55 protein-coding genes (1 of these 55 running past the window's edge) are annotated in these 55643 nt (G+C 74.0%); 41 read left to right on the top strand and 14 right to left on the bottom strand.

All coding sequences use genetic code 11. The features are described 5' to 3' along the window. On the top strand, positions 1-215 hold the 3' portion of the coding sequence (locus ACFP3U_RS30710) for a hypothetical protein (RefSeq protein ID WP_380229002.1). 55 nt of this gene lie to the left of the window's left edge; only the last 215 of its 270 coding nucleotides appear in the window; its start codon lies beyond the left edge, outside the window; its stop codon occupies positions 213-215. A gap of 43 nt (positions 216-258) precedes the next feature. On the opposite strand, the gene ACFP3U_RS30705 is transcribed toward ACFP3U_RS30710, so the two are convergent. Further along, a complete protein-coding gene (locus tag ACFP3U_RS30705) occupies positions 259-915 on the bottom strand; it encodes a response regulator (protein ID WP_380229001.1) in 657 nt (218 codons plus the stop codon). A 134-nt stretch (positions 916-1049) separates the two neighbouring features. Continuing rightward, a complete protein-coding gene (locus tag ACFP3U_RS30700; RefSeq protein ID WP_380229000.1) occupies positions 1050-1889 on the bottom strand; it encodes a sensor histidine kinase in 840 nt (279 codons plus the stop codon). 421 nt (positions 1890-2310) lie between these two features. Here ACFP3U_RS30700 and ACFP3U_RS30695 point away from each other — a divergent pair, with 421 nt between their 5' ends. From ACFP3U_RS30695 to ACFP3U_RS30680, 4 genes are all read left to right on the top strand, one after another. Continuing rightward, positions 2311-3297: a thiamine pyrophosphate-dependent dehydrogenase E1 component subunit alpha gene (locus ACFP3U_RS30695; RefSeq protein ID WP_380228999.1), complete on the top strand. Its 987-nt coding sequence runs from the start codon at positions 2311-2313 to the stop codon at positions 3295-3297. Positions 3298-3319: 22 nt separating this feature from the next. Further along, on the top strand, positions 3320-4309 hold the full coding sequence (locus tag ACFP3U_RS30690; protein WP_380228998.1) for an alpha-ketoacid dehydrogenase subunit beta: 990 nt from the start codon (positions 3320-3322) through the stop codon (positions 4307-4309). Between the two features lie 70 nt (positions 4310-4379). Further along, entirely contained in the window at positions 4380-4886 is a 507-nt protein-coding gene (locus ACFP3U_RS30685) for a quercetin 2,3-dioxygenase (RefSeq protein WP_030396600.1), read from the top strand. Between the two features lie 194 nt (positions 4887-5080). Next, positions 5081-5716, top strand: a complete 636-nt coding sequence (locus tag ACFP3U_RS30680) for a TetR/AcrR family transcriptional regulator (protein WP_380228997.1) — start codon at positions 5081-5083, stop codon at positions 5714-5716. 179 nt (positions 5717-5895) lie between these two features. Here the strand turns inward: ACFP3U_RS30680 and ACFP3U_RS30675 are convergent, their stop codons facing one another. The 4 genes from ACFP3U_RS30675 to ACFP3U_RS30660 form a co-directional block, all read right to left on the bottom strand. After that, positions 5896-6768: an LLM class flavin-dependent oxidoreductase gene (locus tag ACFP3U_RS30675; RefSeq protein ID WP_380228996.1), complete on the bottom strand. Its 873-nt coding sequence runs from the start codon at positions 6766-6768 to the stop codon at positions 5896-5898. A 1-nt stretch (position 6769) separates the two neighbouring features. Further along, on the bottom strand, positions 6770-7150 hold the full coding sequence (locus ACFP3U_RS30670) for a SchA/CurD-like domain-containing protein (protein WP_380228995.1): 381 nt from the start codon (positions 7148-7150) through the stop codon (positions 6770-6772). 67 nt (positions 7151-7217) lie between these two features. Then, on the bottom strand, positions 7218-8198 hold the full coding sequence (locus ACFP3U_RS30665; protein ID WP_380228994.1) for an SDR family NAD(P)-dependent oxidoreductase: 981 nt from the start codon (positions 8196-8198) through the stop codon (positions 7218-7220). A 154-nt stretch (positions 8199-8352) separates the two neighbouring features. Continuing rightward, positions 8353-9456 (bottom strand): amidohydrolase family protein, encoded by a 1104-nt coding sequence (locus ACFP3U_RS30660; protein ID WP_380228993.1) that lies wholly within the window; start codon positions 9454-9456, stop codon positions 8353-8355. Positions 9457-9865: 409 nt separating this feature from the next. On the opposite strand from ACFP3U_RS30660, the gene ACFP3U_RS30655 reads away from it, so the two are divergent. The 13 genes from ACFP3U_RS30655 to ACFP3U_RS30595 all read left to right on the top strand — a co-directional run bounded on the left by ACFP3U_RS30655 (position 9866) and on the right by ACFP3U_RS30595 (position 20026). Then, positions 9866-10330, top strand: a complete 465-nt coding sequence (locus tag ACFP3U_RS30655; RefSeq protein WP_380228992.1) for an anthrone oxygenase family protein — start codon at positions 9866-9868, stop codon at positions 10328-10330. Positions 10331-10491: 161 nt separating this feature from the next. Further along, a complete protein-coding gene (locus tag ACFP3U_RS30650; protein ID WP_380228991.1) occupies positions 10492-10944 on the top strand; it encodes an ester cyclase in 453 nt (150 codons plus the stop codon). A gap of 73 nt (positions 10945-11017) precedes the next feature. After that, complete coding sequence (locus ACFP3U_RS30645; RefSeq protein ID WP_380228990.1) at positions 11018-11350, top strand: TcmI family type II polyketide cyclase; 333 nt, start codon at positions 11018-11020, stop codon at positions 11348-11350. Between the two features lie 107 nt (positions 11351-11457). Next, positions 11458-11727: an acyl carrier protein gene (locus ACFP3U_RS30640; protein ID WP_380228989.1), complete on the top strand. Its 270-nt coding sequence runs from the start codon at positions 11458-11460 to the stop codon at positions 11725-11727. A gap of 3 nt (positions 11728-11730) precedes the next feature. Then, positions 11731-12225 (top strand): SRPBCC family protein, encoded by a 495-nt coding sequence (locus ACFP3U_RS30635; RefSeq protein ID WP_380228988.1) that lies wholly within the window; start codon positions 11731-11733, stop codon positions 12223-12225. 5 nt (positions 12226-12230) lie between these two features. Further along, positions 12231-12659, top strand: a complete 429-nt coding sequence (locus ACFP3U_RS30630; protein WP_380228987.1) for a cupin domain-containing protein — start codon at positions 12231-12233, stop codon at positions 12657-12659. Then, a complete protein-coding gene (locus ACFP3U_RS30625) occupies positions 12656-13942 on the top strand; it encodes a beta-ketoacyl-[acyl-carrier-protein] synthase family protein (protein WP_380228986.1) in 1287 nt (428 codons plus the stop codon). Before ACFP3U_RS30630 ends, ACFP3U_RS30625 begins: the two co-directional genes overlap by 4 nt. After that, complete coding sequence (locus ACFP3U_RS30620) at positions 13939-15174, top strand: beta-ketoacyl synthase N-terminal-like domain-containing protein (RefSeq protein ID WP_380228985.1); 1236 nt, start codon at positions 13939-13941, stop codon at positions 15172-15174. The genes ACFP3U_RS30625 and ACFP3U_RS30620 overlap by 4 nt, the downstream gene beginning before the upstream one ends. 126 nt (positions 15175-15300) lie before the next feature. Further along, the gene (locus tag ACFP3U_RS30615; protein WP_380228984.1) at positions 15301-15666 is read left to right on the top strand and encodes an antibiotic biosynthesis monooxygenase family protein; all 366 of its coding nucleotides are present in this window, start codon (positions 15301-15303) and stop codon (positions 15664-15666) included. Positions 15667-15670: 4 nt separating this feature from the next. Continuing rightward, positions 15671-17098 carry an FAD-dependent oxidoreductase gene (locus tag ACFP3U_RS30610; RefSeq protein ID WP_380228983.1) on the top strand — a complete coding sequence of 476 codons (1428 nt, stop codon included), beginning with the start codon at positions 15671-15673 and terminating at the stop codon, positions 17096-17098. A 121-nt stretch (positions 17099-17219) separates the two neighbouring features. Next, a complete protein-coding gene (locus tag ACFP3U_RS30605) occupies positions 17220-17618 on the top strand; it encodes a nuclear transport factor 2 family protein (RefSeq protein ID WP_380228982.1) in 399 nt (132 codons plus the stop codon). A 42-nt stretch (positions 17619-17660) separates the two neighbouring features. Then, positions 17661-18830, top strand: coding sequence for an RCC1 domain-containing protein (locus ACFP3U_RS30600; RefSeq protein WP_380228981.1), 1170 nt, complete (start codon positions 17661-17663; stop codon positions 18828-18830). Between the two features lie 146 nt (positions 18831-18976). After that, a complete protein-coding gene (locus ACFP3U_RS30595; protein WP_380228980.1) occupies positions 18977-20026 on the top strand; it encodes an ArsR family transcriptional regulator in 1050 nt (349 codons plus the stop codon). Between the two features lie 141 nt (positions 20027-20167). Here ACFP3U_RS30595 and ACFP3U_RS30590 read toward each other — a convergent pair whose 3' ends face one another. Next, positions 20168-21022, bottom strand: coding sequence for a GNAT family N-acetyltransferase (locus tag ACFP3U_RS30590; protein ID WP_380228979.1), 855 nt, complete (start codon positions 21020-21022; stop codon positions 20168-20170). An 84-nt stretch (positions 21023-21106) separates the two neighbouring features. Beyond that, positions 21107-21964, bottom strand: coding sequence for an SDR family NAD(P)-dependent oxidoreductase (locus ACFP3U_RS30585; RefSeq protein ID WP_380228978.1), 858 nt, complete (start codon positions 21962-21964; stop codon positions 21107-21109). 167 nt (positions 21965-22131) lie between these two features. On the opposite strand from ACFP3U_RS30585, the gene ACFP3U_RS30580 reads away from it, so the two are divergent. The 11 genes from ACFP3U_RS30580 (at position 22132) to ACFP3U_RS30530 (ending at position 35077) form a co-directional block, all read left to right on the top strand. Continuing rightward, positions 22132-23895, top strand: coding sequence for an MDR family MFS transporter (locus ACFP3U_RS30580; protein WP_465261977.1), 1764 nt, complete (start codon positions 22132-22134; stop codon positions 23893-23895). 302 nt (positions 23896-24197) lie between these two features. Further along, positions 24198-25172: an NAD(P)-dependent oxidoreductase gene (locus ACFP3U_RS30575; RefSeq protein ID WP_380228976.1), complete on the top strand. Its 975-nt coding sequence runs from the start codon at positions 24198-24200 to the stop codon at positions 25170-25172. Positions 25173-25203: 31 nt separating this feature from the next. Then, a complete protein-coding gene (locus tag ACFP3U_RS30570; RefSeq protein WP_380228975.1) occupies positions 25204-26838 on the top strand; it encodes an outer membrane protein assembly factor BamB family protein in 1635 nt (544 codons plus the stop codon). 76 nt (positions 26839-26914) lie between these two features. Then, positions 26915-27544, top strand: coding sequence for an NAD(P)-dependent oxidoreductase (locus ACFP3U_RS30565; RefSeq protein ID WP_380228974.1), 630 nt, complete (start codon positions 26915-26917; stop codon positions 27542-27544). Between the two features lie 161 nt (positions 27545-27705). Further along, a complete protein-coding gene (locus ACFP3U_RS30560; RefSeq protein ID WP_380228973.1) occupies positions 27706-28344 on the top strand; it encodes an NAD(P)-dependent oxidoreductase in 639 nt (212 codons plus the stop codon). Between the two features lie 245 nt (positions 28345-28589). Further along, on the top strand, positions 28590-29249 hold the full coding sequence (locus tag ACFP3U_RS30555; RefSeq protein WP_380228972.1) for a DUF2269 domain-containing protein: 660 nt from the start codon (positions 28590-28592) through the stop codon (positions 29247-29249). A gap of 13 nt (positions 29250-29262) precedes the next feature. After that, positions 29263-30471 (top strand): sensor histidine kinase, encoded by a 1209-nt coding sequence (locus ACFP3U_RS30550; RefSeq protein WP_380228971.1) that lies wholly within the window; start codon positions 29263-29265, stop codon positions 30469-30471. Next, on the top strand, positions 30468-31133 hold the full coding sequence (locus tag ACFP3U_RS30545) for a response regulator (protein WP_380228970.1): 666 nt from the start codon (positions 30468-30470) through the stop codon (positions 31131-31133). The genes ACFP3U_RS30550 and ACFP3U_RS30545 overlap by 4 nt, the downstream gene beginning before the upstream one ends. A 181-nt stretch (positions 31134-31314) precedes the next feature. Beyond that, on the top strand, positions 31315-31716 hold the full coding sequence (locus ACFP3U_RS30540) for an SHOCT domain-containing protein (RefSeq protein WP_380228969.1): 402 nt from the start codon (positions 31315-31317) through the stop codon (positions 31714-31716). 38 nt (positions 31717-31754) lie between these two features. Beyond that, positions 31755-32510, top strand: a complete 756-nt coding sequence (locus ACFP3U_RS30535) for an ABC transporter ATP-binding protein (RefSeq protein WP_380229003.1) — start codon at positions 31755-31757, stop codon at positions 32508-32510. Further along, complete coding sequence (locus tag ACFP3U_RS30530) at positions 32507-35077, top strand: ABC transporter permease (protein ID WP_380228968.1); 2571 nt, start codon at positions 32507-32509, stop codon at positions 35075-35077. The genes ACFP3U_RS30535 and ACFP3U_RS30530 overlap by 4 nt, the downstream gene beginning before the upstream one ends. A gap of 74 nt (positions 35078-35151) precedes the next feature. On the opposite strand, the gene ACFP3U_RS30525 is transcribed toward ACFP3U_RS30530, so the two are convergent. Beyond that, positions 35152-35433: an HPr family phosphocarrier protein gene (locus ACFP3U_RS30525; RefSeq protein WP_380228967.1), complete on the bottom strand. Its 282-nt coding sequence runs from the start codon at positions 35431-35433 to the stop codon at positions 35152-35154. Positions 35434-35708: 275 nt separating this feature from the next. Here ACFP3U_RS30525 and ACFP3U_RS30520 point away from each other — a divergent pair, with 275 nt between their 5' ends. The 4 genes from ACFP3U_RS30520 to ACFP3U_RS30505 all read left to right on the top strand — a co-directional run bounded on the left by ACFP3U_RS30520 (position 35709) and on the right by ACFP3U_RS30505 (position 41301). Continuing rightward, the gene (locus tag ACFP3U_RS30520) at positions 35709-38576 is read left to right on the top strand and encodes a bifunctional acetate--CoA ligase family protein/GNAT family N-acetyltransferase (protein ID WP_380228966.1); all 2868 of its coding nucleotides are present in this window, start codon (positions 35709-35711) and stop codon (positions 38574-38576) included. 94 nt (positions 38577-38670) lie between these two features. Further along, positions 38671-39270, top strand: a complete 600-nt coding sequence (locus tag ACFP3U_RS30515; RefSeq protein ID WP_380228965.1) for a DUF5998 family protein — start codon at positions 38671-38673, stop codon at positions 39268-39270. Between the two features lie 156 nt (positions 39271-39426). Beyond that, positions 39427-40611: an alkaline phosphatase family protein gene (locus ACFP3U_RS30510; protein ID WP_380228964.1), complete on the top strand. Its 1185-nt coding sequence runs from the start codon at positions 39427-39429 to the stop codon at positions 40609-40611. 33 nt (positions 40612-40644) lie between these two features. Further along, positions 40645-41301 carry a thymidine kinase gene (locus ACFP3U_RS30505; protein ID WP_380228963.1) on the top strand — a complete coding sequence of 219 codons (657 nt, stop codon included), beginning with the start codon at positions 40645-40647 and terminating at the stop codon, positions 41299-41301. A 3-nt stretch (positions 41302-41304) separates the two neighbouring features. On the opposite strand, the gene ACFP3U_RS30500 is transcribed toward ACFP3U_RS30505, so the two are convergent. Beyond that, complete coding sequence (locus tag ACFP3U_RS30500) at positions 41305-42057, bottom strand: VOC family protein (protein WP_380228962.1); 753 nt, start codon at positions 42055-42057, stop codon at positions 41305-41307. 165 nt (positions 42058-42222) lie between these two features. Here ACFP3U_RS30500 and ACFP3U_RS30495 point away from each other — a divergent pair, with 165 nt between their 5' ends. Next, positions 42223-43089 carry a sulfurtransferase gene (locus ACFP3U_RS30495; protein ID WP_380228961.1) on the top strand — a complete coding sequence of 289 codons (867 nt, stop codon included), beginning with the start codon at positions 42223-42225 and terminating at the stop codon, positions 43087-43089. Positions 43090-43148: 59 nt separating this feature from the next. Here the strand turns inward: ACFP3U_RS30495 and sepH are convergent, their stop codons facing one another. Then, positions 43149-44225, bottom strand: a complete 1077-nt coding sequence (gene sepH / locus ACFP3U_RS30490; RefSeq protein WP_380228960.1) for a septation protein SepH — start codon at positions 44223-44225, stop codon at positions 43149-43151. Positions 44226-44740: 515 nt separating this feature from the next. Between sepH and ACFP3U_RS30485 the strand changes: the two genes are divergently transcribed. Then, positions 44741-45670, top strand: coding sequence for a hypothetical protein (locus ACFP3U_RS30485; RefSeq protein ID WP_380228959.1), 930 nt, complete (start codon positions 44741-44743; stop codon positions 45668-45670). Between the two features lie 19 nt (positions 45671-45689). On the opposite strand, the gene ACFP3U_RS30480 is transcribed toward ACFP3U_RS30485, so the two are convergent. Both ACFP3U_RS30480 and ACFP3U_RS30475 read right to left on the bottom strand, forming a co-directional pair. Continuing rightward, on the bottom strand, positions 45690-47012 hold the full coding sequence (locus tag ACFP3U_RS30480; protein WP_380228958.1) for a D-arabinono-1,4-lactone oxidase: 1323 nt from the start codon (positions 47010-47012) through the stop codon (positions 45690-45692). A 91-nt stretch (positions 47013-47103) separates the two neighbouring features. After that, on the bottom strand, positions 47104-48360 hold the full coding sequence (locus ACFP3U_RS30475; RefSeq protein ID WP_380228957.1) for an MFS transporter: 1257 nt from the start codon (positions 48358-48360) through the stop codon (positions 47104-47106). 130 nt (positions 48361-48490) lie between these two features. Here ACFP3U_RS30475 and ACFP3U_RS30470 point away from each other — a divergent pair, with 130 nt between their 5' ends. Continuing rightward, entirely contained in the window at positions 48491-49633 is a 1143-nt protein-coding gene (locus ACFP3U_RS30470) for a ferrochelatase (RefSeq protein ID WP_380228956.1), read from the top strand. Positions 49634-49684: 51 nt separating this feature from the next. Further along, a complete protein-coding gene (locus tag ACFP3U_RS30465) occupies positions 49685-50488 on the top strand; it encodes an inositol monophosphatase family protein (protein ID WP_380228955.1) in 804 nt (267 codons plus the stop codon). Between the two features lie 195 nt (positions 50489-50683). On the opposite strand, the gene ACFP3U_RS30460 is transcribed toward ACFP3U_RS30465, so the two are convergent. Beyond that, positions 50684-50869: a hypothetical protein gene (locus ACFP3U_RS30460; protein ID WP_030301315.1), complete on the bottom strand. Its 186-nt coding sequence runs from the start codon at positions 50867-50869 to the stop codon at positions 50684-50686. Positions 50870-51347: 478 nt separating this feature from the next. Between ACFP3U_RS30460 and ACFP3U_RS30455 the strand changes: the two genes are divergently transcribed. The 4 genes from ACFP3U_RS30455 to ACFP3U_RS30440 all read left to right on the top strand — a co-directional run bounded on the left by ACFP3U_RS30455 (position 51348) and on the right by ACFP3U_RS30440 (position 55395). After that, the gene (locus tag ACFP3U_RS30455) at positions 51348-52001 is read left to right on the top strand and encodes a response regulator transcription factor (protein ID WP_030396557.1); all 654 of its coding nucleotides are present in this window, start codon (positions 51348-51350) and stop codon (positions 51999-52001) included. A gap of 55 nt (positions 52002-52056) precedes the next feature. After that, the gene (locus ACFP3U_RS30450; RefSeq protein ID WP_380228954.1) at positions 52057-53364 is read left to right on the top strand and encodes a sensor histidine kinase; all 1308 of its coding nucleotides are present in this window, start codon (positions 52057-52059) and stop codon (positions 53362-53364) included. Positions 53365-53660: 296 nt separating this feature from the next. Next, a complete protein-coding gene (locus ACFP3U_RS30445; RefSeq protein ID WP_380228953.1) occupies positions 53661-54641 on the top strand; it encodes an acyl-ACP desaturase in 981 nt (326 codons plus the stop codon). Between the two features lie 454 nt (positions 54642-55095). Beyond that, the gene (locus tag ACFP3U_RS30440) at positions 55096-55395 is read left to right on the top strand and encodes a DUF4193 domain-containing protein (protein ID WP_030301307.1); all 300 of its coding nucleotides are present in this window, start codon (positions 55096-55098) and stop codon (positions 55393-55395) included. Positions 55396-55643: the final 248 nt, after the last annotated feature.

Below are 55643 nucleotides of genomic sequence, written 5' to 3'. Positions count from 1 at the left end.
GGCGGGCCGGCCGCTACCTGGCGGACGGACTGATCTGGCTCGGGCTGGCGATGGGGGCGATGACCTCGCCCTCCGCCCTGCCGGGACCGCGGAAGCCGGAGGACGTCCTGCCGCCGGTGGGAGTGCCGGAGTGGCACCCGGAACGGACCGGGGCGCAGGCCGAGCCGTTGAGCCGGCGCGAGGAGGAGCTCTGGGCGCAGCTGCTGGAGCGCTGACCGCCGGCGCGGCCCGGCCCGGGAGCCCCGCCGGCCAGCCGGCTCAGCTCCCGAGCCCGGCGCGCCGGGCCCGGACGGCCGCCTCGGCGCGGTCGGCGACCTGGAGCTTGCTGAAGATCCGGGAGAGGTAGTTGCGCACCGTCTTCATGGAGAGCCCGAACTCGTTGGCGATGTGCGCGTTGTTGCGGCCGTCGGCCAGCATGGTCAGTACCGCCATCTCCCGGGGGGTGAGGTCGGGGAACGGCTCGCGCTCCGGGGTCGGCCGGCGCACCTGGGCCAGCAGGCGGGCGGCGGCCTCCGGGCCGAACAGCGCCCCGCCCTGGCTGACCGCGGTGATCGCCCGGCGGACGTCGTCCAGGCCGGCCCCCTTGACCAGGTAGCCGCGGGCGCCCGCCCGGACCGCCGCGACGATGGAGTCGTCGTTGTCGTCGGCGGTCAGCATCACCACCGCCACCCGGGGGTGCCGGGCCAGCAGGGTCCGGGTCGCCTCGATGCCGTCGGTGCCGGGCATGCCGATGTCCATCAGGACGACGTCCGGTGCGAGCCGCTCGACGGCGGAGAGCACGTCGGCCCCGCTGGAGGCCTCACCCACCACCGTCAGCGAGTCGATCCGGTCGAGGAGTTGGCGCAAACCCGCCCGGAACAGCTCGTGGTCGTCGACGACCAGGATGCGGAGGTTTCGAGGCGCGGCCGGATCCATGGGGGGCTCCTTAGGGAGGGTGAGGGAGCACGGTCAACTCGGTGGACATGCGGGGACACGGGAAATGGCGCGGGTCGGTCGATCACGGACTCCTGGACCGCCCGGTGGCGAGGGAAAAAGGGGACGAGGGTGCCTCAGTCGCGCCGGCGGCTGCCGTCGACGAGCGCCGAGTGCGGCAGGCGGACCCGGATCACGGTGCCGTGCGGGGCCGTGGTCTCGATCGAGAAAGCGCCGCCGAGTTCTCTGGTACGTACACACATCGACGGAAGTCCGATTCCGCGGACCACGTCACCGGAAATGCCGATCCCATCGTCCTCGATGGAAAGGTCGAGGCCCTCCGGGCCGATCGACGCGGAGATCCGGCAGACCGATGCCCGGGCGTGCCGGACGACATTGGCGACGGCCTCGCCGGAGATGTTCTTCAATTCTTTCTGGACACGTGTCGGAAAATCGTCCAGGGCGGCCGGAAGTTCGGTGAGGACCCGGAGCCGGCCGGCTCCGGCCTCCTCGAAGGCGCGGGCCTGCCGGTGCAGGAACTGGCGCAGCGTGCCGGTGGACCTGGCGGTCCGGGGCTCGGAGGTGTCGAGGTCCCGGATGACCTGGCGGACGTCCGCGATCGCGGTGCTCACGTCCTCCCTGGCCTGGGCCAACAGGGCCGGGGCCTGGTCGGCGTCGCCGGTCAGGGTGAGACCGGCGAGCTCCATGCGCATGTGCAGGGCGGCCAGCCGGGGCGCCAGCGAGTCGTGCAACTCGCGGCGGACGCGGCGGCGTTCGTCGAGTCGGGCGGCGGCGGCCGGACAGTCGGACTCCGGCTCGTCGACCGGCAGGCCGGCCGGCCGCAGGCGTGGCCGGTCGGGCGGCAGGCCGGCCGCGCCGATGCCGGTGACCAGCCCGAGCAGGGTGTTCACCAGGCGTCCGATCCGGTCGGAGGTGTTCCGTTCACCGCGGGGAGCGAGCACCCCGACGCCGCTCATGGCCAGGTTTGTCGGTCTTCGGTCGGCCCTGCCGGAGGATTTGAGTATCTGGTCCAGCATGGTTCCTGAGATCCCCCCGTCGCTCGCGTCTTACCCACTGTGCACGGGCGTTCCTGGCGCGGGGAATAGGAATTCCTGAGGCATGTCCGAAAACTGGCACGGCGGACCGCGCAGTATCGGTCCGTCGTTCGTTTCTATGCCGTGATCCCAATCCACCCGGGACAAGACCTTAGGGGCGTGGTTGCGCAGGGCGCAAGGGTGGGAGTGCCGGGTGGGGGAGGGGGCGGTGACGGATTCGGACACTTGGTTGCACCCATGTGAGTGAGCACTTACCCTCATGGAGTCGGGCCACCAGAACGACCGGCGAACGAGGCGCGCGGCGCCCCGCCGGCCGTCCCCCGGAGAGCCGAGGAGGCGACCCATGGGCACATCCCGCACCACCGATCTGACGCTCGATCAGATCGCCGAGATCTACCGGACGATGAGCGTGATCCGGGCCTTCGAGGACCGTCTGCACGGGCTGGCGAAGAACCTCCCCGGCGCGGTCCACCTCTACAGCGGGCAGGAGGCCGTCGCGGCGGGCGTCTGCGCGGCCCTCGCTCCGGACGACTACCTCGCCAGCACCCACCGCGGTCACGGACACGCGATCGCCAAGGGCTGCGACGTCGAGGCGATGATGAAGGAGCTGCACGGCCGACCGGACGGCATCTGCGGCGGCAAGGGCGGCTCGATGCACATCGCGGACTTCGACCGCGGCATGCTCGGCGCCAACGGCCTCGCCGGCGGCGGCGTCCCGCTCGCCTGCGGCGCCGCGCTGACGGCTCGTCAGCAGGGCACCGGCCAGGTCGCGGTGGCCTTCACCGGCGACGGCGGCGCCAACCAGGGCGCCGTGCTGGAGAGCCTGGTGCTGGCCCGGATGCTCGACCTGCCGGTGATCTTCGCGATCGAGAACAACGGCTACGCCCAGGCCACCCCGGCCGCGGCGCACTTCTCCGGCACCGACATGGCCCAGCGCGCGGCCGGCTTCGGGATCCCCGGCGAGGTGGTGGACGGCTACGACGTGCTCGCCGTGCACGCCGCCACCACCGAGGCCGTCCGGCGCGCCCGGGCCGGCGAGGGGCCGACCGTGCTGGAGTTCCGGGCCGAGCGCTTCCACGGCCACATGGAGCTCTGGGACGACCAGTCCTACCGGCCGGTCGCCGACCCGGAGCGGCTGCGCACCGAGTCCGACCCGCTGCTGCTGCTCCGCTCCCGGATCGCCGACGGCACCGTGGCCGGGCCGGCCGCCTTCGAGCTGGACCGGCTCGACCGGGACGCCACCGCCCTGGTCGAGGCCGCCGTCGCGGCCGCCTCGGAGCCCTTCACGGTCGACCCGCGCAGCCTGCTCGACCACGTCTACACCCGCTGACCCGCCCCGAGGAGGGAGTCCCATGCGCACGATCACCTACCAGCAGGCCATCGGCGAGGCGCTGGCGCAGCAGATGCGCTTCGACCGCTCGGTGGTCCTGATGGGCGAGGACAGCACCAACGCCTGGGGGCCGACCAAGGGCCTGCACCTCGAATTCCCGGACCGGGTGCTCGACATGCCGATCACCGAGGCGGCCTTCGTCGGCGCCGCGGTCGGCGCCGCCGCGACCGGCCTGCGGCCGGTGGTCGACCTGCTCTTCGTCGACTTCGCCACGGTCTGCTTCGACCAGATCGCCAACCAGGCCGCCAAGCTGCGCTACATGGCCGGCGGCAAGGTCTCGGTGCCGCTGGTGCTGCGCGCGATGTGGGGGACCGGCCTGCGCCGCGGCGCCCAGCACTCGCAGGCGCTGCACCCGCTCTTCGTCCACCTGCCCGGCATCAAGGTGGTCGCGCCGTCCAACGCGTACGACGCCAAGGGGCTGATGGCGCAGGCCCTGGTGGACGACGACCCGGTGCTGTTCCTGGAGCACAAGATGCTCTACTTCGCGCCCGGCGGCGTGCCCGAGGAGCCGTACGCGATCCCGTTCGGCTCGGCCAAGGTGGTCCGGCCCGGGACGGACTGCACGGTGGTCGCGATCGGCCGGATGGTCTCGGTCGCGCTGGCCGCCGCCGAGCAACTGGCCGCCGAGGGCCTGCAGATCGAGGTGATCGACCCCCGGACGCTGTCGCCGCTGGACACCTCGACCATCTACGGCAGTGTCGAGCGGACCGGGCGGCTGGTCGTGGTGGACGAGGCCCACCCGCGCTGCAGCCTGGCCACCGACATCGCCGCACAGGTCGCGCAGGACCGTTTCGCCGCCCTGCGCGGGCCGGTCAGGATGGTCACCGGGCCGCACGCGCCGGTGCCGTTCAGCCCCGAGCTGGAGGACGCCTTCGCCCCCGGCCCGGACCAGGTGGCCGCCGCCGTGCGCGCCACCGGACTGGTGAAGAGCGCCGCCGGCGCGCCGCGCTGACGATCGATCAGTTTCCGTACCGCTGTGCTGCCGGGCCCGAGCGCGGGCCCGCCGACCGAGGAGGAACCGAGTGACGTCCCAACCGTTCGTGAAGCAGCCCGACGAGGGCCGCGCCATCTGGCACGTGGGCGCGCTGCTGCAGTTCAAGGCCACCGGCGCCGAGACCAACGGGCAGTTCTGGCTCGCCGAGCAGCTCTCCCCGGCGGGCTACGCCTCGCCGGTCCACCTGCACACCCGCGAGGACGAGTTCTTCATCGTCCAGGAGGGTGAGATGGTGTTGCGGATCGGCGACGACGAGCACAAGGTCGGCCCGGGTGCGACGGTCTTCGCGCCGCGCGGCATCGCCCACCAGTACCGGGTGGAGACCGAGGGCACCCGCTTCCTGGTGCTCGGCACCCCGGCCGGCTTCGAGGAGTGGTTCTTCAAGACCGGCGAGCCGGCCACCAGCCTGGAGCTGCCGCCGCCGCTCCAGGGCCCGCCGGACTTCGCCCGGCTGCTGGGCGAGTTGGCGCCGCTCGGTGTGCAGCTGGTCGGGCCGCCGCCCGGTGTGGGCGGGCCCGCCGGGCCGCCGCGCTGAGCGGTGCCGCCGCTGAAGCACTCCTCGCCGGCCCCGCCGCCCCCCGTGGGCGGCGGGGCCGGCGCGCCGGTGGCGCCGGTGGGCGCGCCGGACGAAACCGGTGAGCGGGTACTCACCTACGCGCTATCCTTCGGGTGCCCCTCCGCAGCCGCGGTCCGGTCGGGAGCCGGCCGCCCCGTCCCTTCGGAGCCTTCATGAGTATGCGCGAGCAGATCGTCGACGCCGCCGAGCGGGTGATCCGGGACCTCGGCCTCGCCCGGTGCACCACCAAGGAGATCGCCGAGGTGGCGGGCTGTTCCGAGGGCACCATCTACCGGCACTTCCGCAGCAAGGAGGACGTCTTCCTGGCCGTCCTCGCCGAGCGGCTGCCCGGCCTGCTGCCGGTGCTGCGGGCCCTTCCCGAGGAGATCGGCAGCGAGGGCGAGGTGCGGGCCTCCCTCCAGGAGGTGGCCGAGGAGGCGCTCGCGTTCTACCGCGCCTCGATGCCGATGCTGCTGTCGGTCTTCGCCGAACCCAAGCTGCTCGACCGGCACCGGGAGTGGATGCGGGCCAACAACGCGGGGCCGCACCGGGCCGTCGAGCTGCTGGCCGACTACCTGCGCCGGGCCCAGCGGGAGGACCTGGTCAGCCGGGACGCCGATCCGGTGGCGACGGCCCAGCTGCTCCTCGGTGCCTGCTACCTGGCCGCGTACGGGGGGGTGTTCGCCGCCCCGGGCGCCGGCTCCGAGCCGCTGCGCGAGGCGGAGTCCTTCGTCCGTGAGCTCTGGCGGACGCTGGCCCCGGCCCAGCCGGCGGCCGCACCGACGCGGGGCCGGTCCAAGAGCCGCTGACCCGCCGACCGGTCGACCCGCTGACCGGCCCGTCGCCCGGCGAGCAGTGCCGGGCGGCGGGCCTTCGCGTGCCCGGAGGCCCGAGGAGCGCGGTGCGGGGCCCGTGACAGGGGGCGTGCGACGACGGGGAGGGGCGGGCGGCCCGTGGCCACCCGCCCCTCCCCGTGCTCCGACCGCCGTCAGCCCTGGAGACCCAGCACCTGGGCCGCCGCGGCCACCTGCCCGAGGTCCCCGGCGCAGGGCATCAGCAGCAGCTCGTCGCAGCCCACCTCGGCGTACTTGCCGACCAGCCCGCGCAGCTTGCCCGGGTTGTCGGCCGCGCCGCGCAGGATGTGCTCGACGAACGGCCCGGCGTCCCGGTAGTACGACCGCAGATAGCCCTCGGTGTGCTTGCCGGCGTCCTCGCCGAGCGCGAAGTAGGCGAGCGCCACCATGCGGGGCGCCCCCTCCCGGCCCTCGGCGGCCCACTGCTCGCGCACCGCCTGGGCACCCTGGGCGAACATCATCGGGCCGGTGCCGCCGCCGATCCAGCCGTCGGCGAGCCGGGCCGCCCGCGCCACGGCGGCCGGCGAGTGCCCACCCAGGATCAGCTCGGGCCCGTTCGGACGGACCGGGGCCGGGCCGACGGCGGGTTCCTTGCCGGACTGGGCGTCGGCCCAGTGCCGGCGCAGCTCGGCCACCTGGGTACCGGTCCGGGCGCCCCGGCCGGCCTTCTCGACCTGGCCGGCCTCGAAGTCGTCCGGGCGCGAGCCGACCGCCATGCCGAGGGTGAGCCGGCCGCCGGAGAGCCGGTCCACGGTGGCCGCCTGCTTGGCCAGCAGCGCGGTGTTGTTGCGCAGCGGCGAGATGAGGATGCTGGTCGCCAGGCCGATCCGCTCGGTCACCGCGGCGGCCGCGGCCAGCGTGGTGAGCGGTTCCCAACTGCTGTGCACCAGACGGTCGATGGTGCCGAGCGTGGAGAAGCCGGCCTGCTCGGCGAGCCGGGCCCAGGCGACCACGTCGGCGCCGGCCGCGCCGGCCAGCGAGGTGGGGAGTCCGATTCCGACCTTCATCTCACTCACCCTCGATCGGCTGGTCGTGCCGGCGGGAGAGCACGTTCTCCATCGAGGCCAGCCGGAAGAACGCCTGCGCGCCCTCGCGGGTGGTCATGTCGCGCGGGACGGCGAGGTGCTTCTCCAGCTCGCGCTCGAAGTCGCGGACGGCGGGCTGCTGGCTCATGTGCGCGGCCACCAGCGGCAGCGGGCCCTCGATCTCGATCACCCGGACGGCCAACTCCTTGCCCACGAAGGCCTGGGTGCCGAGCAGCTTGCCGACCGTCGTGCCGTCGGGGGTCTTGACGTCGAAGTCCGGGCGGCCGCTCTTGCGGAACAGATCCTTGACGATGTCCTCGCTGCCCGGCAGCAGCGGGTAGAAAAGCGCGTGCCACGTGCTCATGGTCGTCTCCTGACGTTTTCCCGGGCCGGGCTCGGCCCTCGGTGGGTGTGGGGCGGGGCGGGCGGTCTCACTGGCTGGCGGTGACGCCGCCGTCCACGTACAGCACCTGGCCGCTGATGAAGCCGGCGCGCGGTGAGGCGAGGAAGGTGACCGCGTCGGCCACCTCGTGCAGTTCGGCGGTGCGGCCGAGCGGGATCCGGCCGAGCACCATCCGCATGAACTCCGGGTTGCTCGCGTTCTCCTGGACGAAGTCGGTGCGCACGAAGCCGGGGGCGACCGCGTTCACCGCGATCCCGTGCCGGCCCCATTCCGCGGCCAACTGCTTGACCAGCAGGTCGAGGCCGGCCTTGCTGGCGCCGTACGCGCTGAAGCCGCGCCGGGCGCCGAACTTGCCGCGCACCGAGGAGAGGTGGACGATCCGCCCGCCGCCGGCCGCGATCATCGCCCGGCCGACCGACTGGGAGAGCCAGAAGGCGCCCAGCAGGTTGGTGTCGACGATGGTGCGCCAGTCCTCCTCGGAGATGGTCTCGGCGCCGACGGTGACCAGCGCGCTGGCGCAGTTCACCAGGACGTCGACGCCGCCCCAGTCGGCGGTCACGGCCGCCACCAGGCGGTCCACGTCGGCGCGGTCGGCGACGTCGACGGCGTGCGGGACCACCGTGCCGCCGCGGGTCGCCAGCGGGGCGAGCCGTTCGGCGGTCTCCTCGGCCTTCTTCAGCGAGCGGCCGGCCACGGCGACCCGGGCGCCCTGGGCGGCGAGGTCCTCGGCGACGGCGGCACCGATGCTGCCGTAGCCGCCGACCAGCAGGACCCGGCTGCCGAGGAACTCCCGGTCGGCGGGGACGCGTTCGGGCGCGGGCCGGGGCGGGGCGGCGAATCCGGGGGGCGGTCCGCCGACCCCCGGCGGCGGTCCGAATCCCGGGGGCGGTCCGCCAACCCCTGGGGGTGGACCGAAGCCCGGAGGCGGTCCGCCGGCGCCGGGGGGCGGTCCGCCGCCGGGGCGTCCGCCGGGCGGGCCGGGCGGTGGGGTCGGTGCGGCTGCCGTCATGACAGCACCTCCCTGTCGCGGGTCGGTGGTGCACGGAATCTGACGCATCGTCAGATGTGGGGAGCCGAGGGGTGATGAGTCCGGGCCCGGTGCTGTCCGGGTCCGCTCGGTCGGCGTCTTGACCGGGCCCGCGCGGTGCGGGGCCGGGTCGGCCTCAGGCCGCGGCGGGCGCGGCGGGCAGGCCGAACAGTGCGGCGGCGTTGTCGTGCCGGATCCGCGCGACGTCGGCGGGGGCCAGGCCGAGCCCGGTCAGCCGGGTCAGCGAGGCGTCCAGCGGCGCGCTCATCGGCGGGGAGTCGGTACCGAACATCACGTTCCCGACCCCGAAGGCGTCGACGGCGGCGGCCACGGCGCGCAGGCTCGGGGTCGCGGTGTCGACGAAGACCCTTCGCAGGGCCTCGGCCAGCGGCGGCACGACCGGCCCGGCCGGTGGCCCGCCGGGCCCACCGGTCCCCGGTCCGCCGGGACCGCCCGCGCCGGGCCCGCCGACCCCCGGCGGAGGTCCGCCCGGAGCGCCGCCGGGCGCACCGCCCGGCGCACCGCCGGGAGGCCCACCGGGAGGTCCGCCCGGAGCGCCGCCGGGCCGGCCGAAGGTGACCGGCATCCGCCGGGCCAGCTCCAGCCGCTCCAGCAGCAGCGGCAGCCCGCCGCCGCAGACCGGGGCGACGATCCGCAGCTCCGGGTACTTCTCCAGCCACCCGGCGAACAGCACCGCCGCCGTCCCGAGCGTGACGTCGCACGGCCGGGCGATCTGTTCGACCAGTCGCAGGTCGTCCAGTTCCCCGGCCCCGGCTGGTTCGGCCGGCGGGTGCAGCATCACCGGGGTGCGGTACTGCGCGGCCATCGCGAAGAACGCGTCGGCCTGCGGCGTGTCCAGGAACCGTCCCGCGATGCTGGAGTTGACCATCAGCCCGACGAACTCGTCCTGTTCCAACCGCTTGGCGGCGGCGGCGAGTTCGGTGTCGGAGCCGAGCGGGTTGGTGTAGACGTAGCCGCGCAGCGCCGTGGGCCGGGCCCTGACCTGCTCGCCCAGCCAGTCATGGAAGCGTTCGAGGGTGTCCAGCGGCTGGCGGTAGTTGTCCAGGCCGGGCGTGCGCACCATGGTGCCCGCGCCGACGGGACTGCCGACCAGGGACATGGTGATCCCGGCCGCCGCCTTGAGCTCCACCATGCCGTCGACGTCGGCGAGGCTCGGCGGCATGGGGAAGCGGCGGAAGAGTTCGGGCGACGTGATGTGGCCGTGCACATCGATCGTCATCGGCTCGGCACCTCCTGGGATGTCCGCCGGCCGTTCGGCGCGGCGGGGTGGTCGAGGCCCTCGGGCGTTCTGTGAGTGAGTGCCCGCTCGCACCGTAGGGTGCGTCCGGTGGGCGCGTCAACATGGCCCGGAGGACGGGCGGTTGGTGCAACGAACCGGCTGGGCGGACGACCCGGAACGGCCGGGACGCGGTCCGTGGCCGCCGGGGCGACGTCCCAGCCCGGTGGAGACGGATGCCTCCTGACACTGGGACCACCCGGCGGCAAGGATGGGGCGGCGGGGCAGCCCCGGGGGCCGAGATGCCCCGGCCCCCGGGGTCCCGTGTCTCTCGCATCGGGCGACCCCGCCCCGGTTCGCCGCATCGGCGCGGCAGCCGTCCCGCGATCCCGGATCGATTCGAGGAATCGATATGAAAGACATGAAGGACAATTCGAACCTCTGGCTGGTGACGTCGTCCAGCGTCCAGCTCGGCACGCTCTGGATCATGAAGACCTCGATCCTGCCGATGCTGAACTCGCTGCCCTACGACCGTTACGTCAACACGTGCCAGCTCATCGACATGCACGTGTTCCACCCCATCGCCTTCTGGAACGGCCTCGCCACCGCCACCGTCGGGGCGACCAAGGCCGTCCGCGCGGAGAGCAAGGTGGCCAAGGTGCTGTACGCGGCCGGCACCGTCGGCATGGCGACCGTCGCGGTCGCCTCCGAGGGTGTCAACCGGCCGATCTGGCGCCAGATCGAGCGCTGGAGCCCGTACCGCGACAGCGACGCCGCCTGGCGCGGCAAGCGCCGCCGCTGGCACCTGGCGCACGAGACCCGGACCATGGGCGCGATCGGCGCGGCGGCCTGCTTCGTCCTCGCCGCGCTCATCTGACCGGTCCGTTCCCGGCGCCCGCGCCTCCCGCACCCCGCGCCGCGCACCCGGCCGGCCCCCGGAGCCTCCCCGCACCGCGCGGGCCGGCCGCCGCCCCCCGCCCTTCCGGACCGCCCTCGGCCGCGCACCGGCCGGGGCCGTCCGCCGAGCAAAGGACTGTCATGACCTCGTCCATCGATGTGGTGGAGGCCAACAAGGCCCTCATCCGCGACCTGACCGAGCGGGCGTTCAACGACGGCGACCTCGCCGCCATCGGCGACCGCTTCGCCGAGGACTACGTGGTGCACGCTCCCGGCCTGCCCCCGATGCCCCCCGGCCCGGACTCCTTCCGGGAGGCCGTACTGCTCTGGCGCAACGCCTTCCCGGACGTCCACGTGACCGTGGAGGACGTGGCCGGCGACGGCGACCGCGTCTACGCCCGGTTCACCACCCGCGGCACCCACCAGGGGCAGCTGTTCGACATCCCGCCGACCGGCAGGCCGGTCACCGTGCACGAGATGTCCTGCCACCGGGTCGTCGACGGCCGCGTCGTCGAGTCCTGGATCGGCGACAACGTGCCCCGGATCCTGCTCGACATCGGCGCCATCCAGCCGGTCGGCCGCCCGCAGCACTGAGCCGGCTGTACCGCAAAAGCGCACGTCAGCACACCCACCCCCCCAGCAAGCCCGCACCCCGAGGGGAGCCCGCATGCACCGCACACTGATCATCGCCCGGATGCTGCCCGGCGCGGAGGACGAGGTCGCCCGCGTCTTCGGTGAGTCGGACGAGACCGAACTTCCCCGGCTCGCCGGCGTCACCCACCGCTCGCTGTACCGGCTGGGCGACGCCTACGTCCACCTGCTGGAGACCGAGGACCCCGGAGCGGCCGCGGTCGACGCCGCCCGCCGGCACCCGGAGTTCGCCCGGGTCAGCGAACGGCTCCTCCCGTTCATCTCGCCCTACCTGGCCACCTGGCGCTCGCCGCAGGACGCGGTCGCCCAGTGCTTCTACACCTGGGAGTCCGGCACCGAAGGTCGGTGAGCCGCCCTCCGCCGGCGGCGCCGGCCGACCGGGGCCCGTTCACCCCGACCGGCCGCGCCGCGAGGCCCAGGAGCAGTCCCTACACCGGAGAAACGAGAGGCAGCACCATGACCGACCACCAGGCCGGCGGGACGACCATCGTCGTCACCGCGGAGGAGATCGAGAACGTCCTCATCACCAGCGCCGGCGCGGCGCCGGACGTGTTCGAGGGCTCCCGGCACGTCCCCCTGGAGGAGCTCGGCCTCGACTCGCTGGCCGTGCTGGAGCTGGAGGCGGTGATCGCCGACCGCTACGGCCTGAAGGTCCCGGACGGCGCCGTCGCCCTCAGCGTCGACCAGATCGTCGCCGAGCTGCAGTCCGCCGGGACGGTGGGCTGAGCGATGGCCGGGCACACCGAGAACAGCATCGTCATCCAGGCCCCGCTCAAGCTCGTCTGGGACGTCACCAACGACGTCGCCGGCTGGCCGGAGCTGTTCACCGAGTACGCGTCCGCCGAGATCGTCGAGCGCCGCGGTGAGACCGTCCGGTTCCGGCTCACCATGCACCCGGACGAGGAGGGCCGGATCTGGAGCTGGGTCAGCGACCGCACCGTCAACGTCGCCAACCGCACCGTCCACGCCCACCGGGTGGAGACCGGCCCGTTCGCCTACATGCAGATCCACTGGCGGTACGAGGAGCTGCCCGAGGGCGGTGTCCGGATGACCTGGATCCAGGACTTCTCCATGAAGCCCGTCGCCCCGGTCGACGACCAGGGCATGACCGAGCGGCTGAACATCAACTCGCCCGTGCAGCTGGAGATCATCCGGCAGAAGATCGAGGCCCTCGCCGCCGGTTCGACCGTCCCGAACGCCGCCGTCCCCGCCGACAAGGAGTGAGCGCCGTGGCCGCCAGGAACATCCGCATCATTTCCGCCGACGACGTCCCCGCCAACCGCAAGCGCGGTGGCGAGACCCGCGCGGTGCTCTCGCCCGCCACCTGCGGCGCGACCTCCGGTTTCATGGGGATCGCCCGGCTCCAGCCGGGGGAGCGGATCAGTGAGCACTACCACCCGTACAGCGAGGAGTTCCTGCTCCTCGTCCGCGGCGAGCTGACCCTCGACCTGGACGACAAGCCCTTCGAACTGTTCGCCGGCCAGGGCGTGCTGATCCCCAAGGACATCCGCCACCGGCTGCGCAACACCGGTTCCGAGGAGGCCTTCGCGGTCTTCCACCTCGGCCCGCTGGCGCCGTCCCCCGAGCTCGGCCACGTCGACACCGAGGACGGCCCGGGCACCAAGGCCGAGGGCCACATAGTGCGGGGGGAGCGATGACCGCCTCCCCGCCCGCGGGCGACCGCCGCGTCGTGGTCACCGGGATCGGGGTGGTGGCGCCCGGCGGCACCACCCGGGAGACCTTCTGGGAGCTGATCACCTCGGGCCGCACCGCGACCCGTCGGATCTCCGCCTTCGACCCCTCCGCCTTCCGCTCGCAGATCGCCGCCGAGGCCGACTTCGACGGCGCCGCCGCCGGGCTCACCCCGCTGGAGCTGCGCCGCGCCGACCGCTACGTGCAGTTCGCGCTGGCCGCCTCCCAGGAGGCGGTGCAGGACGCCGGGCTGGTGCTCGACGAGCGCACCCGGGACCTCACCGGTGTGGTGCTCGGCTCGGCGGTCGGCGGCACCATCGTCCTGGAGGACGAGTTCGTCGTCGCCAGCGACTCCGGCCGGAACTGGCTGGTCGACCCCGACGTCACCAGCCCGTTCCTCTACCAGGGCCTGATCCCGAGCAGCCTGGCCGCCGACGTGGCGGTCCGGCACGGGGCGCACGGCCCGGCGGTGGTCGTCTCCACCGGCTGCACCTCCGGCATCGACGCCATCGGCCACGCCTACCAGCTGCTGGTGGACGGCGAGGCCGAGGTGATGATCACCGGGGCCTCGGACTCGCCGATCTCCCCGGTCACCGTCGCCTCCTTCGACGCCATCAAGGCCACCACCCCGGACAACGACGACCCGGCGCACGCCTCCCGGCCGTTCGACCGGGACCGGCACGGCTTCGTGCTCGGCGAGGGCTGCGCGGTGCTCGTCCTGGAGGAGCTGGAGCACGCCCGCCGGCGCGGCGCCCGGATCTACTGCGAGGTGGTCGGCTACGCCAACCGCGGCAACGCCTTCCACATGACCGGTCTGCGCCCGGACGGCCTGGAGATGTCCGAGGCGATCACCGAGACGCTGCGCCAGTCCCGGCTCAACCCGGAGGACATCGGCTACATCAGCGCCCACGGCTCCGGGACCAGGCAGAACGACCGGCACGAGACCGGTGCCTTCAAGCGCTCGCTCGGCCACGCCGCCTACGGGGTGCCGATCAGCTCGATCAAGTCGATGGTCGGCCACTCGCTGGGCGCGATCGGCGCGATCGAGATGGCCGCCTGCGCGCTGGCCGTCGACCGCGGGGTCGTCCCGCCGACCGCCAACTGGCAGAACCGCGACCCCGAGTGCGACCTCGACTACACGCCCAACACCGCCCGCGAGGTGCGGGTGGGCGCGGCCCTCTCGGTCGGCAGCGGCTTCGGCGGCTTCCAGTCCGCGATGCTCTTCGCCAAGCTGGGGAGGGGCCGATGAGCACGCGACGCGCCGTCATCACCGGCGTCGGCGTGGTCGCGCCGAGCGGCATCGGCAGCGAGGCGCACTGGAAGACGGTCCTCGGCGGCGAGAGCGCGATCGGCCCGATCACGCTCTTCGACGCCGGCCAGTACGAGACCACGCTGGCCGGCGAGGTCCCGGAGTTCGACGTCAGCCAGTACGTCGAGCGCCGGCTCCAGGTGCAGACCGACCGGTGGACCCACCTCGCCTACGCGGCGGCCGAACTGGCCTTCGGCGAGGCCGAGCTGGACCCGTCGACGGTCGAGCCCTACAAGATGTCGGTGGCCCTCGCCAGCTCCTCCGGCGGCAACCAGTTCGGCCAGCGCGAGCTCCAGCGGCTCTGGCAGCCGGACACCTCGCGGACCGTCGGCGCCTACCAGTCGATCGCCTGGTTCTACGCCGCGACCGTCGGCCAGCTGGCCATCAAGCACCAGGCCAAGGGCCCGTCCAGCGTCCTCGTCTCGGAGGGCGCCGGCGGTCTGGACTCGCTGGCGCACGCCGCCCGGCTGGTCCGCCGGGGCGCCGACGTGGTGCTGGCCGGCGGCACCGAGGCGCCGCTCGGCCCGTACGCGCTCGCCTGCCAGCAGCGCAGCGGCCGGCTGTACACCGGCACCGATCCGGCCGCCGCCTACCTGCCGTTCGACGAGCGGGCGGCCGGCTACGTGCCGGGCGAGGGCGGTGTGGTGTTCGTGGTCGAGGACCTCGACCACGCGCTCGCCCGCGGCGCCCGGATCCGCGCCGAGATCGCCGGCTGGGCCGCCACCCAGGACGCTGTCGCCGCCTCCCGGACCAGCAGCGGCTCCGTCCGCCAGTACGCCCGGGCGCTCGGCACCGCGGTCGAACGGGCCGGCCTCACCCCGGGGGACGTCGACCTGACCTTCCCGGACGCGGTGGGCCTGCCCGGCTACGACCGCACCGAGGTCGAGGCGCTGCGCGCGGTGTTCGGCGACGCCGGCCCGGCCGCCGTCACCACCCAGAAGCCGCTCACCGGCCGCCTCTACCAGGGCGGCAGCGCCCTGGACGCGGCCACCGCGGTGCTCGCCATGGATTACGGCCTGATCCCGCCCACGGCGGGCCCGGAGCGTCCGGCGGACGGCTGCGAGCTGGCCTTCGTCCGCGAGGAGCGGGCCACCGAGGTGCGTACCGCGCTGATCGGCGCCCGCGGCTTCGACGGCTTCAACAGTGCCGTCCTGCTGCGCGCGCACTCCTGATCCGCACGACCGACCCGCACGACCACGCACGACTGATCGGCACGACTGATCGGCACGACACGCACGACTGATCGGCACGACCACGCACGACCACCCACGACCACCACGACCCGGAAGGAGACCGCCATGCCGGTCGACGAGGGCGCGGCACAGGGCCGCGTGCTCTTCCTCATCACCGTCAAGGAGGAGCGCCGGGAGGACTTCCTCAAGGCGTACGAGCAGATCCGCCACCTGGTCGCCGACGGCGTCCCCGGGCACGTGCGCGACCAGGTCTGCCAGTCCTCCACCGACCCGGAGCAGTGGCTGATCACCAGCGAGTGGCGCTCGCTGGACGACTTCGTCGCCTGGGAGCGGACCGAGGAGCACCGGGACCTCGTGCGCCCGATGCGCGAGTGCTTCAGCGCCGCGAAGTCCATCCGCTTCCACATCAAGGCCGAGACCTCGCGGGACACCCCGCGGGTGGGCCTTTCCACTCCTACCACCGCGGGGTGACGCAATGACACGGACACTGATCATCGGTGGCAGCGTCGCGGGTCTGGTGGCCGCGCTGGCGTTCGCCGACCTGGGACACGACGTCACGGTGTTGGAACGGGACGCCAACGAGGCGCCGGACACCGTCGACCAGGCGCACGGCGACTGGCAGCGGCCGACCGTTCCGCAGCTGCACCACTCGCACGCCTTCGGCTCGCTCGGCACCAACCTGCTGCGCGACCGGCTGCCCGGCGTCTACCAGGCGCTGGTCGCGGCCGGCGCCCGGGAGATCGAGCTGGGCAAGGCCATGCCGCCGACCCTGGCCGACAAGACGCCGCACCCGGACGACGCCGAGCTGCGGATGCTCGGCAGCCGGCGGACCACCTTCGAGCTGGTCCTCCGCCAGGAGGCGCTGCGCAAGCCGGGCGTCTCGCTCCGCCGGGGCGAGACGGTGCGCGGCCTGACCGTCGCCGACCGCGGCCCGACCCGGGTGACCGGCGTGGTCACCAAGGACGGCCGCACCATCGAGGCCGACCTGGTGATCGACGCCAGCGGCCGCCGCTCGCAGGGCCACGAGTGGCTGCGCGAGCACGGCCTGGCCGAGCCCGAACTGGTCGCGCACAGCGCCGACATCACCTACTACACCCGCTACTACCGCGCGCTGGGCCAGCGCCCGGTCGGGCCGCTCAACCGCGGCTTCGGCGCCGGCGGGCTCTGGGACCACTACACCGGCGTGATGTTCCTGGGCGACAACAACACCTTCGCCATCTCCTTCGGCATCCTGCCGGACGACACCGAGCTCAAGCAGATGCGCTCGGAGGACGTGTTCACCGCCGTGGTCCGGGCCACCCCGCTGCTCGCCCCCTGGGTGGCGCCGGAGGCCTCCGTCCCGATCTCGCCGGTGCACGCGATGGCCGGCCTGGACAACTCGCTGAAGCTGTACGGCCAGGACGCGCAGCCGGTGCCCGGCTTCCTGCCGGTCGCCGACGCGGTCTGCACCACCAACCCGGCGTTCGGCCGCGGCGTCTCGCTGGCCATCGCGCACGTGCTCGGCCTGGCCGACCTGGTGCGCGAGCACCCGGAGCCGGACGCCGAGCAGGCCGCGCTGGCGGCCGGCCTGGCCGGGCGGACCTTCCGCCCGTGGTTCGAGGACGCCGTCCGCAACGACGCGGGCCGCGCCCGGCTCTGGCGGGCCACGGTGGCCGGCCAGCAGCTGCCGCCGCTGCCGCCGGACGTGCTCACCTTCGGCACGGTCGCCGAGGCGGCCGCCACCGACGAGGTGGTCTGGCGCCGGCTGGTCCGCACCATGATGTCGCTCGACAACCCGGCCGGCCTGTACGAGGACGAGGAGATCCGGCTGCGGGTCAAGCAGGCGGTCGCCGGTTCGCCCCCGCCGTTCCCCGCCCCGGACCGGGCCACCCTGGTCGACATCGTCCGCCGCGCCGCCGGCTGACGCACCGTCACCGACGAGCCGCCGCTCCACCGCAAGGCTCCGCATCGCAAGGCCCCGCATCGCAAGGCCCCGCACCGCAAGGCCCCGCACCGCACCGACGCACAGCCACAGGAGGAGAGTCATGAAGGTCGTCGACCACCCCAACGCCACGCTCATGGAAGCGGTCTACGCCGCGTTCACCGTGGGCGACGTGCAGAAGGCGGCCAGCTACTGGACCAAGGACTGCGTGCACTACTACCCGGGCACCAGCGAGCTGTCCGGCGCGCACGAGGGCATCGAGTCCGCGCTGGCCTTCGCCGGCCGGATGTTCGAGATCTGCCAGGGCCGGATCACGATGGAGATCCACGAGATCGGCGCCAGCGACTCGTTCGCCTTCGCCACCGTCTTCACCCGGTACGAGCGCGAGGGCAAGAGCCTGGAAATGCCGTTCATCAACGTGGCACGGATCCAGGACGGCCTGATCGCCGAGTTCTGGACCTACCCCGAGGACCAGTACGCCGTCGACCAGTTCTGGGCCTGAGCGCCCCCCGACGAATCGAGAGGTCGCATCACCATGGCAGGCATGATCAGCAGTTGGGGTGACAACACCAACGGCCAGCTCGGCGACGGCGGTACCGTCAACCGGGCCGTCGCGCAGGACATCAAGGGCCTGGAGAACGTGGTCCGGATCGCGGCCGGCAGCGGCCACGCGCTGGCCCTGACCGGCGACGGCGAGCTCTGGGGCTTCGGCCGCAACGCCTTCGGCCAGCTCGGGGACGGCTCCACCGAGAACCAGGCCACCCCGGTGCGCACCGTCGGCCTCCCCGGCCGGGTCCGCTCGGTCGGCGCCGGCGGCGGCCACACCGCCGCCCTGCTGGAGGACGGCACCGTCTGGGCGTGGGGCGCCGGCTTCTTCTGCGCCCTCGGCGAGGCCAACTTCGGCGTGCAGCCCGTCCCGGTCCGGGTCGACGGCCTGGAGGACGTCGTCGAGCTGGCGGTCGGCGGCGCGCACAACCTGGCGCTCAAGGCCGACGGCACGGTCTGGTCCTGGGGCCGCGACGACCGCGGCCAGCTGGGCGACGGCCCCGGCTCGACCCGCGAGGGCCGCATCGTCCGCTCGTACATGACCGCCTCCTTCGACTGCCGGCCGCGCCCGGCCGTGATCGAGGGCCTGGAGCCGGCCGTCCGGCTGAGCGCCGGCGGCGGCCACAGCATGGTCGTGCACGCCGACGGCACCGCCTCGGTCTGGGGCTTCAACGACCGCGGCCAGCTCGGCGACGGCACCACCGTCGACCGCGCCGCCCCGCAGAAGGTCGCGGGCCTGCGCTCGGTCACCCAGCTGGTCGGCGCGTACCACCACACGGTGGCGCTGCTGGCCGACGGCACCGTCTGGGCCTGGGGCCTCAACGACGGCGGCCAGCTCGGCGACGGCACCACCGCCGACCGCGCGGTGCCGGCCCCGGTGCCGGGCCTGACCGGCGTCAAGGCGGTCTCCGTCAGCGGCGGCGGCACCGACGCGGCTCCCGGCAACGGCGGGCACGCGCTGGCGCTGCTGGCCGACGGCTCGGTGCAGGGCTGGGGCTGGAACAACTGGGGCCAGCTGGCCGCCGGCCAGGTCCAGATCGTCCCGACCCCGACCCCGATCGCGCTGACCGGTCCGGCGGTGGGCATCGCGGCCGGCGGTGAGATCCCGCCGACCAACAAGTTCATGGCCAACCCGGGCGGTGGCTTCGCCTTCGCCCTGCTGGGCTGAGCCCCGGCCATGCGCAACCGCCGGGCGGCCCGGCCCGTCCGGGCCGCCCGGTGCGGGGCCGTCCGGCCCGTCAACCCATGACCGCTGACCTCGGGCCGGGGGCGCCGTCCGCCCCCGGCCCGGTCCCCGCAGGGAGGCCTCACCCCATGACCGCCGTTCCCCAGACCGCCCCTGCCTCGGCCGGCGCGGTGTTCCTCTCCGAATTGATGTTCCCGTCCACCCCGCGCTGCCTGGCCCTGGCCGCCGAGTTCCGGATCGCCGAGCTGCTGGCCGAAGGCCCGCTGCCGGTGGCCGACCTGGCCGAGCGCGCCGGAGTGACCGCCGCCCCGCTGGCCAAGGTGCTCTCGCTGCTCACCGAGGACGGCGTGTTCGAGGAGGTCGAGCCCGGCGTCTTCGCCAACAACGGCCTCTCCGAGCTGCTCCGCCCCGGCGTGCCCGGCTCGATGGACGCGATGGCCCGGATGGTCGGCGCCGAGTGGCTCTGGTCCTCCTGGGGCGCGCTGGACCACAGCCTGGCCACCGGGAAGCCCGGTTTCGAGAAGGTGCACGGCACCGCGCTCTGGCCCTGGCTGCAGAAGAACCCGGCCGCCGCCGCGACCTTCAACCAGGCGATGACCGACTTCACCGACGCGCTCGCCGACGCCCTGGTGAGCGCGTACCCCGAGTTCGCCGAGGCCGGCGCGGTCTGCGACCTCGGTGGCGGACAGGGCACCTACCTGGCCGCGATCCTGCACAAGTACGACGCCCTCGGGCGCGGCGTGCTGGCCGACCTGCCGAGCGTCATCGAGCAGGCCCGGACCCAGCCGGACGTCGCCAAGCTGGCCGAGCAGGGCCGGCTGGACTTCGAGCCGGTCGACTTCTTCGCCGGCGTCCCGGCCGGGATCGGCGCCTACGTCACCAAGCAGGTCTGGCACTCCTGGCCGGACGACGCGCTGGTCCGGCTGCTGCGCAAGTGCCGGGAGGCCTCGCCGGGCGCCCGCTTCGTCGCGGCCGAGCTGGTGCACGGCGACGGGGTGCCGCGCTTCGTGAAGAACTTCGACCTGGTCATGCTGGTCACCATGAGCGGCGAGGTGCGCACCGAGGCGCAGTTCGCCGAGGTCTTCCGCCGTGGCGGCTACCGGCTGAACCGGGTGGTCCCCACCGGGACGGCCTTCTCGCTGCTGGAGGCCGTGCCGGACCCCGACCCGCTGGACTGACCGAGCCGTCGGCGCCGCCCCGGCGGGAATTCCCGGGACAGCTCCCGGGAATTCCGGGGCGGCACGACGGAAGGGGCCCGGATCCGTTTTCGGATCCGGGCCCCGCGCTTTCCCCCGGGGAATTCCCCGGGGGAGTGCCGGTCAGTCGAACCGGAATTCCGAGAGGCCGCCGGCCGGACGGAATCCGAACGATTCGAAGAGCGACCGGATCGCGCTGTTGCCCTCCGCGGTGACGGCCAGGCCGATCGGCGCCGCCTCGCCGCCGTGCACCTCGGCCAGCAGCTCGCCGAGCAGCGTCCGCCCGTAGCCGCCGCGGCGGTTCTCGGGCCGGACGTACATCGGGTTGTACCGCACCACGCCGGCGACGGTGGCGGTGCGGCCCAGGATGGCGACCGGGCGGCCGTCCTCCTCCCAGACCCGCAGCAGTCCGCCGGCGATCTGGCCCTGGACCGAGCGGGCGGCGGTCTCCCGGCTGAGCCCGGCGCCGTGCGCGGCCTCCAGGCACCAGTCGGTGAACAGCTCGGCCTCCTCCGGCAGGGCGGCCCTGACCAGGCCGGGAGGGGCCGGTCGGCCGGACGGCAGCGGCGCGCCGTCCAGCCTCAGCAGCTGCTCGCGCCGGTCGGCGCGGGCCGGCCGGCCACTGGCGCCGGACCAGGCCGCGGCGAACGCGGCGGCCGCCGCGTCCGGCCCGATGACGCCGGGGATCCGGTCGGGACCGGCTCCGAGCTCGGCGCCGAGGGCGGCCGCGGCGGCCTCCGGCATCCCGCTCAGCACGACCAGGTACGGGGGCGTGAAGGCCGCCACGCCGACCACCGGCGCCGAGCCGGAGTCCGGGTCCTCGACCCGGCTCCAGGTGATCGGCGGGGCGGTCGGCGGGCGGAATTTCGCGCCGGCCATCATGGTCAGCAGGATGGAATTCTCGACGGGGTTGCCGGCAATCCACTCACCGGTTTCCGAGATGAACTCTTCGGTGTTCCTCGTGGTTTTTACGAGCATGTCGAAAAAATAGCCCGAGGGGGGAGTGCTGGCAATGGTGCGGTACCGCCGGGGCGGCGTTCCGGTCAGTTCGCCGTGTTCCGGTCAGTTCGCGCCCGGTCGGCCCTGACCCTGACCGCCCTGACCGCCCTGACCGCCCTGGGCGCCGGGGCCGCCCTGACCGCCGGGACCGCCCTGGCCGCCGCCGGGCCGTCCCATCGTCCCGGCCGTGACGCCGGCCGTCATGCCGCCCTCCAGCCCGAACAGCGAGCCGGTGACGAAGCTGGCCGCGTCGCTGCCGAGGAAGACCACCGCGTGGGCGACCTCCTCCTCGGTCGCGATCCGCCCCAGGGCGGTGGCCGCCCCGGCCCGCTCCAGCGCGCCCGGCTGCCCGCCGACCCGCTGGCGGAAGTCCTCGGTGTCGACCGGGCCGGTGATCAGCGCGTTGACCCGGATGCCGGCCGGGCCGGCCTCCAGCGCGGTGGCCCGGGTCAGCCCGACCACCCCGTGCTTGGCCGCGGTGTACGCGCCCAGGCCGAAGGCGGTGCCCTGGACGCCGGCCGTGGAGGCGTTGTTGATGATGCTGCCGCCGCCGGTGGCCCGCATGGCGGCGATCTCGTGCTTGAGCGAGTGGTAGGTGCCGACGAGGTTGACCGCGAGCACCGCGGCGAAGGCCTCGGCCGGGACCCGGTCCAGCGGGCCGAACGCCCCGCCGCCGCCCGCGTTGTTGAAGGCGATGTCGAGGCGGCCGTGTCGCTCGACCGTGGTACCCACCAGGCGGGCGACGTCATCCTCCACGGTGACATCGGCGGCGATGAACTCCGCCTGCCCGCCCTTCTCGCGGATCCGGTCCACCACCGCGTTGCCCAGCTCGGCCCGGCGGCCGGAGACCACGACGTGCGCCCCCGCGGCGGCGAGCGCCACCGCGGCGGCGGCGCCCATGCCCGAGGTAGAACCGGTCACGAGCGCGATTTTCCCCTGGAGTTGGCTCATCGTTAGCTGCCCTTCCGGGCGGCCGGGGCCGCCCTTGACGTTGGCTCTTGACGGCTAATTTTGATTGTATAGTCTATACGAATTCAAGCTCGGAGCAAGGACTCCGAGCCGGCGGACGCCTCCTCAAGGAGTACCCAATGAGCGCCCCGTACGCTGCACCCGCCCCGGAAGTGCCACGTAAAACCTTCTTGACGATCTTCGCTGCCCTGGTGCTTGCCATGTTCCTGGCAGCCCTGGACCAGACGATCGTGGCGACGGCCCTGCCGACCATCGCCGGTGACCTCGGCGGCGTGACCCACCTGGCCTGGGTCGTCACCGCCTACATGCTGGCCGCGACCGCGGCCACCCCGCTCTGGGGCAAGCTGGGCGACCTCTACGGCCGCAAGCTGATGTTCCAGTCGGCGATCACGATCTTCCTGCTCGGCTCGGCGCTGTCCGGCCTCTCCGCCAACATCGGTCAGCTGATCGGCTTCCGCACCCTGCAGGGTCTGGGCGCCGGCGGTCTGATGGCGCTGGCCATGGCGCTGATCGCGGAGCTCGTCCCGCCCCGCGAGCGCGGCAAGTGGCAGGGCTACGCGCAGTCCTGCTTCGTGCTCGCCGGTGTGGTCGGCCCGCTGATCGGCGGCGCCTTCGTCGACCACCTGAGCTGGCCGTGGATCTTCTACATCAACCTGCCGATCGGCGCGGTCGCGCTGGTGATCGTCAGCTCGGTGCTGAAGCTGCCGGTCAACAAGCAGAAGAAGCAGCTCGACTACCTCGGTTCGGCGCTGCTCAGCTCCGCCATCGTCGCGATCCTGCTGGTCTCGGTCTGGGCCGGTGACCAGTACTCCTGGGGCTCGGTCCAGATCATCGGCCTGCTGGTGCTGGCCGCGCTGCTGCTGGTCGGCTTCGTCCTGCAGGAGAAGCGGGCCAGTGAGCCGGTCGTCCCGCTGGAGCTGTTCAAGGACCCGGTCATCCTGGTGGCCACCCTCGGCCTCTTCCTCGCCTCGATCTCGCTCTTCGTGGCGACCGTCTACACCCCGCTCTTCCTCCAGGTCGCCAACGGGGACACCGCCACCGAGTCCGGCCTGCTGCTGGTCCCGATGATGATCGCGACCGTGGTCAGCCTGACCATCTCGGGCAAGGTCGTCGCGGCGACCGGCAAGTACAAGCTGTTCCCGATCGCGGGCCTGCTGATCATGTCGCTCGGCCTGTACCTGATGTCGACCCTCAAGGCCGACTCCTCCGAGGTGGCCGCCGGCGGCTTCCTGGCGGTCTTCGGTATCGGCTTCGGTCTGGTCACCCAGGTGCTCATCGCGGCGGTGCAGAACTCCGTCGAGATGCGCCAGCTGGGCGTGGCGACCGCCGCGGCGAACTTCTTCCGCTCGCTCGGTGGCGCCATGGGTGTGACCGTCTTCGGTGCCATCCTCAACTCCCAGCTGCGCGAGCAGCTGCCGAAGAAGGTGCCGGCCGAGGCCCTGGCCCGGCTCGGTACGGACGGTCTGCTGACCTCGCCGGCCAAGGTCCGGGCGCAGGCGCCCGAGGTGCGCGACGGTGTGTCCTCGGCGCTGGCCGAGTCGCTGCACACGGTGTACCTGATCGGCATGGTCATCGCGCTGATCGGCGCCCTGGTCCTGGTCTTCCTCCAGGAGCGTCCGATGCGGGCGCCGATGGGCGCGCCCGGCGGCCGGGGCCCCGGTGCTCCCGGTGGCCAGGGTGGCCCCGGCGGCCCGGGTGGCCAGCAGCAGGGCCAGGGCGGCCCCGGCGGCCAGTGGCAGGGCCAGGGCGGTCAGGGCGGCCCCGGCGGTCCCGGCGGTCAGGGCCAGGGTGCCCCGGCGGGTCAGGGCGCCCCGGCGGCCCAAGCCGGCCAGGGCGGCCAGCCCGGACACGCCGGCGGACGACCGGAGACCGCGGCCGGCTGACGGCCGCCGAACCGCCCGGTCGAAGGACCGGCGTCCGCCCCACAGCCCCTCCTCCCCTACCGTTACCCCCGGCGGTAGGGGAGGAGGCTTGTTCAGGACGAGAATTGACAGCGCGTCAGTGACGGATACGGCTCGAAACGGACGCCGAAAGCCATCGCGGAGTGAGTGTTCACCCGCTAGGCTGGACGGGCAGTCGGCACCCCGGCCGCGGTGGGGCGGGGTGTCTGGCACGGCCTTCCCCGCCGCACTCCGAGCGCCGGGAGCACCGGCGCGACCAGCCCACCAGGAAGCGGGTCGACACCATGGCCGACATACCCAGCCAGCGGCGTGCACTCTCCCGGGACCTCCCGCCCGCCGCCACCCCCGGCATCCCGCCGGCGACCAGGATCGGTGTCATCGGTCTCGGTGTGATGGGTGGCGGCATGGCCTCCCGGCTGCTCGACCAGGGCCACCGCATCGTGGTCCACAACCGCACCCCCGAGCGCGCCGCGCCGTTCGCCGCCCGCGGCGCCGTGGTCGCCGCCACCCCGGCCGAACTGGCCGCGCAGGTGGACGTGGTCCTGCTCAGCCTCGCCTCCGAGGCGGCCGTCGAGGAGCAGCTGTTCGGCGCCGGCGGCGTGCTGGAGACCCTGCCCGCGCACGGCATCGTGATGGACACCAGCACCGTCTCCCCGGACTTCGCCCGCTCGGTGGCCGAGCGGGTGGCCGGCCGCGGCCGCAGCGCCGTCGACGCCTGCATCATCGGCAACGGCCAGCACGCCAAGGACGGCGAACTGCGTTTCATGGTCGGCGGATCCGCCGACACCTTCGAGCGGCTCGGCACCGTGCTGGAGCCGCTCGCCAAGGAGATCCGCCACCTCGGCCCGAGCGGCCTCGGCGCCACCGCCAAGGTGATGCTCAACGTGCTGATGGGCGTGGAGATGCAGGTGCTCGCCGAGTCGGTGACGCTGGCCCAGCGGGCCGGCATCGACCGCGAGCTGGCCCTGTCGATGATCAGCGAGAGCGGTTTCAGCTCGCCCGTGATGAAGTACAAGGCCGGTGTGATGCGCCGCCGGGCCTACGGCGAGCCGCAGTTCCGGCTCGACCTGATGCGCAAGGACCTCCGGCTGGCGACCGCCGAGGCCGGCCGCCTCGGGGTCGCCACCCCCGTCTGCGACGCCACCCACGAGACGCTCGTGGCCGCCGCCGAGGCCGGCCTCGGCGCGCTGGACTGTGCCGCCGTGCTCTCCCACGCGGAGGTCGCCGCCGGACTCCCCGGCACTCCGGACCGTACGTGAACCACTCACCCTCACCGAGGAGTTGATCCACGTGTCCCAGCCCGGACGGCCACGGGCGGCAAGCTTCGGCACCGCCCTGGTGGCCCTGTTGACCGCCCTCGTCCTGCTCGCCGCCACCAACGGCGCGGGTGCCGAGGACACCGAGTCCCGCCCCCGCCCCCCGGCCAACTGGAGCAGCTGGCAGTTCGACCAGACCGGCAGCCGGTTCAACGGCCAGGAGTACCGGATCACCCCGGCCAACGTCGGCGGACTCGACCTGAAGTGGTCCTTCGGCCACGCCAAGGTCCCCAACATCTACCTCGGCAGCCAGCCCGCCGTGGTGGACGGCACCCTGTACGTCGGCGGCGCCGAGGGCACCTTCCACGCCCTGGACGCCAAGACCGGCGCGGCGCGCTGGACCTTCGACGTCACCCCGGTGGCCGGCGCCCACTCCACCACCAACCCCGACCCGGTCCGCAGCAGCCCGGCCGTCGAGGGCAACACCGTCTACTTCGGCGACAACCGCGGCTACCTGTACGCGCTCGACCGCCGCACCGGCGCGCTGCGCTGGTCGCTGAAGCTCGACACCCACCCGCTGGCCCAGATCACCAGCTCCCCGCTGGTCTACAACGGCCAGGTCTACGTCGGCGTCTCCAGCAAGGAGTCCGGCGCCACCTTCGACCTGACCTACCCGTGCTGCACCTTCCGCGGCTCGGTGGTCGCCGTCAACGCGTACACCGGCCAGCTGAATTGGCGGCACTGGACCACCCCGGAGCCGCAGCCGGCCGGCACCTGGCCGAACGGCGCGAACCGCTACGAGCCCTCCGGCGTCGCCGTCTGGAGCTCCCCGGTGGTCGACCGGGAGACCGGCACCATCTACGTCGGCACCGGCCAGAACTACAGCGGCGCGGCCGGTGACACCGACTCGGTGCTCGCCCTGGACGCCTACACCGGCAACGTCCGCTGGCGGGCCCAGGAGGTCTTCCCGGACACCTTCACCGTCGCCTGCGGCATCCCCGGCGCCGACGCCTACTGCCCCAGCAAGGCCAACGGCACCGACCACGACTGGGACTTCGGCGCCAGCGCCAACGTCTTCAGCATCGGCAACCGCCGGGTGATCGGCATCGGCCAGAAGAACGGCATCTACCACGTCTACGACGCCCTGACCGGCGCCAAGGTCTGGGACCGCGCGGTGGTCGCCGACCCCAACACCAAGGGCGGCAGCTCGGGCATCCAGTGGGGCACCAGCTACGACGGCACCCGGCTCTACGTCGCCACCTGGTTCGCCAACCCCGGCACCCTGTACGCCCTCGACCCGGCGACCGGCGCGATCCTCTGGCAGACCCAGAGCCCGGCCGACGGCTGCCAGTGGGGCGGCGCGGCCGCCAACCCCGAACTCTGCCAGCGCGGCTTCACGCCGGCCGTGACCGCCACCCGCGGCCTGGTCTACGAGGGCGGCGCGGACGGCAAGATGCGCGTCTTCTCGGCCACCACCGGCGCGGTGCTCTGGCAGTACGACGTGGTCCGCGACTTCACCACGGTCAACGGCGTGCCGGCGCACGGCACGGCGCTGTCCGGCGGCGGTGGCGCGGTGGTGGCCGACGGCATGCTCTACGTCCAGGCCGCGTACTACCCGCAGTACCCGAGCAATGCGGGCGGCGTTCTGCTCGCCTTTTCCCTACCGTAGGACCAGTCCGGCGTAGCGAAGGTCAACTCACGGCCGGCGGCACCCAGTTGCCGCCGGCCCCGGCAAGGAGGAAATCATGGAGATCGTCGTTGTGGGCGCGGCCGGTCGGACCGGGCGGCTGCTCGTCGAGAAGGCCCTGGAGAACAAGCACAGCGTCACGGCGCTGCTGCGCGACCCGGCCAAGCTGCCGGTCGAGCACGAGCGGCTGACCAAGGTCCGCGCCGACGTGTTCGACGTGGACTCGCTGACCGGCCCGCTGACCGGCAAGGAGGCCGTGGTGGTCGCGCTGGGGGTGACCACCCGCACCACGACGACGGTCTTCTCCGAGGGCGTGCGCAACGTCATCGCCGCCGCCCGGACGGGCGGGGTGCGCCGGCTGGTCACCATGTCCTCGGCCGGCCTGGAGACCAAGCACCTGCCAGCGATGCAGCGCTTCGTCGCCGAGTTCGTGGTGGACCGGGTCTACCGGAACATCCACCTCGACCTCGGCCGGATGGAGGACGAGGTCGAGGCCAGCCCGCTGGACTGGACGATCGTCCGGGTGCCGATGCTGACCGACGGCCCGGCCACGCCCAACTACCAGGCCGTGGTGGGCGGTCACATCCCCAAGGCGTCCCGCATCGCACGGGCGAACGTGGCCGACTACATCGTCACCCATCTGGATGACGCGGCCACCTACGGCCGGCGCGTCGAGGTGGCCAACTGATGACCCCCGGCGGAGGCCGGCCCGCCCGCGGCACGTCCGCGGCGCGGGCCGGCCGCGCGCCGGCCGCCCACCGCGGCGGCTGACCGAGGCCGAACGAGGCCCACCCAGGCCCACCGGGGCCCACCGAGGCCGATCAAGGCTGATCGAGGGGGAAACGCACCGTGAACATCGTCGTCTTCGGCGCGACCGGCGGCACCGGCCGCCACTTCCTGGAGCTGGCCGCCGCGGCCGGCCACTCCACCGTCGCCTTCGCCCGCGACCCGCTGGCCCTGGCCGACGCCCGCCCCGGCACCATCCGGCAGGGCGACGTCCTCGACCCGGACGCGGTGGCCCGCGCCGTCGAGGGCGCGGACGCGGTGGTCTCCGCGCTCGGCATCGGCTACAGCCGGGCCGCCACCACCGTCTACTCGGCCGGCACCGACCACATCCTCAAGGCGATGCGCGCGACCGGCGTCGCCCGGGTGCTCTGCGTCTCCACCACCAGCATGAACCCGGTGCCCTGGCGGGCGGCCCCGTTCCAGCGGGCGCTCACCTCCTGGGTGCTGCACCCGATGCTCCGCCGGCCGTACGCCGACATGGCGCGAATGGAGCGGCTGCTGCTGGAGGACACCGAGCTGGACTGGACGCTGGTCCGGGCCGCCCGGCTCACCGGCGGCCGGGCCCGCGGCCGCTACCGCACGGCGGCCGGCCACCGGCTGCCCGGGGCCTGGTCGATAGCGCGCGCCGACCTCGCGCACTACCTGCTCGACGCGCTGGGCGACCCGACCGCCCGCCGCTCGGTCGTGGAGATCGCCTACTGACCGCTCGTCCACCGACCGTGCACCGATCGATCCCGGCCGCCGACCGCCCCCGCGCCGCGCCGCCCGTACTCAACGAGCGGTACGGCCGGCTACTCCCGCCGTGCGATGCCCGGCCCACACCGACCGGGCAGAGTAGTGGTGATCCCACGGATCACCCAAGCCGTGGGCCGGCGGCCACACACCATCCACCCCGGTGGCCGCCGGCCCGTGGCCCGCGTCGCCCCTCGCCCTCCGGAGCACAGCCGATGCCCACACCTCCTGGTCCGCCCGCCGCCGACACCTCCGCGCCCCCGACCGGGTCCGCCGCGGAGCAGCCGTCCGCGGCCCCGACGGCCCCCGCCGAGCCTGCGGCCGACCGCGCCCGGTTCCCCCGGCTGCCCCGGCACGCCCGCCGGGTCTGGCTGGTCGTGCACGTCGCCTGCTCGGTCGGCTGGCTCGGCCTGACCGCCGGCGTCCTCGCCCTCGGCATCGCCGGCCGCTTCTCCGACAACCCCGACACCGTGCGCGCCGCCTACCTGGCGCAGGAGATCTTCGCCGACTGGCTGCTGATCCCGATCAGCCTGCTCTCGCTGCTCTCCGGCCTGCTGCTCTCCCTCGGCACCACCTGGGGACTGCTGCGCCACCGCTGGGTCGCCACCAAGTTCTGGCTCACCCTGGCCGCCACGCTGGCCTCGATCTTCGCCCTGCGCGCCTTCATCCACGACGCGGCCGGCCAGGTCGCGGCCGGGACCGTCCCGCTGCACGGTCGCTCCCCGCACGTCCTGGTGATCGCCCCCTCGGTGGCGCTGACCATCTACCTGGTCGCCACCGTGCTCTCCATCGTCAAGCCGTGGGGGATGACCAAGCGGGGCCGGCGACTGGCCGCCGAGGCCCGCACCGCCCGCACCAACCGGGCCGCCGGGTGACTCTCCCCTGTTCATGAGCACCGACACCGACCCCTTCCCCGGACCGCCGTGGACCAGACCGTCCTGGACGAGGCTCTCCGCCCTCCTGGTCGCCCTGGTCCAGGTGGTCGGCTCCACCGCGGCCGCCCGCGAGCAGACCGACCGGGCCGCGCTGGACGCCTTCGGGTACGCGCTGCTGCTGCTCGGGCCCGCCCTGCTGCTCCTGCGCGAGCGCTTCCCCGGCCCGGTGGTGGCCGGCGTCACGGCCGTCACCGTCGGCTACCTGATGGCCGGCTACCCGTACGGCCCGGTGTTCTTCAGCCTCGCCGTCGCCGTCTACGGCGCGCTCGCCCGCGGCCGGCGCCGGTGGGCCTGGATCTCCCTCGGCGCCGGCTACCTGCTCCACCTGGCCAGCTCCCACCTGCTGCCGCACGACTGGCAGCGCGCGCCCGGACCCGGCCCCAACTGGTGGCAGGAGGCCGGCGCGGCCGCCTGGCTGCTGCTGATCCTGGCCGGCGCCGAGATCATGCGCTCGCGCGGCGAGCAGTTGGCCGCCCGACGGCTGTCCCGGCGGCAGGCGGAGGAGAACCGCGCCGCCGAGGAACGCCTGCGGATGGCCCGGGAACTCCACGACATCCTGGCCCACTCCATCTCGGTGATCCACCTCCAGGCCGGAGTGGCCCTGGAACTCATCGACCAGCACCCCGACCAGGTGCGCGCCGCGCTGACCATCATCAAGGCCACCAGCAAGGAGGCGCTCGGCGAGGTCCGCCAGGTGCTCGGCACCCTGCGCGGCCCGGACGGCCAGGCCCCCCGCACGCCCGCCCCCGGACTCGCCCGGCTGCCCGAACTCGTGACCCAGGCCGGCCACGCCGGGCTCACCGTCACGGTCGACACGGTGGGCACCGCCCGACCGCTCTCCGCCCAGGTGGAGCTGGCCGCGTTCCGGATCGTCCAGGAGGCGCTCACCAACGTCATCCGCCATTCGGCCGCGCGCGAGGCCACCGTTCTGATGGACTGGTCCTCCCCGGCGGGGCTGCTGCTCCGGATCGACGACCCGGGACCGTCCGCCGGCGGCGAGGGCGGCGGCTCCGGCAACGGCCTGATCGGCATGCGCGAGCGGGCCGCGGCGTTCGCCGGCGAGCTGACCACCGGTCCGCACGGCGGCGGCTTCCGGGTCCGGGCCTGGCTGCCCGACCCGGCGGGGTCGGGCGCGGCGAGTGAGGAGAAGCGGTCGGGATGATCCGAGTACTACTGGCGGACGACCAGGTCCTGGTCCGGGCGGGTTTCCGGGCCCTGCTCGACGCCCAGCCCGACATCGAGGTGGTCGGCGAGGCGGACGACGGCGGCGCGGCCGTCCGGCTGGCGGACGAACTGCGGCCGGACGTCGTGCTGATGGACATCCGGATGCCCGGCACCGACGGCCTGGAGGCCACCCGGCAGATCTGCGCCCGCCCCGAGCTCTCCGGCGTCCGGGTGGTGGTGCTGACCACCTTCGAACTGGACGAGTACATCTTCGAGGCGCTCCGGCTGGGCGCGGCCGGCTTCCTCGCCAAGGACACCGAACCGGCCGACCTGCTGCGCGCCGTCCGGGTCGCCGCCGTCGGCGACTCGCTGCTCTCCCCGGGCGTGACCCGCCGGCTGATCGACGAGTTCGCCAGCCGCTCCCGGGAGCCCTCCGCGAGCGGACAGCTGCTGGACGCGCTCACCGACCGGGAGCGCGAGGTGCTCACCCTGGTCGGCATGGGTCTGAGCAACGACGACATCGCCCGCCGCCTGGTGGTCAGCCCGCTCACCGCGAAGACGCACGTCAGCCGCGCCATGGTGAAGCTCGGCGTCCGCGACCGCGCCCAGCTGGTCGTCCTCGCCTACGAGTCCGGCCTGGTCCGCCCCGGTTGGTTGTAATTCGGGGTGCGGGAGCAGCCCCGGCCCCGGCCCGTACTCCCCGCGTCGTACCCGCGGTGCCGCTCCCCGGAGGACGCGCCGGACCCCCTTCCGGCGGGAAGCTCGTGGTGGCCTCGGGGAACGTCCGGGGCCGGCGCCGCCCCCGTCCGAACGTGCGGGGCACACCGAGGAGTTGACCGCCATGCAGAGCACCGCACTGCTCGCCGACACGATCTGCCGGGACGGCTGGGGCCCGTGGAACAACGGGGGTGGCCCGGGCCCGTGGTTCCTGCTCTTCCCGCTGTTCTGGCTGCTCGTCCTGATCACCGTGTTCACCGTCTTCCGCCGCCGCGGCGGGTTCCGGCGCGGGCCGTGGGGCCCGCCGTGGGCCGGCCAGTGGGGCGGCCCCTGGGGCGGTGGCCCGGGCTGGCGCGGCGGCCCCTGGGGCGGCGGCGGTACCGAGGCCCCGCTGGCGAGCCTGGCCCGCCGGTACGCCGACGGCGAGATCACCGAGGAGGAGTACCGCACCCGCCGGGACACCCTGCTGGAGCACCTCCAGGACGGCCCGGGTGACACCAAGCCGGGTCAGGGCGGTGCCAAGTGACCACCTTCCCGGTCCTCGAACTGGTCGAGACCGACCGGATGGCCGCCCGGGTGGCCGACGCGGTCAAGGTCTACGGCATCGGCCGCACCGAGGTGCGCGCCCTGGACCACGTGACCGTCGGCTTCCCGGCCGGCCGGCTCACCGCGATCATGGGCCCGTCCGGCTCCGGCAAGTCCACCCTGCTGCACTGCGCGGCGGGCCTGGACCGGCTGACCGCCGGGACGGCGATGATCGGCGACACCGAGCTGGAGACCCTCAACGACCGCCGGCTGACCCTGCTGCGCCGGGAGCGGATCGGCTTCGTCTTCCAGTCCTTCAACCTGGTGCCGGTGCTGACCGCCCGGGAGAACATCACGCTGCCGGTCGACCTGGCCGGCGGCGAGGTGGACCGGGAGTGGGTGGAGACCCTGATCGACGCGGTCGGTCTGCGCGACCGGCTCGACCACCGGCCGACCGAGCTCTCCGGCGGCCAGCAGCAGCGGGTCGCGCTGGCCCGGGCGCTGGCCGGCCGTCCGGAGGTGGTCTTCGCGGACGAGCCGACCGGGAACCTGGACTCCCGGACCGGCGCCGAGGTGCTGGAGCTGATGCGCCGCGCGGTGGACGAGATGGAGCAGACGGTGGTCATGGTCACCCACGACCCGACCGCCGCCGGCTACGCGGACGAGGTGCTGTTCCTCGCCGACGGCCGGCTGGTGGACCGGATGGAGCGGCCCAACCCGGCCGGGGTGCTGGACCGGATGAAGGCCTTCGAGCACGGCCCCGCGGCCGGCCGGGCTGGAGGCGGCGGGTCATGAGTAGCACCACCGCCACTCTCCGGATCAGTCTGCGCTCGCTGGCCGCGCACAAGCGCCGGCTGGCCGGGACGTTCACCGCGATCCTGCTCGGGGTGAGCTTCCTGACCGGCACCCTGGTGCTCGGCGACACCCTGCGCGGCAGCTTCGACACCCTGTTCGCCGATGCCAACCGCGGCACCGACGCGGTGGTGCGCAGCGCCGACGTGATGGACACCGAGAACACCTTCGGCGGTGTCCGCGCCCCGGTGGACATCGCGCTGGCCGACCAGCTGCGCCAGGTGCCCGGGGTCGCGGCCGCCGAGCCGGCCATCCAGGGCTCCGGTCAGCTGATCGGCAAGAACGGCAAGGCGGTGGGCGGCCAGGGTCCGCCCACGCTGGCCGGCTACTGGCAGGCCGACAGCGGGCTCAACCCGTACCGGCTGGCCGAGGGCCGGGCGCCGCAGCAGCCGGGGGAGGCGGTGATCAACCGGGGCGCGGCCAAGGCCGGTGAGCTGAAGATCGGCGACACGACCGTGCTGCGCGCCCCCGACCCGGTGCCGGTGACGATCGTCGGCATCGCGACCTTCGGCGCCGAGGCCGACGGCATGGGCCAGAACACCTACACCGGCCTGACCCTGGCGGACGCCCAGCGGTACCTGACCCCGAAGGGGCAGGGCCAGGCCACCTCGATCCAGTTCCGGGCGGCCGGCGGCCTCTCCCAGCAGGAGCTGGTGGCGGCGCTGTCGGCGAAGCTGCCGGCCGGGCTGGAGGCGGTGACCGGGACGAAGGTCTCGGAGGAGGCCACCACGCAGGTGTCCAGCCGCTTCCTGACCATGTTCACCACCCTGCTGCTGGTCTTCGCGGGCATCGCCCTGCTGGTGGCGACCTTCACCATCCACAACACCTTCGCCATCGTGGTGGCGCAGCGGACCAGGGAGAACGCGCTGCTCCGCGCGCTGGGCGCGGCGCGCGGCCAGGTGCTGGGGGCGACCCTGGCGGAGGCGGTGGTGGTCGGGCTGGCCGCCTCGGTGGCCGGACTGCTCGGCGGGATCGGGGTGGCGGCCGGGCTGAAGTCGCTGTTCAAGGTGATCGGCTTCAACCTGCCGACCGGCGGCCTGGTGATCGGCGCGGTCTCGGTGGCGCTGCCGCTGGCGGTGGGCACGGTCACGGCGGTCGCCTCGGCGGTCGCGCCGGCCGTGCGGGCGGGCCGGACGGCGCCGCTGGCCGCGATGCGGGCGGTGGCCGTGGACGGCGCGGCGGACGGCCGGGCCGGCCGGATCCGCTGGATCGCGGGTGTGCTGCTGGCGGCGGCCGGGGTGGTCGGCACGGTGGTCGGCGCGACCAACGGCCCGTCGGTCGGGCTGACCGCGGGCGGGGCGGTGACCACGCTGATGGGCGTGGTGGTGCTCGGCCCGGTGTTCGCGACCTTCGTGGTGCGGGTGCTGGGTGCCCCGCTGCCGAGGCTGCGCGGCATGCCGGGTGTGCTGGCGAAGCGCAACGCGACCCGCAATCCGAAGCGGACGGCGGCGACGGCCAGCGCGCTGATGGTCGGGGTCACGGTGGTCTCGCTGTTCACCGTCTTCGGCGCGTCGATCAAGGCGACCATGGACGACACGGTGAGCCGGACCTTCGCCGGGGACCTCGCGGTCTCCACCGGCGGCTTCCGGGGCGGCGGGCTCAGCCCGAAGCTGGCGGACGCGGTCGGCGGGCTGCCCGAGGTGCGGCAGAGCGTCGGCCTGGGCCGGGGCGTGGCGCGGGTGGACGGCCACGGCCGGACCCTGGACGTCACCGATCCGAGCCGGCTGGCCGGCATCGTGGACCTCGGCCGGGTGGACGGTTCGCTCCAACTGGGCACCGACGGACTGGCGGTGGCCCGGACGGAGGCGGAGAAGCACGGCTGGCAGGTGGGCACGACCGTGCCGGTGCGGTTCAGTGACGGCGCCGAGTCGCCGTTCACGGTGAAGGCGCTCTACCAGGGCAGCGAGCTGGCCGGCGACTACCTGGTCACCCGGGAGGCCTGGGCTCCGCACAAGGGGCAGGACGCCGACTCGCTGGTGGCGGTCGCGCTCAAGGACGGCGTCTCGCTGTCGGCCGGCAAGGCCGCGGTGACGGCGGCGGCGGCCCCGTTCGGCGATCCGAAGGTGCAGACCCGCTCCGAGTACGCGAAGAGCGCCGCCTCGGTGGTCGACATCATGCTCTCGGTGGTCTACGCGCTGCTGGCGCTCGCGGTGCTGATCGCGCTGCTGGGGATCGCCAACACGCTGACCCTGGCGGTGCACGAGCGGACCAGGGAGCTGGGCCTGCTCCGCGCGGTCGGCCAGACCCGCAGCCAGCTGCGCGCGATGGTGCGCTGGGAGTCGGTGCTGGTGGCGCTGTTCGGCACGATCGGCGGTCTGGGCCTGGGGGCGTTCCTGGGCTGGGCGCTGGTGCGGGCGGCCGACACCGAGGGGACGGGCAGCTTCGCCGTCCCGCCGCTCCAGCTGTCCGTGGTGCTGGTGGCCGGGCTGGTGGCGGGCGCGGTGGCCGGGCTGCGGCCGGCCCGTCGGGCGGCCCGGCTGGACATCCTGCGGGCCATCGCGTCCGGCTGACCGCCGCCGCGCACGCCGGAGCCCGGGTCCCCGACCAAACAGGGGGCCCGGGCTCCGGGTGTGCGCGGGGTGGCTCAGGCCGCGGCGGGCAGCTCGTCCAGGCCCTCCTGGACCAGCTTGGCCAGGCGGTCCAGGGCCGCGTCGGCGCCCTCGGCGTCGGAGGCCAGCACGACCTCCTCGCCGCCCTGCGCGCCGAGCGCGAGCAGGCCGAGCATCGAGCCGGCGTTGACCGGGTTGCCGCCCGGCTTGGCGATGGTGATCGGCACGCCGGTGGCCGCCACGGCCTTGACGAAGACGGAGGCGGGACGGGCGTGCAGGCCCTCGGCCCAACCGATGGTGACGCGGCGCTCGGCCATGAGACGTGCCTTTCCGGTAAAGCTGGTCACGGTCGTGCTGGGGGATAGCGGCCGTGTTGTCTAGACCAGTATGCCCGCAGTTGACCCCTGGAGGCCGCGCCGTTCGGGACTTGTGATTGTTTCTTTCGGGGGCATATTCGGGGCATTCTCGGAGCGCATTCAGGGGCGCGTCCAGGCCCGTGACCGGTGCGTCGTCCCCGTTCGGAGGCCCTGTCCACCCTGCCGTGCCCGCACCTCCGGCGCCATTCGCCCCGCCGCCGGATAACCTGGCGGTCGTGGACGACTCCGCGGCACCGAACCCCGAGCAGGACCCGCAGCGCGACCGGTCGGCGGGCCGCCCGGACCTCGCTCCGACCGGCCCGGACTACCCCCAGCACTGGGAGGCCGACGTCCTGCTGCGCGACGGCGGCACGGCCCGGATCCGCCCGATCACGCCCGCCGACGCCGGCCGCCTGGTGGAGTTCTACGAGCAGGTCTCGGACCAGTCCAAGTACTTCCGCTTCTTCGCGCCCTACCCCCGGCTCTCCGACAAGGACGTCCGCCGCTTCACCCACCACGACTTCGTCAACCGGGTCGGCCTCGCCGTCGTCGTCCGCGACCGCTTCATCGCCACCGTCCGCTACGACCGGATCGACCCCGACGGCCGCCCCTCGGAGACCGGCACCGACGCCGAGGTCGCCTTCCTGGTCCAGGACGCCCACCAGGGCCGCGGCGTCGCCTCCGCCCTGCTGGAGCACATCGCCGCGGTCGCCCAGGAGCGCGGCATCCGCCGCTTCCAGGCCGAGGTGCTGCCGGAGAACCGCAAGATGGTGAAGGTCTTCACCGACGCCGGCTACGTCCAGCGCCGCAGCTTCGCCGACGGCGTCGTCCACCTGGAGTTCGACCTCGAACCCACCGCCGCCTCGCTCGCCGTCATGCGGGCCCGCGAGCACCGCGCCGAGGCCCGCTCCGTCCAGCGGCTGCTCACCCCGCGCTCGGTCGCGGTGATCGGCGCCTCGCGCGACCCGCGGACCGTCGGCCGGGCCCTGCTGCGCGACCTGCTCACCGGCTTCGCCGCCGACGACCGGCCGGTGTACGCGGTGAACCGCAACGCCCCGCCCGGCACCGAGCTGGACGGCGTCCCGGTGCACCGCTCGATCCTGGAGATCCCCGGCCCGGTCGACCTCGCGGTGATCGCCGTCCCCGCCTCCGCCGTGCCCGAGGCGGTCGCCGAGTGCGGCGCGCACGGCGTCCAGGGCCTGGTGGTGGTCACCGCCGGCTACGCCGAGACCGGCCCGGAGGGCCGCGACCGCCAGCGCGCCCTGATCCGCCAGGCCCGCGCGGCCGGCATGCGGGTGATCGGCCCGAACGCCTTCGGCCTGATCTCCACCGACCCCGGGCACCCGCTGAACGCCTCGCTCGCCCCGGTGCTGCCGGCCCGCGGCGGCTTCGGCGTCTTCTGCCAGTCCGGCGCGATCGGCGTCGCCCTGCTGGAGGCCGGCCACCGGCGCGGCCTCGGCATCTCCTCCTTCGCCTCGGTCGGCAACCGCGCCGACGTCTCCGGCAACGACTTCCTCCAGTACTGGGCCGAGGACCCGGCCACCGACGTCGTCCTGCTCTACCTGGAGTCCTTCGGCAACCCCCGCAAGTTCACCCGGATCGCCCGCCGGCTCGCCCAGGCCAAGCCGATCGTCGTGGTCAAGGGCGCCCGCCATACCGGCAGCCTGCCGCCCGGCCACGCCGTCCCGCCCACCGCCGGCGGCCTGCGGGACGCCACCGTCGACGCGCTCTTCGAACAGGCCGGCGTCACCCGGGTGGAGACCATCACCGAGCTGTACGACACCGGCGAACTGCTCGCCCTCCAGCCGCTGCCGCCCGGCGACCGGGTCGCGGTGATCGGCAACTCCGACTCCCTGGGCCTGCTCACCCACGACGCCTGCCTCTCCGCCGGCCTGCGCCCGCGCACCCCCGTCGACCTCACCACCGCCGCCACCGGCGAGAACTTCCGGATCGCCCTGGACACCGCGCTGACCGACCCCGGGGTGGACGCGGTGATCGCCGTCGCCATCCCGCCGATCGGCACCTCCTCCCACGCCTTCATGGGCGGCCGGCTGACCGGCCCGGACGACCCCGAGCTCGGCTCCGACGACCCGGAGATCGCCGCCGCCCTGCTCGACGCCGGCGAACGCGCCCGGGCCGCCGGCAAGCCGCTGCTCCTCGCCCACCTGGCGCTCACCGACCTGCCGAGCCGGCTGCGCCCCGGCGGCATCCCCGCCTACCCCGCGCCCGAGCGGGCGGTCCGGGCCCTCGCCCACGCCGTCCACTACGCCGACTGGCGCCGCCGGATGGCCGAGGCCGAGGAGACCGCGCGGGTCCCCGAACTCGACCGGATCGACGAGGCCGGCGCCCGCGCCCTGGTCGACGCCGCGCTCGCCACCCGCTCCGCCGTGGCCGCCCGCACCCAGCCCGGCGGCGCCCGGATCACCCTGCCCGACGCCGAGGCCGCCGCCCTGCTCGCCCGCTACGGCATCGACGTCTCGCCGACCCTGCCCGCCCCCGACGAGGAGAGCGCGGTGCGGGCCGCCGCGACCCTCGGCTACCCCGTCGCGCTCAAGGCCACCGCCCCCCACCTGCGCCACCGACCGGACCTCGGCAGCGTCCGGCTCGACCTGACCGGCGAGGCCGGCCTGCGGCACGCCCACCGCGAGCTGGACGGCCTGCTCGGCGGCGCGGCCGAGGCCCGGCTCGTGGTGCAGCGGCTCGCCCCCCGCGGGGTGGACACCGTGATCGGCGCCACCGTCGACCTCGCGGTCGGCGCGATCCTCTCCTTCGGCCTGGCCGGCGCCCCCGCCGAACTGCTCGGCGACGTCGCCCACCGACTGGTTCCGGCCACCGACCAGGACGTCGCCTCGCTGGTCCGCGAGGTCCGGGCCGCGCCCCTGCTGTTCGGCTGGCGCGGTGCCGAGGCCGTCGACACCGACGCCCTGGAGGAGGTGCTGCTGCGGGTGTCCCGGCTGGTCGACGACCTGCCGGAGATCGCCTCGGTGGACCTCGAACCGGTGGTCGTCGCCCCGCACGGGCTGGCGATCCTGGGGGCGCGCGTCCGCATCGCGCCCCTGCCGGTCCGCAGTGATCTGGGCCCGCGCGCCATGAGCACGCTGTAACCTTCCTTGGTTGCGTCCGGACCGCGGGCGCCCGTTGTCCGAAGCTCGGCGCCGTGCCGCCCGCTTCGTCGGCGGACCATGCCAGGATGGAGTTATGGCGAAGACCGGTACCACCACCACGCAGGACCTGCGTTCCGCGATCGAACGCAGCGGCTATTACCCGGCCCTGGTGTCCGAGGCCGTCGAGTCCGCGGTGGGTCCCGAGCCGATCAGCTCCTACCTGGTCCACCAGGAGACCACCTTCGACGCCAACGAGGTGCGCCGGCACGTCACCGTGCTGGTGCTGACCCCGACCCGCTTCGTGGTGAGCCACACCGACGAGCAGACCGGCGACGCGAGCGGCCCCGCCGTCCCGCTCGCCACCACCTCGACCGAGAGCGTCCGGCTGGACCGGATCGGCTCCGTCGTGGTCAGCCGGATGGTCGCCAACCCGGAGACCTACACCCCGGGCACGCTGCCCCGCGAGGTGGTGCTGACCATCGGCTGGGGCGCCGTCCAGCGCCTCGACCTCGAACCGGCCGGCTGCTCCGACCCGAACTGCGAGGCGGACCACGGCTACACCGGCTCCGCCACCGCGGACGACCTGTCCCTGCGGGTCAGCGAGGCCGGCGACGGCCCCGAGACGGTCGCGCAGGCGCTGCTCTTCGCCCGCGCCCTCTCCGAGGCGACCGTCACCGGCGGCCCCCGGGTCTGATCCGCCCGGACCCGTACAGCCCGCACCGCAAAAGCACAGCCCGCCCCGCACCGACCCGTACCGTTCTGCGCCGACGGGCGCCGACCCGCCGCCGCCCGGACGCCGCCCCGACGCGTCCGGGCCGCCCCGGCCAGCCAGGAAGCCACCCCCGCCACCATGCCCTTCGCCCCAGACGGCCACGACGCCTTCGAGCTCCTCGACCCCGCCACCGCGCCCGCGCCGCCCTACGGCAGCGGCTCGCTCTGCGACCTGCTGCCCTCGGTGGCCGCCGGCCTCGGCGTGCCCGGCTTCACCGCCACCCTGCCGCTCGCGCCCGCCGACCGCGCGGTGGTCTTCCTGGTCGACGGCCTGGGCTGGGAGCTGCTGCTGCGCCACCCCGAGTACGCGCCGTTCCTCTCCTCGCTGACGGCCGGCTCGCTCGGCGGCACCGGCCGGCCGCTGACCGCCGGCTTCCCGTCGACCACCGCCACCTCGCTGGCCTCGGTCGGCACCGGCACCCCGCCCGGCCTGCACGGCCTGGCCGGTTACACGGTGGCGGTGCCCGGCGCCGGGCACCTGATGAACCAGCTCCGCTGGCAGCCGCCCACCGACCCGGCCGTCTGGCAGCCGTACCCCACCGTCTTCGAGCGGGTGCACGCCGCCGGGGTGGCCACCGCCCAGGTGTCCTCCCCGCTGTTCGCCCAGACCCCGCTCACCAAGGTCGCGCTCTCCGGCGGCACCTTCCTCGGCCGCACCACCGGCGAGGAGCGGATGGACCGGGCCGCCGCCTGGCTGGCCGAGCACGACCGCGCGCTGGTCTACACGTACGTCAGCGAGCTCGACGGCGCCGGCCACCGCTTCGGCGTGGACTCCGACGAGTGGCGGATGACCCTGGACGCGGTCGACCGGCTGGCCCGCCGGCTCGCCGAACAGCTGCCCCCGCGCTCGGTGATGTACGTCACCGCCGACCACGGCATGATCGACATCGGGCCCGAGGACCGGATCGACTTCGACGAGGACTGGGAGCTCGGCGCCGGCGTCGCCCTGCTCGGCGGCGAGGGCCGGGCCCGTCACGTCTACGCCGTCCCCGGCGCCGCCGCCGACGTCCACACCGTCTGGAGCGAGGTGCTCGGCGACCGGATGTGGGTGGCCACCCGGGACGCGGCGATCGAGGCCGGCTGGTTCGGCCCCGTCGTGGACGACCGGGTCTACCACCGGATCGGCGACGTGGTCGCCGCCGCCCGTGACGACATCGCCATCGTCGCCTCCCGCAACGAGCCCGGCGAGTCCGCGATGATCGGCCTGCACGGTTCGATGACCCCGGTCGAGCAGTTCGTGCCGCTGCTCGAATTCCGCCGCTGAACTCCCTTGACGCGAAAGGCCTTTGCACCACCCATGGCTGAACTGGTGTTCTTCTCCGGCACGATGGACTGCGGGAAGTCGACCCTCGCGCTCCAGATGGACCACAACCACGCCGCCCGTGGCCGGCAGGGGATCATCCTCACCCGCAACGACCGGGCCGGCGCGGCCACCATCTCCAGCCGCCTCGGCCTGCGCGCCGACGCGGTCGAGGTGGCCGACGACTTCGACTTCCACGCCCATGTGGTGCACCGGCTCTCGGCCGGCGGCCGGGTCGACTACCTGATCTGCGACGAGGCCCAGTTCTTCGCCCCCGAGCAGATCGACCAGCTCGCCCGGGTGGTCGACGAACTCGACATCGACGTCTACACCTTCGGCATCACCACCGACTTCCGCACCCGGCTCTTCCCCGGCTCCCAGCGGCTGATCGAACTCGCCGACCGGGTCGAGGTGCTCCAGGTCGAGGCGCTCTGCTGGTGCGGCGCCCGGGCCACCCACAACGCCCGCACGGTCGGCGGGGTCATGGTGGTCGAGGGGGCGCAGGTGGTGATCGGCGACATCTCGGTCCGCGAGGACGAGGTCGGCTACGAGGTGCTCTGCCGCCGCCACCACCGCCGCCGGCTGACCTCCGCCACCGCCCGCGCCGCGGTGCTCTCCCCGGACGTCCTCCCCTTCGAGGAGCAGCAGGCCTGACGCTCAGGCCGCTGCCTGCAGCACCGAGAAGTGCCCGCCGCGCGGGTCCGCCAGCCGGGCCGCCCGGCCGCGCGGCGTCGGTCGCGGCGCCACCAGCACCCGGCCGCCCAGCTCCACCGCCCGACCCGCCGTCAGGTCCACGTCGGCCACCGCGAAGTGGGTGCGCCAGCGCGGCGGGTGGCCGCGCAACTCGGCGCCGCGCCGGATCCCGGCCACCGGCCGGCCGCCGACCAGCAGCGCCGACCCGCCCTCGGCCCCGGCCACCGGCACCCCGAGCACCGCGCCGTAGAACGCGGCCGCGCCGTCCGCGTCCGGGGTCAGCAGCTCGGCCCAGGCCGGCCCGCCAGGCCCCGGGCCGGCCTCCCGGCCGAGGTGCTCCTCACCCTGCCAGAGCCCGAACACCGCACCCGAGACGTCCGCCGCGATCGCCAGCCGCCCGGCCCGCTCGGCCTGGAGCGGCCCGACCGCGACCGTTCCGCCGCACTCCCGCACCAACTGGGTCGAGCGGTCCGCGTCGTCGACCGCGAAGTAGGTGGTCCACTGCACCGGGAAGCCGGTCACCGAGGAGACCCCGAGCCCGGCCACCTGCTCCTCGCCGAGCCGGGCCCGGACGTACTCGCCGAGCTGCGTCGGCCCCGGGGCGAAGGTCCAGCCGAGCAGCTCGCCGTAGAACGCCCGGGCGCCGGGCAGGTCGTCGGTCATCAGGCTGACCCAGCACGGGGTGCCCTGGGCCAGCCGGAGTGTCAGCGCGGGCATGACAGGTCTCCTCAACGGGCGGTCGGCGCACGAAACGGCGCAGTGAGGGTGATGCTTCCACCGTGCCGCTCCCCGAACCCTCGGGCCGCGCGGAAACTCCGGCAAAGACCGCACAAAGAGGCGCGCCCCGCCATGACCGTCCGACGCTGCGCCAGAATGGCCGCCATGACCGCCATGACCACCACTCACGATGATTCCCCACTGGTGTCGGTGACCGGGCTGCGGGAGGCGCTCGACTCCGGGCGCCCGCCGGTCCTGCTCGACGTGCGCTGGCAGCTCGGTGGCCCGCCCGGCATCGAGGACTACACCGCCGGCCACCTGCCCGGCGCCCACTTCGTCTCCCTCGACACCGAGCTCGCCGCCCCGCCCGGCCCGCCCGGGCGCGGCGGCCGCCACCCGCTGCCCGACCCGGAGGAGTTCGGCGTCGCGCTGCGCCGCTTCGGCGTCTCGGCCGACCGCCGGGTGGTGGTCTACGACGGCGCCACCTCGCTGGCCGCGGCCCGCGCCTGGTGGCTGCTGCGCTGGGCCGGCCACCCGGACGTCCGGGTGCTGGACGGCGGCTTCGCGGCCTGGCGGCAGGCCGGCCTGCCGGTCACCACCGAGCTGCCGCCCGCCGGGGACGGCGACTTCAAGCCCGTCCCGGGCCGGCTGCCGGTGGTCGACGCGGACGGCGCCGCCGGCTGGGCCCGCGAGGCGCTGCTGCTGGACGCCCGGGCGGGGGAGCGCTACCGGGGCGAGACCGAGCCGATCGACCCGCGGGCCGGCCACATCCCCGGCGCGGTCTCCGCGCCGACCACCGAGAACGTCGGCCCGGACGGCCGCTTCCGGCCGGCGGCCGAACTCGCCGCCCGGTTCCGGGCCCTGGGCGCGGGGGAGCGGGAGACGGCGGTCTACTGCGGCTCCGGCGTGACGGCCGCGCACCAGATCCTGGCGCTCGCGGTCGCCGGACTGCCGGCCACCCTCTACCCGGGCTCCTGGAGCGAGTGGTCCAGCGACGAGGCCCGCCCGGTGGCCGTCACCGACCGGCCCTGAGACGCGCCGAAGGCGCGGACGACCGGGGTCGTCCGCGCCTTCGATAGTCCTGCCGGATCCTACTCCTGCTTCTTGCGCCGACTGCCGAAGACGATCTCGTCCCAGCTCGGCACGGTGGCCCGGCGCCCGGGCCGGACACCGTCCGCCTCGGCCTGCCGGTCGGTGGTGCCGACCAGCCGCTCCCGGTGCGGTGCGACCGCCCGGGGCATCAGGATGTCCGCGTACGCCGAGCCCGCGCCGACCGCCGGGGCGGCGGCCGCCGGCTCCTCCGCCTCCTCGGCCACCTCGGCGGGCACCGGCTCGATGGACGGCGGTGCGCCGACCGCGAGATCGCCGCGGAAGGCGGGCACCACGTCCAGCAGGCTGGTCAGCGAGTCCCGGGCCTCGGCCGTCGCCTCGCGGGACTCCCGCACCTCGCGGGCCGACATGATCCGGTCCGCCGAGGGCCGGTCGATCATCGGACGCGGCGGACGCTCCTGGGGGAGCCGGGCGATCCGCGGGATGAACGGGAAGACCGACTCCTCCTCGCGCTCGACGGCCTCGCCGATCAGCGCGCGGGCCTCGTCGTCGTTCGGCTGCACCAGTCGCCGGGGCGGGTCGTACGTCCACGCCGCGCTGCGGCCCTCGCCGTCGGCCCGGTAGGAGAGGATGACCTCCCAGGTGCCGTCGTCGCGCCGCCAGGAGTCCCAGCGCTCGGTCTCCTTCTCGGCGCCGCGCAGCGCCAGCCGCTCGGCCACCGCCTCGCCCAGCTGGGGGCCGGGGGCCTCGCCGTGCCGGCGGATCGCGGTCTTGCGGGCCCGCTCGGCCATGAAGGCGCGCTCGGCCAGCACCGGACCCTCGAAGCGGCGGACCCGGTCGACGGAGATACCGGCCGCCTGGGCGACCTCCTCGGCGGAGGCACCGGCTCGTATCCGCGCCTGGATGTCCCGGGGGCGGAGGTGGCTCTCGACCTCGATCTCGATCTGACCGAGCCGAGGCCGGTCACCACGGATGGCGGCCCGCAGCCGCTCGTCGATCGGGAGGGTGTACTCCGTACTGTCGGCAGCCTTGAGCACCAGCCGTGTGCCGTCGTTGCTGACGGCCACAACCCGCAGTTCGGGCACGGTTACCTCCCGGGTGGTGCCTGCCGACGTCACCTGCGTCGCTGCTCCCGTACTGAGTGTGGCCTGCCCGCTCGCGACTGGCCACAACCTTGCTGAGTTCCCCGGCGTGTCGGGCTTACGCCCGGCCACACCGCTGTGGCACGGTTGCCTTTTTGCCACGTCATCCGTCGACGTCGCGCCTGGGTGCCCCGGCCGTCCTCGCACGTGGAGTGGACGCGACGATCCGGGACCGGCGTCGCCGTGCGTGCCTGTGCCACAACTCTTTGTCAAGCTGTCGACTGATGGGCAGTCGACAAGTCGACCAGGGCTCAGGCTTTACGAACAGTACTCCATTCGTGGCATCCAGAGGGGCGGCTCGCCGCTCAAGTCTCCCGCGATTCACGGGAATCTCAAGAGCACGCGTCCCCATGGCCGAGGATCGGCCGGTGGACGGTGATCATCTTCACATATATCTCCCGCTCGGAACCGCATTTTCGACCCTTGTGTCCTTCTTTGAGCAAGATGGAGTGACTTGTTCGAAAGACAGTCGTACTGACAGAGGGATGTTGATGCCGCAGCGGAAGCCCGACCCGGACGGAGCCGAGGAAGGTCGCAGGCGAATTGATCTGAGTGCGACTCAGGTCGCCGCCAGCGCGCTGGCCACGGTGGTGGGGGCGGTGCTCGCGTCCGAACTCGGTGTCTACGGCACCATTCTCGGCGCGGCGGTGGTGAGCGTCGGCGCGACCACCGGGGGCGCGGTGTTCCAGCACCTCTTCCGGCGCACGGGGGAGCAGCTGCGCGGCGCCGTCGACCGGGCCGCCGGTCCGGGGCCGCTGGCGAACGGGCTGCGGCAGGCGCCGCGGCCGGACCATGCGGACGCCGGACCATCGGAGTCCGGGCCGCCGGGTACCGCCGAGTGGAGCACCCCGCGGGTGGTCCGGGCGCGTCGGCGGTGGACCTGGAAGTCGTACGCGGCGGTCTCGGCGCTGGTCTTCGCGGTCGCGATGGTGCCGATCCTGGCCTTCGAACTGGCGACCGGTCAGCCGGTGTCGGCGACGGTCCAGGGCGGGTCGGGCAGCGGTACCTCGCTGGGCGGCCGGGTCGACCGGAAACCGCCGGTCCCGCCGGGCGAGGCGCCGTCCTCCGGTCCGGCCGCCGTCCCCTCGCCGTCCGCCGGCCGGGACGCCGGCGCCTCCGGGCGGCCGAGCCCCGGCGCCCGGCCGGGCACGGACGTCGGCGGGCCGACGGCCTCCCCGTCGGCCGGTGCTTCGACCGGCGCGTCGGCCGGCTCGGGCGCCGGTGGCACGCCGTCCGGCACGCCCGCCACCCCGCCGACGGCCCGCCCCTCCGGCGAGCCGTCCGGGTCGGCCACTCCCTCGCGGCCGTCCGGCGAGGGGACCGCCTCCGCCGGGCCGTCCGGCGGCGCGACCCCGAAACCCCCGGCCCCGACCACCGCCGTCGCCCCGCCGCCGGCCCCGGAGCCCGCGGCGACGCCCTAAGACGAACCGGCCAGTCCGGCTAAGCGCCGAGGACCCGGCGCAGGTAGTCGTTGCCGAAGCGGCGGTCCGGGTCGAGCTCGTCGCGCAGCGCGGTGAAGTCCGCGAAGCGCGGGTAGACCCCGGCGAGGTACTCGGCGTCCCGGGTGTGCAGCTTGCCCCAGTGCGGCCGGCCCCCGTGCCCGGTCATCAGCCGCTCCACCGCCGTGAAGTACCCCTGCTCCGCGGTGCCGCGGTAGAGGTGGACGGCGATGTAGGCGGTGTCCCGGCCGTGGGCGGTGGAGAGCCAGACCTCGTCGGCCGGGGCGAACCGCACCTCGACCGGGAAGCTGATCCGCCAGTCGGACCGTTCGACCAGGGCCCGCAGCTCGCGCAGCACCTCGCCCACCGCGGCCCGCGGCACGGCGTACTCCATCTCGATGAACCGGACCTTGCGGGGGCTGGTGAACACCCGGTACGCGGTGTCCGTGTAGCTGCGGTCCGACCAGGCGCGGCTGGCCACCGCCGCGATCGCCGGCACCGAGCCGGGGAAGCGGCGGCCGACCCGGCAGGCGCCCTCCCAGACGGTGTTGGAGAGGAAGTCGTCCTCCAGCCACTCCTTGAACCGGGGCAGCGGCGCGGCCGGACCCTGGCTCCGGTTGTTGCGCTTGGTGGAGCAGCGGTCGGTGTGCGGGAACCAGTAGAACTCGAAGTGCTCGTTGACGGCGGTGAGGTCGTCCAGCCGTTCCAGCACCTCGTCGAAGCGCATCGGCTGTTCGTGCGCGGTGAGCAGGAAGGCCGGTTCGACGGCGAGGGTGAGCGCGGTGATCACGCCGAGCGCGCCGAGGCCGAGCCGGGCGGCCTCGAACAGTCGCGGGTCCTCGGTGGGGGAGCAGCGCCGGACGCTGCCGTCGGCGAGCACGATCTCCAGCCCCCGGATCTGGGCGGCCAGCGATCCGGAGTCCCGGCCGGTGCCGTGGGTGCCGGTGCTGGTGGCGCCGGCCACGGTCTGCACCTCGATGTCGCCCATGTTGGTGAGCGAGAGGCCGGCGGCGGCGAGCAGCCGGTTGAGCCGGAGCAGCGGCAGTCCGGCCTCGACGGTGACCGTGCCGTTCTCCCGGTCGATCTCGCGGACGGCGGTCAGCGCGTGCGGCCGGACCAGGACGCCGTCCCCGGCGGAGGCGATCGCGGTGAAGGAGTGGCCGGAGCCGACCGCCTTCACGGTCCGCCCCTGGTCGGCGGCGCGCAGGATCTCCTTGGCCAGTTCCTCCGCCGTGCCGGGGGTGACCACCCGGGCGGGGAGGGCGCTCTGGTTGCCCGCCCAGTTGGTCCAGCGGGTGCGGGTCGCGGTACTGGCCTGGGGCATTGCGGCGCCTCCTGCGGGTGGCCGAACGGGCGTCGGCTCACCTGGTCCCTACCCGCGGGTAGGCCGCGGGTAGGGAGGAGGGTAAGGCAGGTCAGCGTTCGAGGTCCACGGTTTCGGCGGACGGCAGCGCGGCGTCCTCGGCGGCCAGCCCGGCCCGCAGCCGCTTGAGCCCGGCCAGCGCCGTCAGCACGCCGAACACCCCGGCGGTCAGCGGGACCCAGTAGCCGGCCGCCGCCCCGGCGCCGTCGACCGTCCAGCCGCCGACCGAGGAGCCGACCGCGACCCCGATCGCCAGTCCGGTGGTCGTCCAGGTCATGCCCTCGGTCAGCTGGGCGGCCGGGACGAGGCGCTCGACCAGGGCCATCGCGGTGATCAGGGTGGGGGAGATGGCGATGCCCGCGATCAGCAGCGCGCCGCCGACCGCGACCAGGCCGCCGACCCCGCCGACCGACTCGGCGACCAGCAGCAGCGGCACCATGCTGACCGCCATGAAGACCACCCCGCCGAAGAACCGGCTCGCCATCGACCCGGTGAGCTTCAGGGTGCCGAACACGACGCCGGCCAGGCAGGAGCCGAGCGCCCAGAGCGCCAGGATCACACTGGAGATCGCCTTGTGGCCCTGCGCCTCGGCGTAGGCGACCGTCACCACCTCGACCGAGCCGAAGATCGCCCCGGTGGCGACGAAGGTCAGCACCAGGACGACCAGGCCGCCGTTCAGGATCGCGCTGCGGCCGCTGCGGGCGTGCGCCGGATGGAGCGGCGGCTCGGTGCGCCGCTGGGCGGTGAACAGGGCGATGCCGACGGCGAGGAAGATCCCGGCGAGCAGGACGCCCGCCTCGGGGAAGACCGCGGTGGCCAGCCCGATCGACAGGATCGGGCCGACGATGAAGCAGACCTCGTCGACGACCGCCTCGAAGGAGTAGGCGGTGTGCAGCTTCGGCGCGTCCTCCCGGTAGAGGTGGGCCCAGCGCGCGCGGACCATGGCGCCGGTGCTCGGCATCCCGCCCATGCCGATCGCGAAGACGAACAGCGTCCAGGTCGGCGCCCCGAAGTGGGCGCAGAGCAGCAGTCCGGTCGCGGCGGCCATCGTGACGACGGTGGCCGGCACGGCGACCCGGCGCTGCCCGTGGCGGTCCACCAGCCAGGAGACCATCGGGCCCAGGACCGCCGCCGAGACCGCCAGCGTCGCCGAGACCAGGCCCGCGATGCCGTAGGAGCCTCTCAGCTGGGAGAGCATCGTGACGATGCCGATGCCCGTCATCGAGATCGGCAGCCGGGCTATGAACCCGCTGGACGAGAAGGCCAGAGTGCCTGGGGCGGCGAATATCCGGCGATAGCTGGACAGCAACGGGAGCTCCGCAAGGGGGTAAGGAACGTGACTGGCATAGACAGCTTACGAACCTTGGCAATCGCAATTTCCGGACGCCGAGCGCGGCCCCGTCGCCGGCCCCCCTGTCCACAGTGGCAGGATCGGTCCCATGCCCGACGCGCGCAACACCTCCCTCACCGGCGCCGCCCCGTACGACGCCCTGCTGCTGCTCTCCTTCGGCGGGCCCGAGGCCCCCGAGGACGTCGTCCCGTTCCTGGAGAACGTCACCCGGGGCCGAGGCATCCCGAAGGAACGCCTCCAGGAGGTCGGCAAGCACTACTTCCTGTTCGGCGGGGTCAGCCCGATCAACGAGCAGAACCGCGAGCTGCTGGCCGCCCTGCGCAAGGACTTCGCCGAGCACGGGCTCGACCTGCCGGTGTACTGGGGCAACCGGAACTGGGCGCCCTACCTGGTCGACACCCTGCGCGAGCTGGCCGCCGACGGGCACCGCCGGATCGCCGTCCTCGCCACCAGCGCCTACGCCGGCTACTCCGGCTGCCGCCAGTACCGGGAGAACCTCGCCGACGCGCTGGCCGCCCTGGCCGCCGAGGGCCTGCCGGAGCTGCGGGTCGACAAGCTGCGGCACTTCTACAACCACCCCGGCTTCGTCGAGCCGATGATCGACGCCACCCTGGCCGCCCTGGGCCGGCTGCCCGAGGAGGTCAGGGCCGGCGCCCGGCTGGCGTTCACCACCCACTCCATCCCGGACGCCATGGCCGAGAGCTCCGGCGCCCCGGACGACCCGGCTCGCGGCCGCCCCGGCGGCGCCTACGTCGCCCAGCACCTGGACGTGGCCCGGCTGGTTGCCCGCGCCGTCGCCGAGCGCACCGGCGTCGCCGACCGCCCGTGGGAGCTGGTCTACCAGAGCCGCAGCGGCGCCCCGCACATCCCGTGGCTGGAGCCGGACATCTGCGACCACCTGGAGGCCGAGCACGCCGCGGGCGCCCCGGCCGTGGTGATGGTGCCGATCGGCTTCGTCTCCGACCACATGGAGGTCAAGTACGACCTCGACACCGAGGCGGTGGCCAAGGCCGCCGAGCTCGGCCTGCCGGTCGCCCGGGCCGCCACCGTCGGCGCCGACCCCCGGTTCACCGCCGCCGTCCGCGAGCTCGTCCTGGAGCGGGCCGCCGCCGAGCGCGGCGAGCCGGTGTCCCGCTGCGCCCTCGGCGCGCTCGGTGCGAGCCAGGACGTCTGCGCGGTGGCCTGCTGCCCCAACCCGCGCGCATCCCGCCCGGCCGCCGCCGAGCGCTGACCGCCCCTGCCCCGCCCCGCCTCGCCCCGCCCCGCCTCCGGAGGAGAACCCGTGCCCGACCCCGCCCTGCTCGACGAGCTGCTCGACGTCGCCCTGGACGCCGCCCGCCGGGCCGGTGCCCTGCTGCTCGACGGCCGGCCCGCCGACCTCGCCGTGGCCGGCACCAAGAGCAGCCCGGTCGACGTCGTGACCGAGATGGACCTGGCCTCCGAGAAGCTCGTCCTGGAACTGATCACAGCCCGCCGGCCCGAGGACGGCTACCTCGGCGAGGAGGGCGCCGAGCGGCCCGGCACCAGCGGGGTGCGCTGGATCGTCGACCCGCTCGACGGCACCGTCAACTACCTCTACGGACTGCCGTCCTGGGCGGTCAGCGTGGCCGCCGAGCTGGACGGGCGCGTGGTGGTCGGGGTGGTGTACGCCCCGGCGCGCGGCGAGCTGTTCCACGCCGTGCTCGGCCGCGGCGCCCTGCGGGAGGGGCAGCCGGTCTCCGCCCGCCCGGCCCCGCCGTGGGGCCAGGCGCTGATCGGCACCGGCTTCGCCTACGTCCGCGAGGTGCGGGTCCGGCAGGCCGAGGTGGTGCTCGCCCTGATGCCCGAGGTGCGCGACATCCGCCGCGGCGGCGCCGCGGCCGTGGACCTCTGCGACGTCGCGGCCGGCCGGCTGGACGGCTACTACGAGCGCGGGCTGGCCCCCTGGGACCGCGCGGCGGGCTGCCTGATCGCCGCCGAGGCCGGCGCCCTGGTCGGCGGCCGCCCCGGGCAGGGCCCGGACGGCGAGCTGACGGTGGCCGCCGCCCCCGGCGTGTACGAGCCGCTCCAGGAGCGGCTGGCCGCCCTGCGCGCCTGGGCGGACTGAGCACGCCCCCACACCACCGGGCCCGCCCGCGCGACGGCGGACGGGCCCGGTGGTGCTTCCGGCGACGAGGCCGGAAAAGATCCAGGGGCAGCGAAGAGCCCTGACATACGGGGGATGCCAGGGCCTGGGTTTTCGCACGGCCCCCGTAGGGCCGCTGGTGCCGGAGATCCGGCGACGGGTCGGGCGGTCGGCGGATCAGGCGGCGGTGCGGTGGCGCTCCAGCACCGTGTCCACGCCGTGTTCGGCGGCGAGACGGCGAAGATCGTCCAGCTCGGACTGCTCCACCTCGGCGAGGAACTCGTCCCCGGCCTCGATCGCGCGGTGCAGGTCCTGCTCGGCGTTGGCGATGCGCTGCAGGATTCCGGCGGTGAAGGCGTCCATACGGGCCCCCTTACTGTGTCGGACGTGCACGGTCGTGCGCCCCCTGCCCCAGGGTTACGGTGGCCAGCGGAAGCGTCCGATCCGGGCGGTGAAGATCTCCGGTCGGGCGCGGAGACGGCCCTCGGCCGCTCCCGTGACGCCCCAGCCCCAGGGCCGGCGCGGAAGAACGCACGGCGGGTGGGTGCGATCGGCTCAGAAACCGGATCGCGGGTGTGCAGCTGTCCTCCCCAGCCCCGGGGCCGGGAAACCTCCCGCCGCGAGAAAGTTGCCCGCGTCACAGTCCAACCGGACTGGTCCCGCCACGAACCCTCGCCCGAAGCCTCGCCCGGACCTCCGCCCCGCGCCCCCCGCGGCGCCGCCGGGCGGCCCTGCCCGCGGGGCAGCTTATCGCTGCTTTACCGCAGGACCAGGCAGGATGGGGACACCGTCGGAGCCGCGCGTCCGCTTCCGGGGCCGGCCTGGAGAAGGGACAACGACTGTGCGGGTTCTCGTCGTCGAGGACGAGCAGCTGCTCGCCGAGGCAGTCGCCACGGGTCTGCGCCGCGAGGCGATGGCCGTCGACGTGGTCTACGACGGGGAGGCCGCGCTCCAGCGCATCGCGGTCAACGACTACGACGTGGTCGTGCTCGACCGCGACCTGCCGCTGGTCCACGGTGACGACGTCTGCCGCAGCGTCGTCGAGCAGGGCCTGGCCACCCGGGTGATCATGCTGACCGCCTCCGGCGACATCAGCGACCGGGTCGAGGGCCTGGAGATCGGAGCGGACGACTACCTTCCGAAGCCGTTCGCCTTCAGCGAACTCGTCGCCCGGGTCCGCGCCCTCGGCCGCCGCGCCACCGTCCCGCTGCCCCCCATCCTGGAACGGGCCGGCATCTCGGTCGACCCGGGCCGCCGGGAGGTCATCCGGGACGGCCGCCCCGTCCAGCTCGCCCCCAAGGAGTTCGCCGTCCTGGAGGTGCTGATGCGGGCCGGCGGCGCCGTCGTCTCCGCCGAGCAGCTGCTGGAGAAGGCCTGGGACGAGCACACCGACCCGTTCACCAACGTCGTGCGGGTCACCGTCATGACGCTGCGCCGCAAGCTCGGCGACCCGCCGGTGATCGTCACCGTGCCCGGTTCCGGCTACCGGATCTGACCGGACCCCGCCCCCACCACGCGCCCGCCGCGGCGGACGCCCCGAGAGGACCATCATGACCACCCCGCCCCCGGCCGGCGGGCCCTCCGGCGCGCCCTCCGGCGGGCGCGCCGTGCCCGACCGGCCCGTCCCGCCCAAGCCGGCCCACCCGCCGCGCGCCCCCCGACTGCACCAGCCCGAGAGCTACGTGCCCGGCGACGGCATGCTCGCCTGGCTGCCGTTCCGCCCGACCATCCGGATCCGGCTCACCTTGCTCTACGGCGGGATGTTCCTGATGGCCGGCGTGGTGCTGCTCCTGCTGATGTACGTCTTCGTCCGGCAGGCCATGCAGGACGTCCGGCCGCCGTCCTTCGACTTCGGGACGACCGGCGTCCGGGTGAACGGCACCTGGATGACCACCGACCAGTTCAACCAGTTCCTGGCCAACAGCCACACCGGCAAGGCCGACACGGCGCTCAACACGCTGCTGCGCAAGACGCTCACCATGCTGGTCTGCCTCTCCGTGATCGCCTTCGCGGCCGGCTACGCGATGGCCGGCCGGGTGCTGCGCCCGCTCGGCCGGATCACCCGCACCGCCCGCGAGGTCGCCTCCTCCGACCTGCACCGGCGGATCGAGCTGGACGGCCCGGACGACGAGCTCAAGGAGCTCGCCGACACCTTCGACGACATGCTGGAGCGCCTGGACCGGTCCTTCGACTCCCAGCGCCGCTTCGTCGCCAACGCCTCGCACGAACTGCGCACCCCGCTGGCGATCAACCGCACCCTGTTGGAGGTGCAGCTCTCCGACCCGGCGGCCTCGCCCGACCTCCAGCAGCTCGGCAAGACCCTGCTGGCCACCAACGAGCGCAGCGAGCAGCTGGTCGAGGGCCTGCTGCTGCTCGCCCGCAGCGACAACGAGCTGACCGACCGCCGCCCGGTCGAGCTGTCCGAGGCGGCCACCCGGGCGCTGGAGCAGACCAGGTCCGAGGCCGCCAAGCGGGAGGTCGACCTGCGCGCCTCGCTGCACCCGGCGGTGGTCGCCGGCAACGGCATCCTGCTGGAGCGGATAGCGCTCAACCTGCTGCAGAACGCCGTCCGCTACAACCTCCCGGACGGCTGGGTCGAGATCACCACCGCCCCGGTCCCGGGGGGCGGGGAACTGGTGGTCTCCAACACCGGCCCGGTGGTGCCCGGCTACGAGCTGGAGCACATCTTCGAGCCGTTCCGCCGGGTCAAGGGCGCCGACCGGACCCGCAGCGACAAGGGGGTCGGCCTCGGCCTCTCGATCGTCCGCTCGGTGGTGCGGGCGCACAACGGCACCATCGAGGCCACCCCGCGCGCCGGCGGCGGCCTCACCATGCGCGTGCGCATCCCGGGCATCTGATGCGCGCCCCGGGCATCTGATCGGCGCCCCGGGCACCCCCGCGCCCCACCGCGCGCCGGGCGGCTCCCAGGGCCTCCACGGCCCCGCCACGGCCCTTCTCGGGGCCGTCCGGCCGCCCGGGCGGGCGACCTCCGTGCGCCGACCGTTCCCCGCCGCCTCCGGCAGGCCCGTCAGGACGACATAAGGCCTGGCGGGGGCGGCTTGTCTTTTCCGGCCCGGGCAACTTACGGTTACGTAACCTACGCGACCGTAAGTGCGCTCGTCCCACGCGTGCCCGTCCCCCAGGAGCCAGACCCGTGACCATCGCCCCCGTGCAGCGCAGCACCTCGCTCGGTTCGAGCTCCTGGACCGACACGCGGCTGATCCTGGCCCTCGAAGAGGTCGTCGAGAAGGAGCTCAACCGTCACCTGTCGGTCGCCAAGGAGTGGATGCCCCACGAGTTCGTCCCGTGGAGCCAGGGCCGCGACTTCGCCGGCGTGCTGGGCGGCGAGGCCTGGGAGCCCGCGCACTCCAAGGTGACCCCGCTCGGCCGGGTCTCGCTCGTGGTCAACCTGCTCACCGAGGACAACCTCCCGAGCTACCACCACGAGATCGCGACCATGTTCGGCCGCGAGGGCGCCTGGGGGACGTGGGTCCACCGCTGGACGGCGGAGGAGGGCCGGCACGGCATAGCCATCCGCGACTACCTGCTCACCACCCGCGCCGTCGACCCGGACGAGCTGGAGCGGGCCCGGATGTCGCACATGTCGGAGGGCTTCGAGTCCGACAACGCGCACAGCATGCTGCACTCGGTCGCCTACGTGGCCTTCCAGGAGCTCGCCACCCGCATCTCGCACCGCAACACCGGCCACCACTCCGGCTGCGCGCTGGCCGACCAGCTGCTCGCGAAGATCGCCAACGACGAGAACCTGCACATGGTCTTCTACCGGAACCTCCTGAAGGCCGCCCTGGAGATCGCCCCCGACCAGGCCATGCGCGCGATCGCCGACGTGGTGACCGACTTCCGGATGCCCGGCCACGGCATCCCCGGCTTCGAGCGGGCCGCCGCCCAGATCGCCCTCGGCGGCGTCTACAACCTCCGCATCCACCACGACGACGTGCTGCAGCCGGTGCTGCGCCACCTCAAGGTGATGGACATCGCGGGCCTCGGGCCGGAGGGCGCGCGGGCCCAGGAGGAGCTCGGCGCCTTCCTCGCCGGGCTGGACGCGCAGGCCGTCAAGTTCGAGGAGCGGCAGGCGGCGATCCTGGCCCGCCGGATGGCCCGCCAGCAGGCGTAGTGGCTTGGGTGGGTTTTCCATGCTTTGCCCCGACCACAGGCGAACGTGACCAAGGTCACACCGTGTCGCTACCGGGGAGCGGTTGACCCCGGAGGGTGATCATCGCCAGAACCCCTCTGATCGCCGTCCGTGAGCGGAACGGCGATCGGAGGCGGATCGGAGGATTGACTCTCCGCCCTGGTGGGCAAGGGAATTGGCGGACGTGCCAGGGACCTTCGCTTACGGAGAGTGTCGGTCGGGCCGTCGTCGGCACGCTCCCGTGATGGCCCTGCGTGAGGCCCCGAACGCCCGAGTGGATCACCCCAACGGACCCCCGGCTGAGTGTCGATTGAGTAACAGGGCTTGAAGTAAGGCAAAATCTCCGCCTCGGGTCGGGCACAAGACCGACCCCCCATGCGTTACGTGCGCTGGAGATACCGCACACACCGCACAACCCGGAGGGGGAGAGCGAAAAATGGCTACCGACTACGACACCCCACGCAAGACCGACGACGAGCTCAACGAGGACAGCATCGAGGAGCTCAAGGCCCGGAGGAACGACAAGGGCGGGAACTCGGTCGACGTCGACGAGTTCGAGGCCGCCGAGGGCATGGAGCTCCCCGGCGCCGACCTCTCGAACGAGGAGCTCTCCGTCCGGGTGCTGCCGCGGCAGGCCGACGAGTTCACCTGCATGAGCTGCTTCCTGGTCCACCACCGCAGCCAGCTGTACAGCGAGAAGAACGGCAACCCGATCTGCCGGGACTGCGGCGCCTGAGGACCAGGGCGGTCATGACTAGGGCCTCGCGGTCTCCGCGAGACCGGTGCGACGCCCCTTCCGGCCCCGGGCAGCGGGGCCGGACGGCAGCTCCGGCGTCCGTTCCGACGGACGCACCAGTCATACGGTCGGAGGGTGCAGCGTCTCCCCGAGACGCCGAGGGACGGTACCGCCACGCGGTACCGTCCCTCTCCGTTGTGCGCCCAGCATGGGCGATTGCTTGAGGGTGAAAGTCCCTTGGGGGAAGA

The organism is Kitasatospora misakiensis (assembly GCF_042656005.1).
Lineage (GTDB): Bacteria > Actinomycetota > Actinomycetes > Streptomycetales > Streptomycetaceae > Kitasatospora > Kitasatospora misakiensis.
Note: the sequence above shows the minus strand (reverse complement) of the source record. Positions and strands in the feature narration are given on the sequence as shown.

What these genes read in the sequence shown, in the direction of transcription:
- ACFP3U_RS30705 (WP_380229001.1), bottom strand. Translation starts at nt 915, where the DNA reads ATGGATCCGGCCGCGCCTCGAAACCTCCGCATCCTGGTCGTCGACGAC.
- ACFP3U_RS30700 (WP_380229000.1), bottom strand. Translation starts at nt 1,889, where the DNA reads ATGAGCGGCGTCGGGGTGCTCGCTCCCCGCGGTGAACGGAACACCTCC.
- ACFP3U_RS30695 (WP_380228999.1), top strand. Translation starts at nt 2,311, where the DNA reads ATGGGCACATCCCGCACCACCGATCTGACGCTCGATCAGATCGCCGAG.
- ACFP3U_RS30690 (WP_380228998.1), top strand. Translation starts at nt 3,320, where the DNA reads ATGCGCACGATCACCTACCAGCAGGCCATCGGCGAGGCGCTGGCGCAG.
- ACFP3U_RS30680 (WP_380228997.1), top strand. Translation starts at nt 5,081, where the DNA reads ATGAGTATGCGCGAGCAGATCGTCGACGCCGCCGAGCGGGTGATCCGG.
- ACFP3U_RS30675 (WP_380228996.1), bottom strand. Translation starts at nt 6,768, where the DNA reads ATGAAGGTCGGAATCGGACTCCCCACCTCGCTGGCCGGCGCGGCCGGC.
- ACFP3U_RS30670 (WP_380228995.1), bottom strand. Translation starts at nt 7,150, where the DNA reads ATGAGCACGTGGCACGCGCTTTTCTACCCGCTGCTGCCGGGCAGCGAG.
- ACFP3U_RS30665 (WP_380228994.1), bottom strand. Translation starts at nt 8,198, where the DNA reads ATGACGGCAGCCGCACCGACCCCACCGCCCGGCCCGCCCGGCGGACGC.
- ACFP3U_RS30660 (WP_380228993.1), bottom strand. Translation starts at nt 9,456, where the DNA reads ATGACGATCGATGTGCACGGCCACATCACGTCGCCCGAACTCTTCCGC.
- ACFP3U_RS30655 (WP_380228992.1), top strand. Translation starts at nt 9,866, where the DNA reads ATGAAAGACATGAAGGACAATTCGAACCTCTGGCTGGTGACGTCGTCC.
- ACFP3U_RS30650 (WP_380228991.1), top strand. Translation starts at nt 10,492, where the DNA reads ATGACCTCGTCCATCGATGTGGTGGAGGCCAACAAGGCCCTCATCCGC.
- ACFP3U_RS30645 (WP_380228990.1), top strand. Translation starts at nt 11,018, where the DNA reads ATGCACCGCACACTGATCATCGCCCGGATGCTGCCCGGCGCGGAGGAC.
- ACFP3U_RS30640 (WP_380228989.1), top strand. Translation starts at nt 11,458, where the DNA reads ATGACCGACCACCAGGCCGGCGGGACGACCATCGTCGTCACCGCGGAG.
- ACFP3U_RS30635 (WP_380228988.1), top strand. Translation starts at nt 11,731, where the DNA reads ATGGCCGGGCACACCGAGAACAGCATCGTCATCCAGGCCCCGCTCAAG.
- ACFP3U_RS30625 (WP_380228986.1), top strand. Translation starts at nt 12,656, where the DNA reads ATGACCGCCTCCCCGCCCGCGGGCGACCGCCGCGTCGTGGTCACCGGG.
- ACFP3U_RS30620 (WP_380228985.1), top strand. Translation starts at nt 13,939, where the DNA reads ATGAGCACGCGACGCGCCGTCATCACCGGCGTCGGCGTGGTCGCGCCG.
- ACFP3U_RS30615 (WP_380228984.1), top strand. Translation starts at nt 15,301, where the DNA reads ATGCCGGTCGACGAGGGCGCGGCACAGGGCCGCGTGCTCTTCCTCATC.
- ACFP3U_RS30610 (WP_380228983.1), top strand. Translation starts at nt 15,671, where the DNA reads ATGACACGGACACTGATCATCGGTGGCAGCGTCGCGGGTCTGGTGGCC.
- ACFP3U_RS30605 (WP_380228982.1), top strand. Translation starts at nt 17,220, where the DNA reads ATGAAGGTCGTCGACCACCCCAACGCCACGCTCATGGAAGCGGTCTAC.
- ACFP3U_RS30600 (WP_380228981.1), top strand. Translation starts at nt 17,661, where the DNA reads ATGATCAGCAGTTGGGGTGACAACACCAACGGCCAGCTCGGCGACGGC.
- ACFP3U_RS30595 (WP_380228980.1), top strand. Translation starts at nt 18,977, where the DNA reads ATGACCGCCGTTCCCCAGACCGCCCCTGCCTCGGCCGGCGCGGTGTTC.
- ACFP3U_RS30590 (WP_380228979.1), bottom strand. Translation starts at nt 21,022, where the DNA reads ATGCTCGTAAAAACCACGAGGAACACCGAAGAGTTCATCTCGGAAACC.
- ACFP3U_RS30580 (WP_465261977.1), top strand. Translation starts at nt 22,132, where the DNA reads ATGAGCGCCCCGTACGCTGCACCCGCCCCGGAAGTGCCACGTAAAACC.
- ACFP3U_RS30575 (WP_380228976.1), top strand. Translation starts at nt 24,198, where the DNA reads ATGGCCGACATACCCAGCCAGCGGCGTGCACTCTCCCGGGACCTCCCG.
- ACFP3U_RS30565 (WP_380228974.1), top strand. Translation starts at nt 26,915, where the DNA reads ATGGAGATCGTCGTTGTGGGCGCGGCCGGTCGGACCGGGCGGCTGCTC.
- ACFP3U_RS30555 (WP_380228972.1), top strand. Translation starts at nt 28,590, where the DNA reads ATGCCCACACCTCCTGGTCCGCCCGCCGCCGACACCTCCGCGCCCCCG.
- ACFP3U_RS30550 (WP_380228971.1), top strand. Translation starts at nt 29,263, where the DNA reads ATGAGCACCGACACCGACCCCTTCCCCGGACCGCCGTGGACCAGACCG.
- ACFP3U_RS30545 (WP_380228970.1), top strand. Translation starts at nt 30,468, where the DNA reads ATGATCCGAGTACTACTGGCGGACGACCAGGTCCTGGTCCGGGCGGGT.
- ACFP3U_RS30540 (WP_380228969.1), top strand. Translation starts at nt 31,315, where the DNA reads ATGCAGAGCACCGCACTGCTCGCCGACACGATCTGCCGGGACGGCTGG.
- ACFP3U_RS30535 (WP_380229003.1), top strand. Translation starts at nt 31,755, where the DNA reads ATGGCCGCCCGGGTGGCCGACGCGGTCAAGGTCTACGGCATCGGCCGC.
- ACFP3U_RS30530 (WP_380228968.1), top strand. Translation starts at nt 32,507, where the DNA reads ATGAGTAGCACCACCGCCACTCTCCGGATCAGTCTGCGCTCGCTGGCC.
- ACFP3U_RS30525 (WP_380228967.1), bottom strand. Translation starts at nt 35,433, where the DNA reads ATGGCCGAGCGCCGCGTCACCATCGGTTGGGCCGAGGGCCTGCACGCC.
- ACFP3U_RS30515 (WP_380228965.1), top strand. Translation starts at nt 38,671, where the DNA reads ATGGCGAAGACCGGTACCACCACCACGCAGGACCTGCGTTCCGCGATC.
- ACFP3U_RS30510 (WP_380228964.1), top strand. Translation starts at nt 39,427, where the DNA reads ATGCCCTTCGCCCCAGACGGCCACGACGCCTTCGAGCTCCTCGACCCC.
- ACFP3U_RS30505 (WP_380228963.1), top strand. Translation starts at nt 40,645, where the DNA reads ATGGCTGAACTGGTGTTCTTCTCCGGCACGATGGACTGCGGGAAGTCG.
- ACFP3U_RS30500 (WP_380228962.1), bottom strand. Translation starts at nt 42,057, where the DNA reads ATGCCCGCGCTGACACTCCGGCTGGCCCAGGGCACCCCGTGCTGGGTC.
- ACFP3U_RS30495 (WP_380228961.1), top strand. Translation starts at nt 42,223, where the DNA reads ATGACCGCCATGACCACCACTCACGATGATTCCCCACTGGTGTCGGTG.
- ACFP3U_RS30485 (WP_380228959.1), top strand. Translation starts at nt 44,741, where the DNA reads ATGCCGCAGCGGAAGCCCGACCCGGACGGAGCCGAGGAAGGTCGCAGG.
- ACFP3U_RS30480 (WP_380228958.1), bottom strand. Translation starts at nt 47,012, where the DNA reads ATGCCCCAGGCCAGTACCGCGACCCGCACCCGCTGGACCAACTGGGCG.
- ACFP3U_RS30470 (WP_380228956.1), top strand. Translation starts at nt 48,491, where the DNA reads ATGCCCGACGCGCGCAACACCTCCCTCACCGGCGCCGCCCCGTACGAC.
- ACFP3U_RS30460 (WP_030301315.1), bottom strand. Translation starts at nt 50,869, where the DNA reads ATGGACGCCTTCACCGCCGGAATCCTGCAGCGCATCGCCAACGCCGAG.
- ACFP3U_RS30450 (WP_380228954.1), top strand. Translation starts at nt 52,057, where the DNA reads ATGACCACCCCGCCCCCGGCCGGCGGGCCCTCCGGCGCGCCCTCCGGC.
- ACFP3U_RS30440 (WP_030301307.1), top strand. Translation starts at nt 55,096, where the DNA reads ATGGCTACCGACTACGACACCCCACGCAAGACCGACGACGAGCTCAAC.